A 41227-nucleotide genomic window follows, 5' to 3' on the forward strand; every position below is an offset into this window, starting at 1 on the left:
TAAAAAAGTATGGGATGCGTTTCCAAAACTTGAAAAACATTTTTGGAAAAAGAAAGTGTTTTGGAGTGATGGATATTTTTGTTGCTCAATTGGTAATGCTTCAATTGAAACAATTAAGAGGTATATTAGACATTATACCGATTTTTCATAAACTATTAATTTTATTGGGAAGTTGATTTTTGCAGATCTAATAAAATCAAGCACTTAGCTAAAATCGGTATAATGTCTATTGAACAGCAAGGCTAAAAAGCGGCAATTCATCCCACCGACACCTTCGGTGATCAGTGGGTTTTCTTGCCGAATTCTATAAAAATTTTACGCAACACTGGGGGATTATTTTTGCCGGGACGGCTGGTATGTACACAAAGGTTCCTCGGCCAGGTAATTGCCGGTGGCCTCGTATGCCCTGGCCCGGCACCCGCCGCACACCTGTTTGTATTCGCAGATTCCGCACTTGGGTTCAAGATTGTTGAAATCCCGCAATGTGTTAAATACATCTGAATTTTCCCACACATCTTTGAAGTGTTGGGTTTTGATATTCCCGCAGGTGACATCTAAGAAACCGCAGGTCTGTACCCGGCCAACATGGGAGATAAAGCAAAATCCGGTCCCTGCAAGACAGCCCCGTGTGACGGCATCAAGCCCATGGGTTTCAAACGTGACTTTTTTGCCTTCAGCCTTGGCGCGCTGGCGCAAAATTCGATAGTAGTGGGGCGCACAGGTGGCTTTAAGCTGCAAAGACGTTTTGTCCCGCTGGTCGTAAAACCAGTTCAGGGTCTCTTCATACTCCTTTGCGTCAATGGCCGTATCCACAATATATTTTCCCCGGCCCGTAGGCACCAGAAGGAAAATGTGGTGGGCCGCAGCCCCTAACGATTCTGCCAGGGCAAGGATGGCAGGGATTTCATCCAGATTGGTTTTGGTGATAACGGTATTGATCTGAAATTCCAATCCGGCCGCCTTTGCGATTTTTATGCCGTTGACAGCCCCGTCAAAGGCCCCGTCAAGGCCCCTGAATGCATCATGGGAGGCGGCAGTTGCGCCGTCCAGACTCACGGAAATGCGTTTGATGCCACTCTGCATAAGGCGTACCACATTGTCTTCATTGAGCAGGGTGCCGTTGGGGGCCATGACCATGCGAAGGCCGATTTTGTCACCATAGGCGGCAATATCAAAGATATCATCCCGGAGCAGCGGTTCGCCGCCGGTCAGAATAATGATGGGTTGCCCCACCTCTCTGATCTGGTCAAGGAGTCTGAAAGATTCTTCGGTGGTCAGCTCGTCTTCGTATACATGGTCTTCGGCAGCAGCCCGGCAATGCTTGCAGGTCAGATTGCACCGGCGGGTTGTCTCCCAGGCCACAAGGCGCAGGGTATTGTTTTTACCTGCACTTTGCGGGGCGCCATGTCCAGGGGGGTGTGTTCCGTGGGGATGTACCATTAGTTGTTCAGCTCCCTTGCCACGTCAATGGCTGCGTAGGTCATGATAATATCGGCCCCGGCCCGCTTGATGGACAACAGGGCTTCCATGATCATGGCTTTACCGTCTACCCATCCCATCATTTCAGCCGCTTTGACGATGGCATATTCACCGGATACATTGTATGCGGCTACCGGCAGATCAATCTCTTCTCTGACCCTGTAAATGATATCCAGATAGGGGAGGGCCGGCTTTACCATGATGATGTCCGCACCTTCCTCAATGTCCATGGTGGCCTCCCTGATTGCTTCAAGGGCGTTGGCCGGGTCCATCTGGTAGGTTTTGCGGTCCCCGAATTGGGGCGCGGATTCGGCCGCTTCCCTGAACGGGCCGTAAAAGGCGGATGCATATTTCACGGCATAGGACATGATGGGTACATGGGAAAAGCCTTCGTCATCCAGGGTTCCTCTGATTTCAGCCACGCGACCGTCCATCATGTCGGACGGGGCCACCATGTCGGCGCCGGCCTGCACATGGGACAGCGCTGTTTTTGCAAGCAGATCCAGGGTGGAATCATTGTCAATGGTGCCGTCATCCATAACCATGCCGCAGTGACCGTGGTCCGTGTATTCACACAGGCAGACATCGGTGATTACGGTAAGATCCGGCACCTGTTCTTTAACGGCGGCCACGGCTTTCTGAACAATACCGTCATGGGCATAGGCCTGGGTGCCGAGGCAGTCTTTTTTATCGGGAATCCCGAAGAGCATGATGCCCGGGATGCCGGCCTCTTTGGCTTGCTTTGCCGTGGTGACAATATGATCGCAGGAGAGCTGGAATTGCCCGGGCATGGAACTGATAGGCTTTTTAACGGAGTTGCCTTCAACCGCAAAAAGGGGAAGTATCAAATCGTCTCTGGACAGTTTTGTTTCCCTGATCATTCGTCTGAAATTGTCCGTGGCACGCAGCCGTCTGCCTCTGTATTCGGGAAACAGCATTATACATTCTCCTTTTTGATCTCTTCATCCGTCAGATAACAGGCCGGATCAGAATCCCAGGGATCATTGGCAACGGACTCGGCCCTGGCCCTGAAATTACCTGCACAGATATCCAGCCACCGGCATTGGGCGCATCTGCCTTTGACGTGTTTTTTCTTCTCTTTCATTTTCATTAAAAATTCATTTTCAGGATCTGTCCATATTTCGCTGAAAGGTCTGTCCTTGATGTTGCCGAAACTGATTTCCCGCCAGAACTGGTCCGGGTGGACTTCACCATCCCAGGAGATGCAACCGATGCCCCGGCCGGAGTTGTTGCCTTCGTTCATTTCAAGCAGTTCGAGCACTTCAGCGGCCCGGTCAGGGTCTTCCTTGAGCAGGCGCTGGTACAGGTAAGGACCGTCTGCATGGTTATCCACGGTGAGGATCTCCTTGGGCTTGTTGCGGTCGTGAAGGTCTTTTGTGCGATCCATGATCAGGTCAAGCACCTGGCGGGTTTCCTCGTGGCTTAAATCTTCCTTGGCAATCTCCTGGCCCCGGCCGGAGTAGACTAAGTGGTAAAAACAGGCTCTGGGGATGTTTTTTTCTTCCAGCAGGTCAAAAATGCCCGGGATGTCCTGTACGTTTCTTTTATTGATGGTAAACCGCAGCCCCACCTTAATCCCTGCTTCCTGGCAATTGTCAACGGCCTGCAATGCTTTTTTATACGCGCCGGGAACACCCCTGAACTTATCATGGGTGGCCTCAAGTCCGTCCAGGCTGATTCCTACATAAGAGAGCCCCACCGCTTTGAGCTGCTTTGCTTTCTCTTGGGTGATCAGGGTGCCGTTGGTGGAGATGACGGCCCGCATGCCTTTGGATACGGCATACCGGGCATATTCCACAAGGCGTGGGTGCATCAACGGCTCCCCGCCGGAAAACAGCAGTACCGGTACCCCGAATTGAGCCAGGTCATCCATCATGGCAAGACTTTGTTCGTGGGTCAGTTCATTGTCATAGGCAATATTTTCAGACTGGGCATAGCAGTGAACACACTTCAGGTTGCATCGCCGGGTCATATTCCAGACCACCACCGGCTTTTTGTCTTTTGAGAACTGAAGCAGGTGTGAGGGCAGTTTGCCTGAATGCCTTGAATAGCGTAACGTATCCGAGGGTTCCACAGTGGCGCAGTAAAGTTTTGAAATTCCAATCATTTTATCTCTTTTCTGATAAGCTCGTTGAGGTAATTTTCGTGGTCGGTTAATGCCTTTCTGGACAGGAAAAACCTTGCTTTCCCGGTTTTTTCCCGGATCAGGTTAAATCCGTCAAAAAAATCCGTGTAGATTTTCGAAAGGATTTCATCCGTGGTGGCGTTATGCTCTATGAACTGCTGGATAAGAAAATCTGCGGCATCTTCTTCAAACACGACATTTAAATCATAATTTTTGGAAATTTCCAGTTCCATCTCTTTGACGTCGTCATAGAATTTTTTGACCTGTTTAACGGCATCTTCTATTTCCATGACATGGGTCGTATAATACTGGACCACCATTTTTGTGCGGATCTGCGTTAAGGTCAGTCCATAGCGGATGGAAAATGTTTTCCAGTTCTTTTTGACATATTCACTGATATAATTTGAAAAAAGGACCAAGGCATGATTATATTCAGCCGCGTATTTTTCTTTGTCATTGCCCTGGATAAGATCGGTTAACGCTTGTTTGGGGTCGGTCAGCAGGTGTTTGGTGATTGCAAATTGCGGGACGGATTCGGACGGTAATTTTTCTTCAAAGCAGAGCATGGCTTGTTCAACCACGGATACCAATCCCCGGGCACCGGTATTTTCCTTATAAGCCCTTTCCGCCAGCGCCTCTAACGCCTCATCGGTGAACACGATATCAATCCCGTATGATTTAAAATCAAGGCGTTTGCTTAAAATCACCGGGTTGTTAGGCATTTTCAGGATGTCGTAAAGATCTTTTTGGGTCAACTCATCCAGCACACAGCGTACCGGTACCCTGCCGATGAATTCGGATTCAAATCCATACGCCACCAGATCCTCGGACCGGGTCTCTTTTAACAGTTCATTCTCTTTTCTGGTATGCGTCAGCGATGCACCAAATCCAATGGCCTGTTTGCTCAACCGTTTTTTTACGATATCGGCCAGACCAGAAAAGGCACCTGACAGAATAAACAGAATATTGGCGGTATTCACCCGTCTGGCCGACCGTTTTCCGGTTCTCTGGAACGCTTCAAGCTCCTGCATCATGGATACGGGATCATGGGGTACCTTTAAATCTACGTCCGTCTCTTCCATGGGTTTGAGCAGGGCCCGCTGAACCCCTGTCCGGGATATCTGGGCACCTATAACATTGGGACTGGCAGCAATTTTATCCACTTCATCTATGTAAATAATGCCGCACTCCGCAAGCGCTATGTCATCCTTGGCCTCTTTAACCAGATCCCTGATCAGATCCTCCACATCCCCACCCACATATCCGGTTTCGGAAAATTTGGTGGCATCGGCTTTGACAAAGGGCACCCCGATTTTTTTGGCGATAAGTTTGATCAGATAGGTTTTTCCGATACCAGTGGGGCCGAGTAACAGGATATTGCTTTTAATATTACCCGTGATCTTGAACGGTTCCGTGATCATGGTTTCCTGGTGGCGGATTCGGTTGAAATGGGTACAGATTTTTGTGGCAAGAACAGATTTAGCCAGGTCCTGCCGGATAACATATTGATCAAGGTAGGTGATCAGTTCCGATGGCTTGATATTGAAGTTAATCAGCTTTTTCTTGCCCGACTCAGGGGGTGTGCCGGTCGTGGTCTCCTGCTGGGGCTGGATGGAAGGTGTTAGAATTTTAACATTTCCACCAAATCTTTTGTTCAGAAATTCCCCAAGTTCTTTTTCGATTTTTTTCGGGTCAGGCCCGGTGGCATCATTGTGATAAGTCATAATTGGGTATAATAAGCTTGTCTGCCCATAATTCAAGGCGTAACTTCGATTGCTTATTTTTTTTTCTTAAAATATTCACAGGGCTTTCCCGAAGATTTGAATACCGTGATGCTGGGCAGTTGACGGCTTTTGAACCCCAAAGCCCTGCACCCGTTCGGGTGGGCCGGTTCCCAGGTGACATAGAAAAACCGGCATTTATAGCAATTTTTTTTATTATTTTCGTTCATAATATTACTAATAAAAAAAGCCGCGGCATATTTGCCGCGGCTTTGAATTTATGGTGCCGAAGGGGAGATTTGAACTCCCACGGGTCGCCCCACACGCCCCTCAAGCGTGCGTGTCTACCTATTCCACCACTTCGGCAAAAAGTTTGTTTTTATTCATTTGCTGCTGGTGCCTGCTGTTCTGCGGGTGCAGATACATCCTTCATAACACTGGACTGTGCCTGATGCCCTGACATATAGGCCAAGGTCAGAGACGTGATCATGAAGATAATGGCCACGGCCGTTGTAATTTTGGTCAGAAAGTTTGCGGGGCCGGCCGCGCCGAAGAGCGCCTGGCTGCCTGCGCCGCCCATAGATACGCCCATTTCTGCGCCTTTACCGGTCTGCAATAACACAACAAGTATTAAAAAAACGCAAACTGCAACATGTATTGCCACTAAAATGCTTGCCATAATAAGCGTATCTAAAACCTAATAATTTTATTAAAATCTGCCGGGTTCAGGCTTGCACCGCCAACCAATGCCCCATCAACATCTTCAATGTGCATCAGGTCTTTGATATTGCCGGGTTTTACTGATCCGCCATATAAAATACGCATCTTTGCCGCCAGGCCTTCTGCATATTTTTCCTTAATCAGGTGTCGTAAAAATCCGTGTACCTCTTTAACCTGCTCCGGCCCGGCCGTCTTTCCGGTACCAATTGCCCATACCGGTTCATAGGCCAGAACCAAGGAGTTAAGATCTCCAAGATCAAAGCCTTTTAACCCATCAGATACCTGTTTGTCAAGGATAAAAAAAGTTTTATCGGCATCCCGCTGGCTTTCCGTTTCTCCGATGCACATCACCGGGATAAGTCCTGCATCAAGGGCGGCACGGATTTTAGATCCCACAGTTTCATCGGTTTCACCAAAGTATTGTCTACGTTCGGAGTGGCCGATAATGACGTAATCGGCACCGGCATCCTTGATCATCGGCCCGGATACTTCGCCGGTAAACGCCCCTTCCGTGCCCGGGTAAATGTTTTGTGCACCTAGACGAACCTGGGCGTCTTTACCCAGCGCCGCGGCCATCAGGGGCAGCGACAGTGCTGTGGGGGCAATCATAATATCAACGCCGGTCACCCCCTGGGTTAAGTCTGCCAGCTGTTTTGCCGCAGCAACAGCCTGGGTACCGGTCTTGTACATTTTCCAGTTGCCGGCAATCAATGGTTTTCTTATCGCAATTTCCGTCATTTTTCCTCCTTTAAAGGGCATTGCCCACCATGGCAGCCAGATCAACCATGCGGTGTGAGTAACCCGCCTCGTTGTCATACCATGAAAATATTTTTACCATCTCTCCGTTGATAACATCCGTACAGGCGGCATCAACAATGGAAGAAAGTGGGCAGGAGTTGTGATCAATGGATACCAGGGGTTTGTCGAGATAGCCCAGAACCCCTTTCAGATTGGTTTCAGATGCGGTTTTAAGCGCCTGGTTGACCATCACCTTGGTCAGATCCTTTTTCTCGGTGGTAATCACGAGATCCACAAGGGATACATTGGGTGTGGGGACTCTTACGGCAAGGCCGTTAAGTTTGCCTTCAAGCTCGGGCAATACCAGGGAAACCGCTTTGGCCGCACCTGTGGTGGTGGGAATCATGGACAAAGCAGCGGCCCTTGCCCGTCGCAGATCCTTATGCGGAAAATCAAGCAGACGCTGGTCACCTGTGTACGAGTGAATCGTGGTCATAAGGCCGCATACAATCCCGAAATTTTCCAGCAGTACCTTGGCAACAGGTGCCAGGCAGTTGGTGGTGCAGGAGGCATTGGAAATAATATGATGGGTACCGGGATCGTAATCTTCATGGTTTACGCCCATGACAATGGTCACATCAGGGTCTTTGGCCGGCGCTGAAATAATGACTTTTTTGGCCCCGCCTTCAAGGTGCTTGCCCGCGGTTTCCCGGTTTCTGAAAAGGCCGGTACATTCCAGGACAATATCCACACCGGTATCCGCCCAGGCAATCCGGGCAGGGTCCTTTAGCGCAGTGACCCCAATTTGATTTCCATCAACGGTAATGAACCCGTCTCCATGACTGACCTTGTTGGGCAAGCGTCCGTGAACGGAATCATATTCAAGCAGATGGGCAATGGTTTCGGTATCTGTCAGATCATTAATGGCCGCCACGTCAATGGCATCATTTTCCAAGGCCGCCCGAAAGATCATGCGCCCAATTCTGCCAAATCCGTTAATTCCTATTTTTACAGTCATTAGAAGCCTCCTTCAAAAATGAAAATGCTTGTCCATGCCCGAAAAGGCAAAACGGGCGTGGGCGGGTTAGGATGAGGACCGGCGGGTCCCTTTCAAGATGTCACTGGCAAGGGAAATGCTTTTTTTCCCGTGTTCAATCAGGGCGACAGTCAATGCTTTGATCTCCATTTTTTCCCGGGATGTTACGGCTTTGAGAAGAATGGGCAGGTTGACGCCTGAAATAACCTCCACCTTTTCTTCTTCAAGAAAGGCATAGGCCAGGTTTGAAGGTGTACCTCCGAACATGTCGGTTAAAATAATAACGCCGTTTTCACAATAGACCTGTTTGATCCCCTGTTTAATTTTTTTTCGTAAACGTTCCGGATCCTGTTTGATGTCTATGGATATGGATTCAAGTTTATTCTGTCGTTCCCCCAGAATAAATTCCAAGGTTTCAATCAATGCCGCACCCAGATTTGCATGGGTGACAATTAAAATTCCTGTCATAATCTGCCTGTTATATCTCGTTGATGTCTCTGTCAATATCTCTGTGCCGCAGGCTTGGATTCAGATCCCTTTTAACCAGCCGTTCAAATATGGCCCGGGATATGGCGACACTACGATGGCGACCGCCTGTACAGCCCAAAGCAAGTGTTAAATATGCCTTGTTTTCTTTTTTATATAAAGGAATGAGATAATCAATAAGATTGTAGTATTTTTTCAAAAAGGTTTTTGTCTCCGGGTTTTCCAGGACAAAGGCTTTTACCGCATCGGATTCTCCGTTATGGGCTCTAAGTTCGGGCACAAAATAAGGATTGGCCAGAAATCGCAGATCCATCACAATATCCGCATCCACCGGGATGCCGTATTTGTAGCCAAAAGACATGATATTCAATTTCATGACGTTTTCGACCCCCGTATCCTTGGACACGAGACGGTGTATTTCCGCTTTGAGCTGATGCACATTGAAATCAGAGGTGTCAATGATATGGTGGGCAAGCTTGCGGATGTCGGCCATGCCCTGTTTTTCAGACATGATGCTGTCCAAAAGATTTTTTCCATCATCCAGCGGATGGTGCCTGCGGGTCTGACTGAACCGTTTGACAAGGGTCTGGTTGTCGGCTTCAAGAAAGATAATGACCGGAGAAACCCCCATCTCTTCTAAGGCAGAGACCCCGGAAATAAATGTCTTTGTAAAGGTTTTTGAGCGCATATCCATCACAAAGGCGGCACCCTTGACCCTGGCGTTTTCCCCTAACGGCAGTTCGAGTACCTTAGGCACAAGTTCCATGGGCATGTTGTCAATACAGTAGAAGGAGGTGTCTTCAAACGCCTGGGCAACGGTTGTCTTCCCGGAACCCGAGATACCGGTGATGATATAAACCTTGAGGGGGTCCATTGTTAAAATTCTTCGTCGGTTTCCAGAATGATCTGATGAAGCTGTTGCGTTGAACCTGCCGCTAACAGGCGCTCCTTAAACTGATTCATTTTCAGCAGCTTGGATATCTGGGCAAGCACTTTCAAATGGCCTCCTGTGGAATGCTCGGGTGTTAAAAGCAGGAAGAACAAATGGACCGGCCGGTTATCCAGAGAATCAAATTCAATTCCTTTGATACTGCGCCCAAATCCCACAGCAATGGATTTAACCGTCTCCAGTTTACCGTGGGGTATGGCGATACCGCCGCCGATGCCTGTGGAGCCTAAGTTCTCCCGTTCCATGAGAACGGCTGCAACATCTTCGGTGTCAGCCCCGGCCACCGGTGCAACCGCCTGGGACAGTTCCTTTATGATCTCTGCTTTATTGTCGGCTTTAAGATCTGCGATAATGGCGTCCAGCTTTAGAATGTCACTGATTTTCATCCGGTTCGATTATCCTTGGGGAGCGATCAATCCCAGTTTTCCGTTATTGTGTTTATAAATGACATTGACCTGTTTTGTGCGGGCATTCAAAAATACATAAAAAGATTTTTTGCCCGATTCCAGCTCAATCACTGCATCTTCAACATCCATGGGTTTGGTTTCAAGGGGTTCTTCAATAATATCAATCACATCTCCGGGGAGTGGCTCATCTATGCTGAATTCCCGGGTATCGGTCAGGCTTGCCTTGTTGCCTGACATGTGTTTTTTTTCTTTTTCCTTGTGTTTCGTGATTTGGCCTTTGACTTTATCCGCCAGGGTGTCAATGGCGGCATACATGCTTTCGGACGCTTCTTTTGCATGAATATTCAGCGATCCGCTGGTTAAGGTGATTTCAGCAATATGCCTTATTTTTTCAACGCTCAGGACGACATTGGCCTCGGCCGGCCCCTCCAGCATTTTGTCAAATCGTTTAAATTTTTTGTTTACGTAGGATTTCAGGGAATCGGATGCCTCTATTTTTTTGAACGTGATGGTGATCTGCATAGATTCGCTCTCCCTATAGTTGTTTGCGTTTGTTGGATGGTAGAATATTGAGTACTTTTCTGTATTTTGCCACGGTTCGCCGGGCAATCTGAATGTCTGATTCCTGCAGCATTGCGGCGATTTTATCATCACTTAAAGGTGCGTTAGGATCTTCATTGTCAATGAGTTGTCTGATTCTCTCCTTGACACTGGCCGATGCCATGGAAGGTCCGTCAACCCGTTCTATGGAACTGTTGAAAAAATATTTCAACTCAAACAGTCCCTGGGGGGTGTACGCATATTTGTTGGTGGTCACCCGGCTGATGGTGGACTCATGCATTTCAATATCTTCGGCAATGTCTTTTAAGATCAGAGGCCGTAGATAGGCAATGCCTTTTTCAAAAAAATCCCTTTGAAATTTTATAATGCTTTCCATCACCAGGTAAATGGTTTTCTGGCGCTGGTGAATGGATTTTATCAGCCAGGAGGCGGACTGCATTTTTTCATTGAGATAGGTTTTGGTCTCCTTGGGAATTTTTTTGCCGGTGGCCACGGCTTCCCTGTAAAATCTTGAAATTCTTAATTTGGGAAGGCCGTCATCGTTCATAACAATTTTAAAATCATCTCCGACTTTATAGACGTATATGTCAGGGGTGATGTAGGCGGGTTCTTCCGTGGCAAATTTCCTGCCGGGTTTGGGTTCAAGAAACTGGATAATTTTGACTGCGGCCCGTACATCCTCAACGGAAATTTTGAGGGCCTTGGCAATTTTTTTACTGTTTCTGTTTTCAAGATTTTTAAGATGGCTCTCAATGATCCGGGTGATGATATCATTTTCGATGCCAAGCAGCCGGATCTGAATTAAAAGTGTTTCGCTCAGGTTTCTGGCACACACCCCGGGAGGGTCAAAGGTTTGAAGCACGGCCAGCACTTCTTCAACGGTTTGGATATCGGCCTGGGCGGTCTGGGCCAATTCCGCCACGTCGGCGCATAAATATCCATCACGGTTCAGGTTGCCGATGATGATGTGCCCAATGGTTTCCTTGTCCTCGGGTAGCTCCGAAAGCATTAACTGCCATTTCAAGTGCGCTTCAAGGGTTTGTTTCTCGGATGTAAATGCTTCGTAATTGGGCGTTTCACTGTTTTCAGACTCCATGTAGAGCCTACCCGTGGAGTTGTATTCATTGATATAATTTTCCCAATCCATATCCGAGGGCACCCGTTCTTCAATCGTGACTTCCTTGACAGGGGCTTCGGTTTCCGTTTCCCGGGTTTCGGTTTCCTGGGCTGTGATGGCTTTGTCAGGGGCATCATCAATGGATATCTCTTCAAGGGCCGGATTTTGCTCCATTTCCTGCTGGATCATGTCGGCAAGTTCAAGCCGGGAGAGCTGAAGTAGTTTAATTGCCTGCTGGAGCTGGGGGGTCATGACCAGCTGCTGGGTCAGTGCAAGGCCTTGTTGTAATCCAATTTCCATGATTAAAGTCTAAAATTATCTCCCAAATAAATTCGTTTGGCGACTTTGCTCGAAATAATTTTTTCCGGTGGTCCTGATTCCACAACCACCCCCTGACTCATAATATAAGCCGTGTCGCATACGCCTAATGTTTCCCTGACATTATGGTCGGAAATTAATATCCCGATGCCTTTGTCCGTAAGCTGGGATATGATTTGCTGGATGTCAATGACAGCCAGGGGATCAATGCCGGCAAACGGTTCATCCAGCAGGATGAACAAGGGGTCTGTGGCCAGCACCCTTGAAATTTCAAGGCGGCGCCGCTCGCCACCGGACAGAGATGCCGCCTTTTGCCCGGCCAGGGTCAATATACCAAGTTCTTTCATCAGGCTTTCGGCTTTCTGATGGATGTCGATGTCCGTATCTTTTTTATCAACAACCTCCAGAATAGCCGTTATATTTTCCCGGACAGTCAGTTTTTTAAATATAGAAGTTTCCTGGGGCAGATAGCCAATCCCCTTTCTGGCCCTGACATACATGGGGTACCGGGTTATATTCTCCGCGTCAAGGTGAACCGTGCCTTTTTCGGGTCGGATCATGCCTACGGTCATATAAAAGGTGGTGGTCTTGCCGGCACCGTTGGGCCCTAGAAGCCCGGTTACCCGGCCGTGGTCCACGTTCAGGCTGACCTGATCCACAACGGTTTTACCGCCATAGGTTTTTACAAGGTTTTCCAGTACCAGCCGGCTCATCTATAAAGATCCACCCTGATCTTCAGCATCAAAAAATGCTTCAACTCTGGTCTTTTCGCTACTTTCCACAACGACCCGGTCCTGGGTTTTGAACAAGGTGATTTTTTTGCCGGAAATCCAGCTTTTTCCCGTAAGCAGACGGGCCTGGGTTTGTTCTCCGGTGAGTATCAGAATTTCCTCTGCCGTATCATAATTCGCCTGATCTGAGAATGCCTTGCGCGCCCCTTCGGTGTATTCCACATTGCCTGTGGCAAGAATCCGCTTGACGTTTGACTGATCTTCCTTTTGGGTTTTTGATGTATGAAAAAAGACCTTAAGCGAATCTGCTAAGAGTATACTGTCTGCCCGAACTGCTTTGACGTTTCCCGTAAATTCAACCATGGACTGATCTTTGCCGGCCACCATTTTATCCGAAGTGATTTTCAGATCAGCCGGTGGTTGCTTTTTATCCGCGGTTTTGTTCTCCTGGGCTGCAAAGGATGGTTGTGTAAGCAGAAGCAGCAGTATTATCAATGAAACCGAATAGATATTATAATAGATTGGCGTTTTTAATATGTTCACTAAACTGTCCTTTTACATGTCCTTTTAAGATGATCAGATCCTGGTTTAGCAGGATTTGCATGCTGTCAGCTTCTATTTCGGAGTCTTCGTCATTCACTGTAATTCTTGAATTGGAGTATATTATATGTGGTTTTTTGGCATAATGCAATGTTTCACTTCTGAGGGTGTAGCGCTGATATCGTATAATAACATTTTTTGAAAAGGTCATGTCGTGGGTTTTGGTGTCGAGTTCTCCTGACGTTGCTGTCAGGTGAACTTGTGTGTGCTGCTTTGTATAGAAAATAATGTTTATATCTTTAAGTACAGCTGTGTTCCGGGCTTTGAGCAGGGTGGCACTGGATGCGTTGAGCTGCCATTCGGTGACGCCGTTTTTTTTGGAAATTTGCTCAATGACGTTGAGTTTGAGTGCAGCCGTGTCATCGACCTCAATATCTTCAAGCGTGATGGGCGTGGTGAGCAGGTAATTGATGTAATAGTAAGCACCGCCTCCTCCAAGGATGAGTCCTATAAGCAGAATCAGGGGCCGTATCAGTTTTTTTTTGCCGATGCCGATGCTGCTCACGACAGAAACCTTGACACGGCGGTTTCCCAAAGCCCTTTGGCTTTGAGGATGGCTTCGCAGACCTGGCGGACAGCACCTTTTCCCCCCGGCAGATCCGTAATCATATCGGCCCGGGTTTTAACGTCAGCAGGGGCGTCAGCCACGGTAACCGCAAATCCGGCCCGGGCCATGGCAGGCAGATCTATGAGATCATCTCCCATGAATGCCATATGTGCGGTGCTGATCCGGGTGCTTGCGGATATGGATGCCAATGCTTTGGCCTTGTCCCGGGTGCCGTCAAAAACCAGGGTGATGCCCAGATTGTCGCACCGGTGGCGCAGGGCACCGGAGACCCTTGCCGTGACAATCCCGACATGAATGCCTGCATCCATGAGCAGACGGATGCCAAGGCCGTCTCTGACGTTAAAGCTTTTGATCTGTTCACCTGTATCCGTGTAGGTAATGCTGCCGTCGGTGAGTACCCCGTCCACATCTAAGAGCAGCAGCCGGATATCTTTTAATTGTGTTGTCATAGGCACCGGCCTGCCGCTTTTCTGATATTGACCAGATGGGTCAAAAGATGTTTCATCTGATCCAGGGGCATGGCGTTTGGTCCGTCGCACAGGGCGTTGTCCGGATCGGGGTGGGTTTCCATGAACAGGCCATGGGCACCGCAGGCCACTGCGGCCCTGGCAAGGGGGGCGATAAACTCTCTTTCCCCGGCCGATGCAGTGCCGCTGCCGCCGGGAAGCTGAACACTGTGGGTGGCATCAAAAATGACAGGCATGCCCAGGTCCCGTAAAATCTGTATGGATCTGAAATCCACCACAAGGTTGTTATACCCGAAACAGGTGCCCCGTTCCGTAATGGCAATATTCTGATTTCCTGTGGATTTGGCTTTTTCAATGATGTTTCGGCAGTCGCCCGGTGCAAGAAACTGGCCCTTTTTGATGTTCACGGGTTTACCTGTCCTGCAGGCGGCTAAAATCAGGTCGGTCTGGCGGCATAAAAATGCCGGTATCTGTATAATATCAAGGACTTGCGCCGCTTTTTCAGCCTGGTCAGGCAGGTGAATATCAGAAATAACAGGGATATCCAGTTCGCTTTTAATCTGTTTTAAGATGTCAAGACCGTGTTCCGGGCCAGGGCCCCTGAATGATTGAATGGATGTTCGGTTGGCCTTGTCATAGGAAGCTTTGAAAATATAAGGAATACCTAAATCCCGTGTGACCTGTTTCAGGTGTTTTGCAATACCAAGGCTTGTGTGTAGATCCTCTATCACACAGGGCCCGGCAATTAGAAAAAAAAGATTCGGGTTGTTTTGGGTCAGGTCAAAAAAAAAGTTTGTCATCGGGCATATCCTTAAAAGAAAAAAATAATGATCACCTTAAGTATTATTCGTCCGGGCAAATGTCAAGATGGATCACAGGGCAGGGGCAGCAATTCTAACTTGGAATTGCCGGGTACCAGGGAAAATTCCTTGATAAGATAGGTATTTGCTGATATTTTAAACAGGTTTTGAATGTACTCTTCTAACCTCTTGAAAAATAAGGTTGTTTGATGAAAAAAACACTCTTTTTTATTATATTTCTGGCGATTATCGTGCCTGTGGGATGGATTCTGTTCTGCAAGTATGAGGGCGGTATCCCCAACGCAGAGATCAGTCTGCCCTCCCCGTATTTGAAACAATCCTATGCAATAAACATGACTGCAACAGATGACGGCGCCGGTTTAAAGCATGTAACGGTTTCCCTGGTGCAGAAAGATAATGAGAAAGTCCTTTTGGACAAATCCTACCCACCCTCCTCCATTTTGTCTTTATTCAGTGACAAGAAAATCCTGTCGGATAATTTTGTCATTCCTGTTGAAACACGTAAATATGGTATGAACGACGGCCAGGCCGTTATTCGGATTGTTATAACTGATTATGCCTGGCGTAACTGGACCAAAGGCAACCGCTTTTATGACGAGCGGCCGGTGATTATTGATACGGTAGCGCCTCGACTCCAGGTTTTAACCTCCCAGCATAATGTGTCCAAGGGGGGTGTCGGCCTTGTGATTTATAAACTTGATGAAGAAAATATTCAAAGCGGTGTCAGGGTAGGGGAGAATTTTTTCCCCGGATATTCCGGTGTGTTTAGTGACCCCATGGTCATTACAGCCCTGTTTGCCCTGGATCATACCCAGGGACCGGATACCCGCCTTGTCGTAGAAGCCCGGGATCCGGCCGGAAATGAGACCAAACGCGGATTTTATCATTATATCAAAGATAAGAACTTCAGGCCCGACACCCTGCGCATTTCAGACGGTTTCCTGGAATTCAAAATGCCTGATTTTGACCTAGGTCCCAAGGAAGCGCAGTTTTTGACGGAATCCAATCCTTTGCTGGCAAAATTTTTATATATTAACGAAACCCTTCGCCGCCAAAATGTGGAAACCGTACTTAAAGTGCCTGCCGATACCCGTGCCGAATTGATGTGGGACGGTCGTTTCAGTCGTCTTTCCGGGTCTGCCAACCGGGCCCGGTTTGCCGATAAACGCACCTATAAATACAACGGCCAGGTCATCAGCCATTCCACCCATTTAGGTATTGACCTGGCTTCTACCGCCAATGCACCGGTGGGTGCGGCCAACCATGGAAGGGTCATCATGGCGGAGAATGTCGGCATTTTCGGCAATACCGTCATCATTGATCACGGGCTTGGTCTTGCCAGCCTTTATTGCCATTTAAGCCAGATGAACGTGACCCAAGGCGATATGGTTAAACAGGATGATATTATTGGCCGTACCGGCATTACCGGGCTTGCCGGCGGCGATCACCTGCACTTTTCCATGATGCTTCACAATGTATTTGTCAATCCCGTGGAATGGTGGGACGCGGCCTGGATAAAAAACAACATCACCTCAAAGATTGAGTCTGTTAAAGCACAGATTCAGTAACCGTATAACTTTTAAGTAAAATCAGGATAATTGAAATCATGAGTACCTGTCAGGTAAATAAGACCTATGAAGAGATAAACGCCAAAATTGCGGCTGGAGAAGCTGTGGTGGTAACGGCGGAAGAAATTATTGATATTGCAGATAAAGAAGGCATTGTGGAAGCGGCCCGGAAAGTGGATGTGGTGACGACGGGAACGTTTGCGCCCATGTGTTCTTCCGGGGCATTTATAAACATCGGCCAGTCCAGGCCTGTGATTCGTACGACCAAAACCTGGTTCAACAATGTACCGGCCTATTCGGCCATTGCCGCGGTGGACTGTTATCTGGGGGCCACGGCGGTTTGTGAAGATGATCCTTTGAATAAATATCACCCGGGTGAGTTCAATTACGGGGGCGGGCATGTTATCCAGGATCTTGTGGCCGGTAAACAGGTTCATTTGAAGGCTGAAAGTTACGGCACGGACTGTTATCCCAATCTTGCAATTGAAAAAACCGTCACCTTAAAGGATCTGCCCAATGCCATACTGTGCAGTCCGAGAAACGCATATCAGAATTATAACTGCGCCATCAACCGGTCGGACAAAACAAAGTACACGTACATGGGCACCCTGAAATCCCATGTGAGCAATGCCAATTATTCCACTTCCGGTTGCTTGAGTCCCTTGTTCAACGATCCCTATTTGAAAACCATCGGGCTGGGCACACGGATTTTTCTGGGCGGGGCCCAGGGATATGTGACCTGGACCGGGACCCAGCATAAAAAAGATGTGGACCGGGGTCTTAACGGCGTGCCCCTGAGCCCGGCCGGGACCTTGTCGGTTATCGGAGACCTGAAGCAGATGTCTCCTGAATGGCTGGTGGGGCAAAGTATCCGAGGCTATGGCGCGTCCCTGGCTGTGGGGCTTGGCATTCCCATTCCCATTTTAAATGAAGAGATCCTCAAATATACGTCCGTGTCTGACGAAGAAATTTTTACCCAGATCGTTGATTACGGCCATGATTACCCCCAGGGCATCTCCAAATCCTACGGCCGGGTCAGTTACGCCGAGCTTAAAAGCGGGACCATCACCATCAAAGGTGAAAAAATTCCCACCGTGCCTTTGTCCAGCATGGTTAAGGCAAGAACGATTGCCCGGATTCTGAAAACTGAAATCCAGAAATCCAGATTTTATATCGGAGTTCCCCAGCATCTGTTTTGTTGACAAGAGAGTTTAAAAAAATAATGAGTAAAAAAAAGAAAAGCACCTGGCGGGAGAATACTGAAGCGATTCTCGTTGCCATTATTATTGCTCTGTTTATCCGTACCTTTATTGTCCAGGCCTTTAAGATACCTTCGGGTTCCATGCTTGAGACGCTTCAGATCGGAGATCAGATCCTTGTTAATAAATTTATTTACGGGGTAAAAATTCCTTTTACCAACGGGAAAACCCTGATCCCGGTGAAAGATCCCCAGCGCAATGACATTGTGGTGTTCAAATATCCGGAAGATCCATCCAAGGATTACATCAAGCGGGTTGTTGCCGTTGGCGGCGATACCCTGGAAATTGTCAATAAAAAACTGTATGTCAATGACAAGCTTGTCACGGATCAGCCCTGGGCCCAGTATAAAGATGATCGGATTTTACCGGGCCGGATCACCACCCGGGATAATTTAAGAAAGATCACCGTGCCGGCCGACAAGCTTTTTGTCATGGGAGACAACCGGGACAACAGTCATGACTCACGGTTCTGGGGGTTTGTGGATTTACATGAAGTGCTGGGCGAAGCCATTATCATTTATTGGTCCTGGAACAAGGCGGAGTTCAGCGTCCGTTTGAGCCGGATCGGCACGTTGCTGTTTTAAGGAATATTACATATGCGGTTTACGAAAAAAGATATTCTGGATATTGATTCCCTGACCCGTGAGGAAATTACTTATATCCTGGACACGGCCCGGGGGATGAAGGAGATCTCCCAGCGGGCCATTAAAAAAGTACCGACCCTTCGGGGTAAAACCATTGTGCTTTTTTTCCAGGAGCCGTCAACCCGGACCAAGTTGTCCTTTGAGCTGGCTGGCAAGCGGCTTTCCGCAGACACGGTGGCCATCTCCAAATCGTCTTCCAGTATTGTCAAGGGAGAAACCTTAAGAGATACGGTCAGGACCCTGGAGTCCATGAAGCCGGATATTATCGTGATGCGGCATTCATCTTCGGGCGCAGCATACCAGGTGGCCAAATGGGTAAAATGTGCGGTGATCAACGCCGGAGACGGCACCCATGCCCATCCCTCCCAGGCCCTTCTGGATATGATGACCATCCAGGAAGAAAAAGGCGGATTTGAGGGGTTAAAGGTTTCTCTGGTGGGCGATATTTCCCATTCCAGGGTGGCCCGGTCTAATATTATCGGTTTGTCCAGAATGGGGGCAAGGGTGACTGTGTGTGCGCCCGGGACCATGATTCCCATGGGCATTGAACAGATGGGCTGCACCGTGGCCGAGGATATGGATACATGTGTGACAGATGCGGATGTGGTCATGATGCTGCGGATTCAAAAGGAGCGCCAGGGCAGCCTGCTGTTTCCAAGTGAACGCGAGTATGCAGCCCTTTACGGGCTGAACCCGGCGCGCCTGGCCCTGGCGGCAAAAGATGCCCTGGTCATGCACCCGGGACCGTTGAACCGCGGCGTTGAAATTTCAACCCGGGTGGCGGATGGCGAACACGCCGTTATTCTGGACCAGGTAACCAATGGGGTGGCCCTTCGCATGGCCCTTTTTTATCTGGTGTCGGGAGGTACTAAGCATGCAGATTCAAATTAAAGGTGTCCGGGTGATTGATCCCGGCAATATTGAAGGCATAAGGGATATCCGTATAAAAGACGGCCTGTTTGAGGCGGTATCTGAACCGGGACAGTTGCCGGACGTTGCCGAAGCGTCACAAGATGTCAACGTAATTGACGGCCAGGGCCTGATTGGCGTGCCCGGACTCATAGACGTGCATGTTCATTTGCGGGAGCCCGGCCAGGAATACAAAGAGACCATCGAGACCGGTTTAAAGGCGGCAGCGGCCGGCGGGATCACCGCGGTCTGTTGCATGCCCAATACCAATCCCGTGAATGACAATGCCCAGGTGACCGCCTTTATCCTTTCCCAGGCGAAAAAGGTACATGCAGCCAGGGTATATCCGGTGGGCGCCATTTCGGCAAATCTTGAAGGACAAAAACTTAATGACATTGCGGATATGAAAAAAGCCGGGATTTGGGCTGTGACCGATGACGGCATGCCGGTTACCGATTCCCAGCTCATGAGACGGACCCTGGAATACTGTAAATCCCTGGATATCCCTGTGCTTGTTCATGCCGAAGACAAGCGGCTTGCCGATGGCGGCGCCATGAATGAAGGGCTGCCGGCCACGGTGATGGGAATCAAAGGAATTCCCAATGCCGCGGAATCCGTCATGGTCATGCGCGATATTGCCTTGGCCGAACTGACGGGTGCCCGGGTGCATTTCTGCCACATGAGCACGGCCCAGTCCATTGAGGCCATCCGGGCGGCCAAGGCAAAAGGGGTGCGCGTCACCTGTGAAACCGCCCCCCATTATTTCACCCTTACGGATGCGGATATCCCTGCCTATGACACCAATTTCAAGATGAATCCGCCCTTGCGCAGTGACAAGGACCGGGCCGCCATTATCGAGGGATTGGCTGACGGCACCATTGACATGATTGCCACGGATCATGCCCCCCATGCCGAGGATGAAAAACAGGTGGAATTCGACCAGGCCGCATTCGGCATTGTGGGACTTGAAACCTCGCTGGGCCTGAGCCTGGACCTTGTAACCCGGGGCCATTTGACCCTGATCCAGCTGGTGGAAAAAATGGCCAAGGCCCCGGCGGATCTCATGGGGATCAACAATGACATTGTGCCGGGCAACCGGGCGGATCTCACCCTGATTGATATGGATACCGACTGGATCGTGAACCCTGATGCGTTTGTGAGCAAAGGACGCAACACACCTTTTACCGGGCGCAGCCTTAAAGGTGCGGCTGCTTTCACCATTGTTGACGGCCGGATTGTTTACACTCGATCATCAAGTTTTTAGGGAATTTTTTCAAATTCAAGACAGTTAAAAGTAGGGTCTTATGCTGCAAAAATTATATATCAATAATTTTAGATGCTTAGAAAATTTTGAGCTAAAAATCAACACCGCATCTACGTTGCTGATAGGAAAAAATGGGACAGGAAAATCAACGGTTGCATCAGCCTTTCAAATTTTTCAAAATATCGGCCGTGGGATTAATAGATTAGGGAATCTAATTAAAAAAAAAGATTTCTCTCATGGACGAATTGACTTGCCTATGCGGCTTGAAATTGAAGTATTTTTAAGTCAAGATCTATATTCTTATATATTAGCTATAGAGTTACCCGAGAATTTTAGAGAGCCTCGCATTTTGGAAGAAGAGCTTAAGGTTAATGATAGATCAATTTTTTCAAGAAATATAGCTCAAGTAAACCTTTTGGATAATACAACTAATCATCAATCAAACTTTATGGTCGATTGGCATCTTGTCGCCTTACCCGTTATCCAGAAACAATCAGAACAAGATCCTTTATATATTTTCGAGAATTGGCTTGCACATATGATTATCCTTGCACCGATTCCATCTATAATGGCAGGAGAATCAGAAAATCAGACATTGATGCCTGAAAGAGATACAAAAAATTTTGGAGAGTGGTTCACAGGTATCCTTTCAATGTACCCTGCCGCATATATGTTAATAGATACATATCTAAAAAAAAGGATGCCGGATCTTCTTGATTTTCAAAATGAACAAACCGGGAAAAATCACAAATCAATGAATGTTAGATTCAAAGAAAAATCTGCAAAGATGACAATTCCTTTTAATGACTTATCTGACGGTGAAAAATGTTTTTTCCTGAGCGCAGTTGTTTTAGCTGCCAATGAATCCTATGGGCCTCTTTTTTGTTTTTGGGATGAACCTGACAACTATCTTTCTCTTTCGGAAGTTGGCCATTTTTTAATTGCTCTCAGAAAATCATTTGAAAAAGGAGGACAACTTTTCGCTACCTCTCATAATTCAGAAGCTATTCAAAAATTTTCAGAAAAAAATACCTTATTATTTTATAGAAAAAGTCATTTTGAACCTACTCGTGTCAAACTTGTTGATGAATTAAGTGTCAAAGATGATCTTTTAACCGCACTCATTTGTGATGATCTGGAACCATGAGTTGTAATAAATACGAAGATCATATTTTAATTTTTCCAGAGGACGAGGCAAATAGTAAAATAGCGCTGGGCTTTGTTTTATGCTCTTATGTCAGGGAGGATAAAGTTCAGATATTGCCGTACACCAAAGGGTGGAAAAAAGTAATCGAAAAATTTAAAAGTTACCACATTCCTCAATTAAAAAAATATATATCAAGAAGATTATTATTATTAATTGATTTCGATAATGATCTGAATCGCTTATCAAAAGTAAAATCTGAGGTGCCAGAGGATCTTATGGATAGAGTGTTTATTCTCGGGACCAAAACAGAACCGGAAAAATTAAAACAGGCTATAAACCCAATAAGGTCGTTTGAAAATATTGGCAAAAAATTGGCTGATGAGTGTGTAGATTTGGAAAATGGTGGGCTATGGGAGCATGAATTAATCATTATTAATAAACATGAAAGAAAGCGATTGATTGAAGAGGTTAGACCTTTTCTTTTTGACGTCATTTGAATGTGTTTAAATCATGTGGGCTTGGTCATAACATCGGCCACAGTGAAGGAAGAAATATATGGCAGACGCACATCGCATTCTAGTAGTAGATGATGAACTGAGCATGCGCCAGTTTCTGGAGATGCTTCTGTCCAAAAAAGGGTATAAAGTTAGTCTTGCCAAAAACGGCAAAAAGGCTATCGGCACCATTAAGCAGAAAAAATACGATCTGGTGCTTACCGATATCCGCTTAGGCGATATTACGGGCCTGGATGTGTTGCGGGCCGTGAAAAAAGAACACCCGGATACCGTGGTCATCATGATTTCCGCGTATGCCACAACGGAAATTGCCGTGGAGGCAATGAACGAGGGGGCTTACGATTTTGTGCCCAAGCCCTTTGACAACAATGAGCTTTGCGCCACCATTGCCAAGGCCCTGGAACTGTTGACCCTGGACCAGGAAAAGGCTTTCCGGTCAACAGAACTTAAAAATCATCTGCATTTCAACCGCATCATCGGTGACAGCCCGGGCATGCAGGCGATTTACCAGCGGATACGCCAGATCGGTCCCACCAAAACCAATGTGCTTATCAGCGGGGAAAGCGGCACCGGTAAGGAGCTGATTGCCCGGGCCATCCACGATAATTCCGAGCGCAAGGACAGGCCTTTTGTGGTGGTTAACTGCGGGGGAATCCCGGATACGCTCATGGAAAGCGAATTTTTCGGTCATGTCAAAGGCGCGTTTACAGGGGCTGTGGCAGACAAGCAGGGATTGTTTGAGGCGGCCAACACCGGCACGATTTTTCTGGATGAAATCGGTGAGTTGTCCATGTTGCTGCAGGTAAAGCTCTTGCGGGCCGTCCAGGAAACCCGGTTCACGCCTGTGGGCGGCACCCGGGAAATTGATGTGGATGTCCGGATTATATCCGCTACGAATAAAAAGCTGGATGAGGAGGTTATTGACGGCAATTTCAGGGAAGATCTGTTTTTCCGCCTTAACGTCATTCCCATCAAGGTGCCGCCGCTGCGGGACAGAAGGGGGGATGTTGAACTGCTTGCGGCCCATTTTGTGGAAAAGTATTCAAAACGGATTGGCAAGGATATTGCCAAATTGTCTTCCTATGCCATTGATTTTTTAAACAAATACTCCTTTCCCGGTAATGTCCGGGAGCTTGAAAACCTGATCGAGCGGTCTGTCGCCCTTTCCGCAACCAATATCATCCTGCCCGAAAGCCTGACCATCTCTTCACACAAGCGGCGGCGCTGGATCGAGGGTATTAAAGACAACCGCTATGATCTGGAAGATGTGGTCTCCGGTGTGGACCTGGACAAAATCATGTCTGAGATTGAAGGCGCATACCTCAAAAGAGCCATGGAAGTTGCCCAGAGCAACAAAAGTAAGGCAGCTGAACTTTTAAATTTAAGCTTAAGGTCTTTCAGGTATCGTTTGAACAAAACCATGCCGGACAAAAGAAGCTAGAGCCTCGAATCGCCCGGTGCTGGATGTGCCGGTTTTCCGGATTTCCAGATTGAAATCCCTGGCAGTCTGTCTGATGAAGGCGCCGATTTTGTCCGACAGTTCATTTTTTGTTTTGACCAATCCTTTGGAAAAATCGACTATCAAGTATCAAGTTTTAAAGATGAACCGGTTTGCCTGAACGCAGTTCATCCAGAAAAGGTTTGAAGTCAAAATACATGCCTTTTAAAGCTATTTCATAAAATGCGGCAAGGAAACCCCTGAGTCTTTAGCTCAGGGGAGGAATGCCGCCCTCCTTATAATTAAGATATTAGCCCAGGCACCCGACCTTAGCACGTCGTATTGTAGGAATAACCGTCAGATGCATGAAGCAGCCTGCAATATTTCCAGCTAATGCCCTGTACTGTTTTGTCCACTGTTTTAATGTTAAACGAACCGCTTTTTCTGACAGCGACACGCCCGGTGTACGTTCCAACCTTTTTGCCGGAAGTAACAACCGCCTTGACGATGTCGCCCGTCTGAAAGCCTTTGACTTTTTTCTCAGTTGACTTTGCTGTTGTCCGGGGGAATCCGAACTTGTTTACCCTGCACATCTGTCTTGAGCCATGACCGTCTGCCTTTACAATCAACACGGCCTTATCGATCTGAAACATCTTTTCCGGTGTGCTTTTCCCAACACAGGCGGCATCGAGCCAATGCGTTTTGTGAAGTCCCCTGGTCGTCCGGTTGAATTTTGTCAGACCGCCGGAGCCTGTTTCAACCGGCAGTCCGGTTTTTTTCAAGGTACGGAACAAGTCCCATCGGGTCGTGTTGACGGCGCCCGCATCCTTGAGCGGCACTTTGGACTGCTTTTGAATTCGCTTCAACAGTCCCGGTTTCCTTGAAAGGAACTGTTCTAGGGGCTTGTTCCCCTTCTTCCTGTTGCACGCCGTACAGGCCAGTGTCAGATTGCTGACTCTGTTGGAACCGCCTTTCGATTTCGGCACGATATGTTCAATCTCCAATGGGATATCTGTTTTTCCGCAGTAGGCACACGTTCTGTCCCATTTTTCCAGAAGGTATTCCCGTACCTCATACCCCATGAGTTCCCCCTGCTGATACGCGACACCGGATATTTCGGGATTCTGTATTTTCTGCATGTCAAACCGAACCAACTCCATTGAAATTGCCTGAATATTGCAAAACCGGCACAAGCGGTTGACCCAGGTTTCGATATTGTGAACCCGGCTTTTTAATGAAGGCGGCAGCCATCCTTCCGCCCTGGTCCGGTTATCAAAGCGTGGTTTTCGGTATCGCGTTTTCCGGTTTCTCCGGGATCTTCTGATGGCTCGTCTTGATTCCAGATTATTTTTGATCTGTTGGCCTCGATGTCTCAGTTCCATGGCAAAAATAATCTCTCCGGAATCGTCGTTAATCACGGCAATTCCGGTCTCTCTACTGCCCGGATCAATCTTGATCCGCAATGGGTTTGATGCCACGTCCAAGACTTTCTCTTTCAAAATGATCGTGAAGGGGAACTGTCTGAAAACCGCGGCTTTCCCTTCTGTTAAAAGCAATCTTGCCTTTGCCGGATGTACCGGATTCTGCGGCTTTCTATTTGTATCCAGAACAAATACGCTCAATTTTAAAGTCCTCTTGTTTCCAAGGTAATGTTTGCCGCGTCAATGTTATGATCGGGTTTAGCGCAAGCAGCACCGGTTTAACCCCTTAGACCTGTTTAACCACTTGCCGTAGAACCTGGAGCTGGCGAGCACCCCAGGGTACCTGTTTCCGATCTAACGTAGTGCTCGAAGCACTTAGACTGGTCAACTTTGGGGCTTTTTCAAGCCCCTCGGTCTTTAGCCGAGGGGTAGTTGACGCAAGATTGTCGAGATGCTGAGCAAAAAGATCATTCTGATTTTCTTAAAAAAATTGGGCATCCTTCATTTACCAGTTTACACTTTTTGGAGCAAGCACCCTATTTTTTAGCAATCATTCCCCAAAAAAGTGTAAAGTACTTTGGGGGGTGATATGAAGGATGCCAAAAATTGATGATGAAAAACAGGAGTTGAAAAATTTTCTGGGTGCCCAATATCAAGATATTATGGCAAACTTTGATCACAATGTTTTGAGGTTCAAGAAAAAATACAAGATTGTTTGCCACAAAGATTCCGGGCTTATTTGATTTATTCCTCATCCGTCCTTTTTTAAATTAAATTGAATTTTCAGCAATTAGTTTTTCGGATGCCCGGATCAAAAATTGAGATCTGTTCCAGCCCATTTTCTGGGAATAGGCATCTACTTTTTCCAGAACAGAAGCCGGAAAGCTTGCGTTAAACCGCTTCTTTTCTTCGTACTGCTTCATTATTCCCTTATCAATTGTGACTCTCATAATATCCTTACCAGGATACAGCTTTCTCAATTCATCAAAAGTTGATGGTTTTTCGGGAATAAAGTCCTTATCTGCAACTTGAAGCCACCCTGAGGCTGCATCGATTGCAGCCTCGTAGGCCTCTTCCATGGTTTGCCCGAAAGTCAGACATCCGGGTAAATCTGGAAATTCAACTTCCACAGCATCAGAAGAATATTCGAAAACAGCATAATACCCTTTCGCTATGGCTTTTTTAGACATTTTTATCTCCTTGTTTTGTTACGCCTCAATCCCGGCCTGCTTCAATATCTTTAAAGCAGTGCCTTTGGCGATTTCATTGTGCCTGGGGACCATTATTGGTGGACACCCGGGTTTCTTAAATACATCATGATTTCCTCCATGGCCTTCTTTATAGCCAGCCTGTATTAAGAGTTTGACGATACGTTTTTTCTTCATAAAGAATTAATCTCCGGCCTATTTTTTTGTTAAAATACTTTGTCATGTCGAATCTCCTTTTTCGCTTTTTGCGGATTGCATTTCAACGGTACAGAATCTCCTGTGTACCGCCCCTCCTCTGGTTAGTTTATTATGAAGGCCCCATCGGGAGTTCAGGCCTTGTTCATGATTAAGATACATCATTCTTATACACATATCAACACACAGGCGTGTGCGGCTACACATAAAATATAAGGCCAAGGCAAATGGGACTAATAGGGATAGCCTACGGTGAAATTTATGTTCAGAAACAATACCTTCGCCAATTTTTGGTGCTCTCCCGCTACTACTTTGATTATAAAATTGACCATTCGGCTACCTGTTTTATCTTTAATTATATAAAGATAAGGAGGGATTTCATGAGACGAGCATCAAATTGGAATCAGCCGTGTCCGAATAAAAATTGCATGCGCTACGGCCAAATAAATCAAGGAAACATCATATCGATCAGCACGTATATTACCAAAAGTGGGAAACGGCATATTTTTCGATGCAACACATGTAATGAAGCATTTTCTGAGACCCGTGATACTGCCTTCTTTGATCTGAAAACAGAAGAAGAAAAGGTCATAATGGCTTTGAAGATGATACTGGTAAAAGTGGATATCACCGGAATCGCCTTCGTGCTTGGTGTTAAAGAAGACACAATTTTATTTTGGCTGGATCGAGCATACAAAAAAGCGAATGAAATCAACCAAGCACTTCTCAAAGAACTTCCCGTTACGAGAGTAGAGTTGGATGAGATGTGGAGTTTTGTCCGGCGAAAAACGAATAATGGTGAGGAAGAAGACCCTGTTTATAGTGAGAACGGCAGTTCTGAAGCAGAAGAATCAGATGAAGGACAGCAGTGGACTTGGATTAGTTTTGCACCGGAATATAGGCTGATTTTGGGGATTATTGTGGGACCACGAACGTCCAAAACAGCTCTTTCACTGATTGCATTGACAGCCAGTATTGTTATGGGAATTCCTTGTTATTTTAGCGATGGCTTTAGCTGTTATTACAATGCATTGCTTGCCTGCTACTATCAAATCAGAGTGTTTCCCAGAACCGGAAAACCAGGACGTCCCAAAGATCCTGTAAAAGAACCTCATCCCGATCTCGTATATGCTCAGGTAGTAAAAGAAAAGAAAAAAGGCAGACTGGTCGGTATCAGTCATCGCATCAGATGCGGAGCGGAACGGCTTGCCAACTTGGGGTTCAATATAGGCACCAGCTTTCTGGAAAGGTTGAACCTTACGATCAGGCAGTCCTTAGCACCCTTTGGACGTAAAACTCTTGGCTTCAGCAAAAAAAAAGAAAATCTCGAAAAGCAGACCATTTTTTTTCAAGCTTTTTATAACTTTGCACGTCCTCATATGAGTCTTCGAGAAAAAATATCGGATTCTGATGAACGATTTCAAAAAAAGTGGCGCCCAAAAACACCAGCAATGGCAGCTGGGATATCTGAGCATGTTTGGGAATTTAGGGAGCTCTTAACCTATAAATATGTCACCGAATCATAATCAAAGTAGTAGCGGGAGAGCACCCAATTTTTACATCACTTGAGAATACCATAGGTTTATTTTACAAGTGTTCCTGAAAAGGCTCGATAATAAAAAATCGACCCTACAAAACATGGGTAAGTTTTTAATATAACAATCTGAAATTATGAACTTTTTAAAAATGGCTAAAATGCAGAAGGTAAAAGGGTTTTTCGGGCTAAGACACGAGACAGAAATGGCGAAGGTATTGAGAAATGAAACTCAAATTTAAGTAGTCCACGCCAATTTGAACCTCAACTTGAATCCGAAATTATAGAATTCATTTAAATTATCATACTGTGATCTCAAACTGCTCATGTATCAAGAACGCAATTTGTATGATATGATACCGGAATAACTATCACAGTGAGGAATCCTTTATGCCAGACAAAAAACCAAGCTTTAAAAATGCATGGAATCATTCAAAAATAAAAGTAGAAAAATCCAATAAATCCAAGCTTGAGACCAGTTTTAAAATTGGAAGATATAATCGGCTGAGTGTTCAAACCAGATCGGATTATGGCGTCTATTTAAGCTCTGGAGAAGACCGGGTTCTGCTGCCTAATAAATATGTCCCGGAGAAGCTGTCTATCGGCGATTACCTTGATGTGTTTGTTTACACTGATTCTGAAGATCGTCTGGTGGCAACCACTTTAAAACCAGCCGGTGTGGTAGACGATTTTGTTTTTTTAATCACAAAAGATGTTGGCCCTATTGGAACCTTTATGGACTGGGGGCTGGAAAAAGATTTACTGGTGCCCAGGAATGAGCAGCAGGACAGGATGGTGCCTGGAAAAAAATATTTAGTCAAAATCTGCCAGGATGACCGAACCCACAGGATTTATGGCACAACGCAAATCTCAACAAACTGTGATAAAGACACCAGGGGTCTTAAAGTCGGGCAACAGGTTGACTTGATTGTTCACTCCATTACTACCATTGGTATCATGGCGGTTGTTGATAACCGGTACTATGGGATGATGTACCTGAATGAAACCTATCAAAAATTATTTATCGGAGATACGTGTAAAGGGTATATCATGCGGCTGCGTGAGGATGGGAAAATTGATTTGAGCCTGAAAAAACCAGGCTACTCATCGGTTCCTAAATCTGCTGAAGTAATTTTATACCGGTTAAACAAATCCGGGGGATTTATCCCCTGCCATGATAAGAGCTCACCTGAAGAAATCCGGAAAAGGTTCTCCATGAGTAAGAAAGAATTCAAAAGGGCTGTGGGCACCCTGTATAAAAAAAGATTGATAGAATTAAGAAACAACGGGATAGCTCTGATCAAATGAATAAAAATGATATTTTACGCAGGATTCGATATATCTTTGATTTCAGTGATTCGGATATGATTTTAATTTTTGGGCAAGCCGGGCATGAGGTGACACGGTCACAGGTCAGTGACTGGCTGAAAAAAGATGATGATCCGGCCTGTAAAAAATGCACGGATACAGAGCTGGCTGTTTTTCTTAATGGACTGATCAATCATAAACGGGGAAAAAGAGAAGAGTCTCAGCCTGAGCCTGAACCGAAATTAAATAATAATGCCATTTTAATGAAGCTGAAAATCGCATTAAACTTCAGGGCCAAGGATGTAATAAGGGTTTTATCCCTGGCGGGTTTGCGAATCAGCAAACATGAATTGAGTGCCTGTTTCCGCAGGCCCGGACATAAGCATTACAGGGAATGCAAAAACCAGATTTTACGTAATTTTTTAAAAGGGCTGCAGCTTGAATTAAGGCCTGGAACAGATATTGAATCTGCGAACCCCTGGGGTAACCTTTGACCATCCCAAGATTTTCACGGATTATTATGACAGAGTATCCGTGATTTCCTTTATTCGAATCGATATCTCCCTGACATTTGTCGTTCTGTTGTCTATCCACCATTTGGCGTCTGTTATTTTTTGCCACTCCTGGAAAAATAGCAGGAAGGCATTGTCTGATAATGCTTTTGCGTCTTCATCTTCATGGTTCAGACTTTGATTTAAATAGTTGGCTGGACAGACCAAATGATAAGAGTTCATGGGTTGTACTGTTCAATAACCTTGCTGATTCGGGCTTTAATGATGAAAAAAATTCAAAAGGCTGGGATATCAATGTCCATCAATAGAACTCAAGAAAAGCTATCAGACATTCGGGAAGTCTTAAATGTATTTCCACAGAAAAGGAGAAAAAAGATCTCCCAATCCGTAGTTTCTAAAATGGATGAAACCCAGCAACGACTGTTTGATCTTTTTAATATGGAGAGTTTTTTATGAAGTTAGGGAGGATACATCATATGCAATTTTTTTTATTAAATCAAATATTTGAGTGTCAAACTTTTGATAACTCGTAAACTCGGGATAGGTGACCGTAATCGCATTTATAAAATTTAATGACGGAAAAACAGGCCAAAGAAAATTATTTCTGCCCAGAATGCTCGACATGGATCTGCAGCGGTTTTAATGTGTCTAAATGGACATCTCTTTGGGGAAAGGCAATCACGAGACCTTCTTCTGCAAACAGCTGATCTATTTTGAACCTTACATTGCTTTCAATTTCGCGCCCTTCAATAATGCGCCGGATTTCAACCCAGAAATATATATTGAAAATCAACGCATTGTCACCAAAATCACTGAACAGGACAAAAGGTGATGGGTATTTTAACACATTTGGGGCTTCTCCAACCGCCTGAATGAGTTTTTTAAAAAGCAACCTCCTATCCCTATCCCTCTATCCCTTAAAGAGGTTGTCTTCCTTTCCGGTTTCCGTCCTCCGGTCTCCGTTCTCCAATTTTTGAGTACAGCCAATTGCTGTTGATCAGTATCGGTTATGTGACGTTTCATGGAGGATTTCCACAACAGGAAGCTCCCAGAAATCACTTAACTGCCGGGTGTTGTCATAACCTTCTCCATCGGTCTTCCGCCGCTGTATCATGCCAAGCACCCTGACATGCAGTATGTTTTGAGTTCTTCCCCGCCACTTTGCAGACCCTTTGTTCGAAAGCCTTGTGATGGTTTGATGGTCTTTATTTTTAATGTAGATATGCCCGTTGTTCTCTGTCAATTGAACTTTATCCATGGGGTTCAGTTTCGATAATGCATGGTGAATGGGATGGTTTCCATGGAACAATCCGGCATATGAAATAAAAAGATCTTCCATGCCCAGGATCGAAACGGTTAAGGCTTCGTTGAAACCACGGATTTCAAACTGATCAGCTTCAGTGACATGGACAAATTCGTTTTGTTCCAGAAAAGGGACATGGGGGTTGACGTGATCCTTGTTTTCGTATTGGATTTTAAAAATGTATAAAAAAGAGATTGCCCGTGTCATGGCCACATAAAACAGGCGCCGCTCTTCTTCAAGATCCTTGTTTTTCCATCCGCCGTCCAGGATAAACATTACTTCAAACTGCATGCCTTTTACGCTGTGGGCTGTTCCGATAAACACGCCGGAACCGGTTTTGTTCTCCTGTCTTTCTTCCAAAAGGGTTTCAAGGGCAAACCCTTTTGCCCGGTCAATGGAGATTTCCATGTCAGAGTTAATTGCGCACCATGATTCAAGAATCTGTTCAACCTGTCGTGTCCATGTGTTTTTCTGCGGAAAACGGCTGAGAATCTCCTGTTTGAGTTCAACCGGTCGTTTGCTTTCTTTTTTATGATCTTCAAGGTAGTTTAGAAATTGTTGAATTTCCCGAATTTTTAATATCGGCACCCCGGAACTGTTTTTGATGGAATAACAAAAGGGGATATCTTCTTTGGCAAGTGCCATTCTAAGGGCCACCAGAAACGAATAACCCATTCCCTGGCGGGATACCACGGCAACATCATGGAACCCCTTGTCCGGATTCTCCGCAATAAACTGTTTTATTTTTTTTGCTGTAAAAACAGCCTGGCCAACCATATCATTCACCTGGATGACCTGGACAAGCTCGTCGGTGTTGATGTTTTGGGCAGGCTGTTCGACGGTTAGCCTTTTGGCATTGATCCGGCAGGGCATGTTTGTTTTCATTCGATTTGAATTTAAGCCGATAAATGCGTTTGAGGCCTGGATGACCGGGTATGAAGATCTGTAGTTTTCAAGTAAATAAAAGGTTTTTGCCCCGTAATCCTGCTGGAATTGCTTGATAAATTTTACGTTTGCATTTCGAAATCCGTAAATGCTCTGGTCATCATCTCCCACTGCCATAATGGAAATCTTCATATCCCGGTCTTGTTCAAGCCTTCCGGTCAAAGCGGAGATAAATCGGTACTGGCGATCATCAATGTCCTGGTATTCATCCACCAGGATGTATCGATATCTGGCCAAAAGGTATTCGCGTGCTTCAGATTGTTCAATTCCAACAATTTCGCGCTCCCCGTTTAAAATATCAAGTGCTTCATCAATGACCGAATCAAACCCGGTTTTGTTTTGTTTCCGGGACTGCCCGGTTTGAGATTCCATAAAAGACCGGCCTGTCAAGCGCATGGCAAATCCGTGGTAGGTCATTGCCGTGACAAGGCTGGCACGTTTGCCGGTCAATTGCCTGATTCTTTTTCGAAGTTCAATCATGGCCTGGTGGTTGAAACACAGAACAAGGATAGAGGACGGGTCAACCGATTTGGCCTTGATCAGCCAGGCACATCGATGAACAATAGTCCTGGTCTTGCCTGAACCGGGGCCGGCCAGGACCAGGATGTTTTGTTCAGGCGGGGATGCGACAATGGTCTCCTGGGTGTGATTTTCAAGGGACTGGACAATATCCTTGTAGGCCTGGGCCGTCATTGCTGTTTGAATCAGCTCTTTTTGCCGTGGGAAATGCTGTTGGATAAAATCATCGTAGGAGGATGCAAAGTAATCGCTGACAAATCCCAGGGCGGTTTTGATTTTTTCAAGCCCCAACCGGGCATACTTTTCCATGACATGGACCTGGACGTTTTTCTGGGCATAGTGGTGGGACAACGGCTCGTAATCCCCCTTGGTGTATTGTCTCTTGCTGCTTTGAGGGCGCATGGTCAGTGTCATGGCCTGCCGGAATACGCCCAACCCGTTCTGCAAAGTGATCACTTTCATGTCGTGCATGAATAAAAGGCCGGATTCAATTAAGGCTTTGTGGTCTCCTTTGAATCCTGCAAAATACATATCCGACTGGATGGCCTGTATCAAAGCGGAGAGGAAAAATTCGCAGATGATTTCAGCCTGGCCCTGCTGGAAAGGTTTAGGCAGACTTGAAATTATTGTTTTCAGGCAAATTCGAGAACAATTATGCCGCAGTGCCGCCCGGTTTTTGATCTCATTCCAGGGGAAATTGACAAAAACTTTTTGCTGTTCCCCATCTTTTCTGCCGGCAATTTTCATGCTCCGGCCTTGGTTTTGGGCCTTATCGCCGGCAAGCGCGGCTAATATTTTTCCCACAACATCGGTATTTACCTGGTGGTGCCCTAAGTCTTTGAGCTTTTGGGACATTAAACGAAGATGGATAATATCCGGTGTGTCCGGTGATACGGATGCGTCGGGGGAGAGCTCCTCCATCAGATCAATCATCCGGTTTTCAATTTCAATGAAAGATTCAAGAAGCTTGACCGAACTTTTTTTCCCCTTGGGCCGGACAAAGGCGGTCATGATCACGCCTTCCTTGATCAGGCCGATTTCGGCCATTTGAGATAAAAGTCCGATCACAAACTTGGGGTCCAGGTATTGTCCGGGCAGGTTTTCGATCTTGCCCAGGCCCGTACAGATCGTGTCTGCCGAAAGAGCGGCATCCTTGTCCGCATTGAACAGGATGTGCAAAACGGTTCTGTATACCGCTGCCGTCATTTTGGAAAGGTTGAGGCGGGCCATTTTTTTTTCTGCCTCATCAATATCTTTAACTATGGGCTTTCCCTTGAAAAACAGGGTCTGGTTAAACGAACGCTCAATAAATCCTTTGCGCTCAAGCCAGGAGACACCGATCCTTGCCCGGGTGTCGTCATCCGCAATATCCGCATATCCGATCAGGCGCATGATTTCACCAGGCGTGATGACGATTTCAGGTGCTTTGGCACCTCGTTTTTTTAAAACACTAAGGATTTTTTTGATATCTTTCAAGGAGAGTTTTGAATAGGCATTTAAGGAAAACTGGTTTTCAATGTCTTCCTGCTCATATAATAGGACACACTCGGCAGGGGCCGTATCTCTGCCCGCACGGCCGGCTTCCTGGAGGTAATTTTCAAGGGAGCCCGGAATATCGGCATGGATGACCAGGCGGATGTCTTTTTTGTCAATTCCCATACCAAATGCATTGGTGGCACAGATCACAGGGATTTTACCGGCCACAAAATCATCCTGGATATTGCGTTTTTCCGGTTCACTTCGGCCTGCATGAAATGCCTGGCAGGCAATGCCTTTTTCATTTAAAAATTCACTGAGCTCTTCTGTTTTTTTTCGGGTGGCACAATAAACAATTGCACCGCTGTCGTTGTCCGGCACACTTTCTTGAATGGTGTTGAAGATTACGTCAAACTTTTCATTTTTTGTCACCGGCCATACCTGAAAACTTAAATTTTCCCGTTGAACCCCGCTGATAAAATGATCCAGATCCAGATTCAGTGTCTGGTTGAAATGGCTGGTGATTTCTTCAACCACATCTTTTTTGGCTGTGGCCGTAAATGCTCCAATAAGCGGAGACGGCTTGGGCGGTTTGTGCTGTTTTTGGATGAACTGTGCCACATGAAGATAGTCCGGCCGAAAATCATGGCCCCATTTGGAAAGGCAATGGGCTTCATCAAAGACCCAGCATCCTACATCTCTTGAACTGATCAGCTGTGCCACGCTGAAGTTGCGTAACTGCTCCGGAGAGATATAAAGAATCCCGATGTCCCCCAGCCGGACTTTTTCCATGACGGCACCTCGTTCCGGAAGGGTCAGGCTGCCGTTGACGGCACCTGCCGCAGCAAACCCCGTGGTTTTATTTAAATTGTCCACCTGGTCCTTCATTAAGGCTTTGAGCGGCGATATCACCACGGTCAGTTCTCCTGTTCTGTGATAGCGGTGCAGGGCCGGAATCTGGTAGCAGATGGATTTTCCTCCGCCCGTGGGCAGGATACCTAAAAGCGGCTTGCCGGAAAGATTGGCTTCAATGATTTCCTTTTGAAGCGGACGGCCGTCCGGCAATTTTCTGTATTCATCAAACCCAAAGTACTTTTTTAAAAGCTTTTCAGGATTATTGTTCTCGTTACAATAGGGACACTCTTTTTCACCGCAGGCGTATCGCAGTTTGTTGATAAGTCCTGAAAGCTCAGTAAACTCATGTTTTACCCAGGCAGGGATGATGGAATTGCCGCCCGATACCCTCAGCCATGACAGGGCATAGGCAAGGATCGTCCTTTTTTGTCCGGGAGCGCACAGCGATTCCCAGGCATTGTCCAGGGCCGTTGTACAGATCTTATCTTTGCAGATATCAAGAAATATCTGTCTGGCTTGATCCCCATGGGGAACAGATTGGCACAAGGTGTAAAACAGATCAAACTGCCCTGATTGATTCGGCTTTTTATTTTCGGTGTTAAAAAATTGGAAGGCAAAGGCGAAAAATGAAGTCAGGTCGGGTTCAACCGCATGTATTGCAGACAAGGCCGTTACCTGGTCTTTAAAAATAGACCAGGCCAGTTCAGCGTCGGCCACAGGATTGTTTTTACTGTGTTTTACAAGCTGATAGTTTTTGACCAGTTTGTGGTAGGGATTTTCCGGGAACGCAAGGGGTGACAAATAAAGCGTATCAATAACCGGCAGGTTTAAAACGGGGGTATCCGGTAAAATTTTTTTTATCAGGGCAAGGTCATGATTGATAATATTGTGGCCTAAGATATATTCCGCCCCATAGGCAAAATCAGATAATGCCTTTAAAGCCGCCTGCTGGTTTTTTATCTCTTTTTTTTCAAATACGGCACCGTTGAGAACCGCACCGATATGAAAGATATCGCCCTGTGGAACAGCCTCAAGATCGATGACGAGCGTATGTTTGAATTTTTTGAAGATTTTGTCTGCAAGGCTATTTAACAGCGTCTCCTTTTCGCCTAAAGCGTCTTTATCCGATACAGGGGAAAGGGCTGTCATACGGTTCACATATTATTTTTGTTTAACCGGACCCATTTTTCCACAGATTTATACGGGTAGGATTCAAGGCAGCCAAAACCTGCCATCTGCCTGGCTTTATAATCGGTTAACCAAGGTGATGTAACGCCGCATAAAAATCGTGTGAGCAAGGTCACTGACACGGGGGTATGTGCCGTATTAATCAGTGGCTGAATAAGGGAATGAAAATCCATTTGTTCAAAAGACGGCAACTTTGAAGACTCAAGCTTGCATGCCTTTTTTTGAATACAAACCGAACAATTCTTGCAGTTATGATCTAACTGTTCTCCAAAATAAGCAGATAAACTTTTAGATAGGCAAAGATCTGTTTCAAAAAAATGAATCATTTCATGCAGACGGGTGATCTCTTTTTTTTCTTTTTCGACAAAAAGATCTGCAAGTTCTTGGGCGGTCCTGTCTGGATCAAATTCACAATCAAGTATCTCAAAAACTTCCACTGCGGATTTGGGTTTAAGGTCTATCCACTTTTTTTCATTGAAATATTCCAGGGCGTTAAGAACCCTTTGTCGATCTGAACCCGATTGGGCCGCCGCATTGTTCACATCAACATTTGTCCATGTTTTGGCTGTTCTGGAGTTGTCAAAAATGATGCTTACAAATTTTTTTCTTTCTTCTTTAAACTGTTCAATGATGTTCTGTGAAGGAATCAAATATTTGAATGCATAATTTTCAAAATAACTATATTTTGGAGAAATAATCTGGGCCATTTCAAGGTATACCAGCAGGGTCTTCAACGGCAACAGTCGAATATCAGATTTTTTGCTCAAGGTGTATGGGCGAACTTTAAACAGCTTGTCTTCACATTGACGAATATCATCAAGAACGATTCGGATACTTTCAAACGTCGGGGTATCGCCGTATGCAAAATTTTCCAGGACCGGTACACTGTTTTTATTTCCCAGAAGAATGCAAAGAGATGGTTTGCCGTCCCTTCCGGCCCTGCCGATTTCCTGGCTGTAACTTTCAATGGATTTGGGCAGGTCATAATGGATCACTTTTCGAATATTTGATTTATCAATTCCCATTCCAAAGGCAATTGTCGCAACAACCGTATTGGTTTTTCCAACCATAAAATCATTTTGAACAGCGTCGCGTTCCTCGTTTTTCATTCCAGCATGGTATGCCGTTGCATTTATTGCGTTGTCCCCAAGCATCCGGGTGACTCGATCCGCTGTCTTTTGCAATGTCACATACACAATGGCCGGGTCATCAGGGGCTTGGGCCAGTATATCCAACAGCAGCTTGTCTTTTTTTTTTTCTTCTACAGGATGTATGCGAAGAGACAGGTTTTTCCTGTAGAATCCTGTTTTAACAACATTTTGGGGGCTGACGGCAAATTTCTCGCACATGTCGTCAATGACTTGCGGGGTTGCTGTGGCCGTCAGCAGCAAGACTTTATTAATCCCGAACTCTTTCTGATATATCGGGATCTTGAGATAATCCGGCCTGAAATTGTGGCCCCATTCAGATATACAATGGGCCTCATCCACGACAAGCAGAGATACATTCATTTGTTTAAGCTGGGTTCTGAACCGTTCATTTTTAAACCGTTCAACAGCAATCATCAATATTTTAAGCTGCCCTGACCGGGCTTTTTCAAGCGTATCTCGGTATTCTTCACTGCTCATCCCCGAGTCCAGCTTTTCAGCGGGTATGTTTTTTGACTTTAAAAAGTCGATCTGATTTTTCATCAGGGATAAAAGCGGAGAAACAACCAAGGTCATCCCGTGCTCAAGAATTGCAGGCAATTGATAGCAAAGAGATTTTCCCGCACCTGTGGGAAAGATGGATGCAGCCGACTGGCCGGAGGTTATGGCTTCCATGACTTGCTGCTGGCCGGGTTTAAATAGTTCAAATCCGAATTGATGCTTTAATATTTTTTTGATTGAGGTCATATCAGAAGTTTACCAATTTCAGAAACGCCTTGTTATTATAATATCGAGGGGGCTTGAATATTATTGTCTTTGTTTGTTTGCCCTTATAAATATATTATGTTTCGAATAAATTAGCCGTTAAGTTGGTTGGAGATTATCCTGTTTTTTGCTCAAATTTCAAGTCTAAACGAACCATTTTGTCAAAAATACGTTGAAAAATAATTTTATAACTCAAAGTTCATCTGAAATCGGTTGCAATTTCTTTCTATTCTATAGATAGGCTTCATAAGCACGATATTAAGGTTCACTGCCCGGGAATTTGAAATTGGCATGGCTGACTAAAGTAGTGTTGGGGAATTTCGATGAGACCAAAGTCCACAATATAACATTTATTTCCCAGCATAGGATTCCTATCAATTTGATTTTTTGATTAGACCACAATGATGGTATTATGAGTCGCCCAAGCATATTTCAAAAAAGTATTCAATAACAGAAGTATTGTGGAGGGAGATTATTTCACATGCTCACTGTGGACCACATCAATATCAAAATGTCCCCAATGTGGAATTTAAAACCCCAGACTATTATTAAAAGTCCAGAGATTTAGAATCGCCTTCAAGACACTTTCTCTTTGAAGGAGGCATCCGGCTTTAGCAGTCAAGAATAATTATCCGATCCTTGAATCAAACCATGAGGAGGGAATAGCTATTTGACCATTTTGATTCTCAGTTTGTTTTTATAAACTGTAAGTCGGCAGGTCGTATTTCTTTTGTCAGAAAAATCAACCAACTGCTCCAGAATATATTCATGAAAGCTATTTTCCCCGGGTTGAGACAGATAATAATCATTTTCGGGCCTACGCCGGGCCAAGGACGCATTAATGGTAGCCTCCCCGACCACCACCTTCACATTCCGCTTTTTTCCAGGTTCCAGCGGCGTATTCTGCAGAAATGTTTCGGCAAATTTGTTATTCAGCACCAGGCCGGGGGAGAATGCCGCCGGATCAAGTTTTACTGTCTGGCTAAGCCGTTCCCGTTTAAAATACAGGGCCAGGGCAAATTTGCTTCTGTCCCTGACAAGGGATTTGAAAAACGGATCGTTCCAGAATTCCCGGTATTCGGGTTTTAAGGTGAACATATTATTTTTTTTGTCCAGCACAAAACAGTCGGTGTCTGCATTACTCATCTTATCCAGGGGCATGTTTTTCAGATGGGTTCTGACCCTTGACAGGGGGAAGTCCGCCGGGTTCCCATGCTTTGCCAGTGCATCCCAGTCGGAAATCTGATCCGGGTGGTCCAGGTAATGGGCCAGGAATTTTTCTGCAATATCATCCACCGGCCAAGAGGTACCTTCAAGCTTTAACAGGGAAAGGAGGACCGCCATTTTATAAGATTTGGTGGGTTTGAGCCCGGCTTCGATGTGTCGGAGCAGGTATTCGGCCGGGGTGTCCATGTATGCTTTTTCCCGGTCCGGGATATTGCCCTCCTCGCAGTAATCCCTGGCCCGAAGCCAGGAGCCGAAGGGTTTGGGCTTCAGGAACCGGCAGGGATCGATATCCAACCCATTGTCTATCAGGTCCATGAGATCCAGGGGCGTTTCCTTGCCCAGGCTCTCCTTGATTTCCAGGTAGGCCATTTTCAGACGGTCTGCGACGGTCATGCCGTTGGTAACGATTTTTTTGATTTCGGCATCCCAGATCCGACGGACCCGGATATCCGGGCTCAGAAAGCAGCCTTTGGGCAAACCGGCCTCCAGGCTTTTGCCCGGGGAGGTGCCGGGGAAAGGGATGAGCTGGTCCGCTGATGTATAGCCGGACAGGGCCAGGGGGGCCACATGTGCCTTTTTGAAATTGCCCACAAAATCCAGTACCACAAGGAACTCTTTATCCTTGGCCTTTCTCAGGCCCCGGCCCAGCTGCTGGAGAAACACGGTAAAAGACTGGGTGGGTCGTAAAAACAGCACATGGCTCAGGCCCGGGATATCGGTCCCCTCATTGAAAATATCAACGGTGCAGATCACATTCAGGGAATCGGACTCATTTTGAAGCCGGGAGATGGCATCATGGCGGCTGAAGTCGCCGGATTCTCCCCACAGCGCCACAGCGGTGACCCCGTGGTCTCGGGTCAACCGTTCTGCGGTGTACCGGGCATGGCTCACCGAGGAACAGAATGCCAGGGCCTTAATTTTTCCCGATGCCGGCAGGTACCGTTTCAGATTCCGGGCGATCAATCTGGTCCGGGTATCGTTTTTAAGGGCACGGTCCAGCTCCTTCTCATCATACCGGCTGCCCCGCCAGACCAATTCGCTGTAGTCGGTTTCATCATAGATGGCATAATACTGGAAGGGCACCAGGTAGCCTCGGTCCACGGCATCCAGCACCCGGACTTCATAGGCAATGTTGTAATCACAGTACGCCAGGACGTTGCGGCCGTCCATCCGTTCCGGGGTTGCGGTGAGCCCCAGCAGGAATTTGGGCCGGAAATGGTCCAGTATCCGCCGGTAACTGTCCGAGGCGGCGTGGTGGAACTCGTCAATGACGATGTAATCAAAATCCCAGGACAGAAAAGATTCAAGGTGGTTGCTCCGGCTCAGGGTCTGGATCATGGCAAAGACGCCCTCGCCGTCCTCCGAAGCCAATTGCCCCCGTCCGTGGATCTCCCCGAAATCCGGTTTCCCAAGCACCCCGCGGAAGGTTTCCTGAGCTTTGAACAGAATATCCTCCCGGTGGGCAACGTAAAGCAGGCTGCGGCATCCGCTGTTTTTAAAGTCAAAGGCGGACAGATAGGTTTTGCCCACGCCGGTGGCGGCAATAACAGCGGCCTTTCCCACCCCCTGGCCCCTCAGTTCCTCCAGGTTGAGCAGTGCATCCTGCTGGGCGCTGTTGGGTGTGATTGCCGATGCAGGTTCGGCAGGTGCCGGGGGTGGATGATAGGGAGCCTGCTCTTCAAACACGGCGTAGATGGGTTTGCCGGCGGCATAGTCCTGTATTTCAGAGGATTTCCATCTTTGTCTATAAGCCGTCAAAAACGCATCATTGACCCGGGTGGTTTCATTTTCCCACACCCGGTCAAACTCATTCATCGAGGATTCAAGGGGAGATGTAAATAGTTATTGATTTTATATCTATTGTTATCTATATTAACTCATTATGAATAATATTTACAGAATAAACGAATTTGCAAAAAGAATAGGGAAATCTGCATCGACATTGCGACGCTGGGATGCTGAAGGCCGATTAGTTGCCAAGCGAACGCCGACAGGTCAGCGGTATTATGATGAA

General features: G+C 46.5%; 38 protein-coding genes, 1 tRNA gene and 1 pseudogene. 14 read left to right on the forward strand and 26 right to left on the reverse strand.

Features of this window, described 5'->3' with window-relative positions; translation table 11 throughout:
* Nucleotides 1-151, forward strand: a 151-nt coding sequence (locus HXW94_RS10075) for a transposase (protein ID WP_178366774.1), incomplete at its 5' end; no start/stop codon positions are given.
* Nucleotides 152-333: 182 nt separating this feature from the next.
* On the opposite strand, the gene ahbD is transcribed toward HXW94_RS10075, so the two are convergent.
* The 18 genes from ahbD to kdsA form a co-directional block, all read right to left on the reverse strand.
* The gene (ahbD, locus tag HXW94_RS10080; protein WP_178366775.1) at nt 334-1440 is read right to left on the reverse strand and encodes a heme b synthase; all 1107 of its coding nucleotides are present in this window, start codon (nt 1438-1440) and stop codon (nt 334-336) included.
* Complete coding sequence (gene hemB / locus HXW94_RS10085; RefSeq protein ID WP_178366776.1) at nt 1440-2417, reverse strand: porphobilinogen synthase; 978 nt, start codon at nt 2415-2417, stop codon at nt 1440-1442. The genes ahbD and hemB overlap by 1 nt, the downstream gene beginning before the upstream one ends.
* Nucleotides 2417-3607 (reverse strand): 12,18-didecarboxysiroheme deacetylase, encoded by a 1191-nt coding sequence (gene ahbC, locus HXW94_RS10090; protein WP_178366777.1) that lies wholly within the window; start codon nt 3605-3607, stop codon nt 2417-2419. Before ahbC ends, hemB begins: the two co-directional genes overlap by 1 nt.
* A complete protein-coding gene (locus tag HXW94_RS10095; RefSeq protein WP_178366778.1) occupies nt 3604-5349 on the reverse strand; it encodes an AAA family ATPase in 1746 nt (581 codons plus the stop codon). Before HXW94_RS10095 ends, ahbC begins: the two co-directional genes overlap by 4 nt.
* 278 nt (nt 5350-5627) lie before the next feature.
* Nucleotides 5628-5712, reverse strand: a tRNA-Leu gene (locus HXW94_RS10105).
* Between the two features lie 13 nt (nt 5713-5725).
* On the reverse strand, nt 5726-6025 hold the full coding sequence (secG, locus tag HXW94_RS10110) for a preprotein translocase subunit SecG (protein WP_178366780.1): 300 nt from the start codon (nt 6023-6025) through the stop codon (nt 5726-5728).
* 11 nt (nt 6026-6036) lie between these two features.
* Nucleotides 6037-6804 (reverse strand): triose-phosphate isomerase, encoded by a 768-nt coding sequence (gene tpiA / locus HXW94_RS10115; RefSeq protein ID WP_178366781.1) that lies wholly within the window; start codon nt 6802-6804, stop codon nt 6037-6039.
* Nucleotides 6805-6814: 10 nt separating this feature from the next.
* Nucleotides 6815-7822, reverse strand: a complete 1008-nt coding sequence (gene gap / locus HXW94_RS10120) for a type I glyceraldehyde-3-phosphate dehydrogenase (protein ID WP_178366782.1) — start codon at nt 7820-7822, stop codon at nt 6815-6817.
* 66 nt (nt 7823-7888) lie between these two features.
* Nucleotides 7889-8308, reverse strand: a complete 420-nt coding sequence (locus HXW94_RS10125; RefSeq protein WP_178366783.1) for a PTS sugar transporter subunit IIA — start codon at nt 8306-8308, stop codon at nt 7889-7891.
* A 10-nt stretch (nt 8309-8318) separates the two neighbouring features.
* A complete protein-coding gene (rapZ, locus tag HXW94_RS10130; RefSeq protein WP_178366784.1) occupies nt 8319-9200 on the reverse strand; it encodes an RNase adapter RapZ in 882 nt (293 codons plus the stop codon).
* Nucleotides 9201-9202: 2 nt separating this feature from the next.
* Nucleotides 9203-9661: a PTS sugar transporter subunit IIA gene (locus tag HXW94_RS10135; protein WP_178366785.1), complete on the reverse strand. Its 459-nt coding sequence runs from the start codon at nt 9659-9661 to the stop codon at nt 9203-9205.
* Between the two features lie 9 nt (nt 9662-9670).
* Nucleotides 9671-10204 (reverse strand): ribosome hibernation-promoting factor, HPF/YfiA family, encoded by a 534-nt coding sequence (gene hpf, locus HXW94_RS10140; RefSeq protein ID WP_178366786.1) that lies wholly within the window; start codon nt 10202-10204, stop codon nt 9671-9673.
* A 13-nt stretch (nt 10205-10217) separates the two neighbouring features.
* Nucleotides 10218-11660, reverse strand: a complete 1443-nt coding sequence (gene rpoN, locus HXW94_RS10145) for an RNA polymerase factor sigma-54 (protein WP_178366787.1) — start codon at nt 11658-11660, stop codon at nt 10218-10220.
* A 2-nt stretch (nt 11661-11662) separates the two neighbouring features.
* On the reverse strand, nt 11663-12391 hold the full coding sequence (gene lptB / locus HXW94_RS10150) for an LPS export ABC transporter ATP-binding protein (RefSeq protein WP_178366788.1): 729 nt from the start codon (nt 12389-12391) through the stop codon (nt 11663-11665).
* Nucleotides 12392-12952 (reverse strand): LptA/OstA family protein, encoded by a 561-nt coding sequence (locus tag HXW94_RS10155; RefSeq protein WP_178366789.1) that lies wholly within the window; start codon nt 12950-12952, stop codon nt 12392-12394.
* On the reverse strand, nt 12921-13514 hold the full coding sequence (gene lptC / locus HXW94_RS10160) for an LPS export ABC transporter periplasmic protein LptC (RefSeq protein ID WP_343054577.1): 594 nt from the start codon (nt 13512-13514) through the stop codon (nt 12921-12923). Before lptC ends, HXW94_RS10155 begins: the two co-directional genes overlap by 32 nt.
* Nucleotides 13511-14026, reverse strand: coding sequence for a KdsC family phosphatase (locus tag HXW94_RS10165; RefSeq protein ID WP_178366790.1), 516 nt, complete (start codon nt 14024-14026; stop codon nt 13511-13513). The genes lptC and HXW94_RS10165 overlap by 4 nt, the downstream gene beginning before the upstream one ends.
* Nucleotides 14023-14844 carry a 3-deoxy-8-phosphooctulonate synthase gene (kdsA, locus tag HXW94_RS10170; protein ID WP_178366791.1) on the reverse strand — a complete coding sequence of 274 codons (822 nt, stop codon included), beginning with the start codon at nt 14842-14844 and terminating at the stop codon, nt 14023-14025. The genes HXW94_RS10165 and kdsA overlap by 4 nt, the downstream gene beginning before the upstream one ends.
* Before the next feature lie 209 nt (nt 14845-15053).
* Here kdsA and HXW94_RS10175 point away from each other — a divergent pair, with 209 nt between their 5' ends.
* From HXW94_RS10175 to HXW94_RS10210, 8 genes are read left to right on the forward strand one after another with little or no spacing between them, the layout of a single operon-like run.
* On the forward strand, nt 15054-16433 hold the full coding sequence (locus HXW94_RS10175) for a M23 family metallopeptidase (protein ID WP_178366792.1): 1380 nt from the start codon (nt 15054-15056) through the stop codon (nt 16431-16433).
* A 38-nt stretch (nt 16434-16471) separates the two neighbouring features.
* Complete coding sequence (locus HXW94_RS10180) at nt 16472-17635, forward strand: homocysteine biosynthesis protein (protein ID WP_178366793.1); 1164 nt, start codon at nt 16472-16474, stop codon at nt 17633-17635.
* 20 nt (nt 17636-17655) lie between these two features.
* Complete coding sequence (lepB, locus tag HXW94_RS10185; RefSeq protein ID WP_178366794.1) at nt 17656-18276, forward strand: signal peptidase I; 621 nt, start codon at nt 17656-17658, stop codon at nt 18274-18276.
* A 12-nt stretch (nt 18277-18288) separates the two neighbouring features.
* Nucleotides 18289-19227 (forward strand): aspartate carbamoyltransferase catalytic subunit, encoded by a 939-nt coding sequence (locus tag HXW94_RS10190; protein ID WP_178366795.1) that lies wholly within the window; start codon nt 18289-18291, stop codon nt 19225-19227.
* Entirely contained in the window at nt 19211-20509 is a 1299-nt protein-coding gene (locus HXW94_RS10195) for a dihydroorotase (protein WP_178366796.1), read from the forward strand. The genes HXW94_RS10190 and HXW94_RS10195 overlap by 17 nt, the downstream gene beginning before the upstream one ends.
* A gap of 40 nt (nt 20510-20549) precedes the next feature.
* Entirely contained in the window at nt 20550-21656 is a 1107-nt protein-coding gene (locus HXW94_RS10200) for an AAA family ATPase (RefSeq protein ID WP_178366797.1), read from the forward strand.
* Entirely contained in the window at nt 21653-22153 is a 501-nt protein-coding gene (locus HXW94_RS10205) for a hypothetical protein (RefSeq protein ID WP_178366798.1), read from the forward strand. Before HXW94_RS10200 ends, HXW94_RS10205 begins: the two co-directional genes overlap by 4 nt.
* Nucleotides 22154-22211: 58 nt before the next feature.
* Complete coding sequence (locus tag HXW94_RS10210) at nt 22212-23612, forward strand: sigma-54-dependent transcriptional regulator (protein ID WP_178366799.1); 1401 nt, start codon at nt 22212-22214, stop codon at nt 23610-23612.
* Between the two features lie 326 nt (nt 23613-23938).
* Here the strand turns inward: HXW94_RS10210 and iscB are convergent, their stop codons facing one another.
* From iscB to HXW94_RS10225, 3 genes are all read right to left on the reverse strand, one after another.
* A complete protein-coding gene (gene iscB, locus HXW94_RS10215) occupies nt 23939-25231 on the reverse strand; it encodes an RNA-guided endonuclease IscB (RefSeq protein ID WP_178366800.1) in 1293 nt (430 codons plus the stop codon).
* A gap of 569 nt (nt 25232-25800) precedes the next feature.
* Nucleotides 25801-26220: a type II toxin-antitoxin system HicB family antitoxin gene (locus HXW94_RS10220; RefSeq protein WP_178366801.1), complete on the reverse strand. Its 420-nt coding sequence runs from the start codon at nt 26218-26220 to the stop codon at nt 25801-25803.
* An 18-nt stretch (nt 26221-26238) separates the two neighbouring features.
* Nucleotides 26239-26415, reverse strand: a complete 177-nt coding sequence (locus HXW94_RS10225; protein WP_178366802.1) for a type II toxin-antitoxin system HicA family toxin — start codon at nt 26413-26415, stop codon at nt 26239-26241.
* Nucleotides 26416-26813: 398 nt separating this feature from the next.
* On the opposite strand from HXW94_RS10225, the gene HXW94_RS10230 reads away from it, so the two are divergent.
* The 3 genes from HXW94_RS10230 to HXW94_RS10240 all read left to right on the forward strand — a co-directional run bounded on the left by HXW94_RS10230 (nt 26814) and on the right by HXW94_RS10240 (nt 29769).
* Nucleotides 26814-27959, forward strand: a complete 1146-nt coding sequence (locus HXW94_RS10230; RefSeq protein ID WP_178366803.1) for a hypothetical protein — start codon at nt 26814-26816, stop codon at nt 27957-27959.
* Between the two features lie 398 nt (nt 27960-28357).
* Nucleotides 28358-29275, forward strand: coding sequence for a CvfB family protein (locus HXW94_RS10235; RefSeq protein WP_178366804.1), 918 nt, complete (start codon nt 28358-28360; stop codon nt 29273-29275).
* Nucleotides 29272-29769 (forward strand): YehS family protein, encoded by a 498-nt coding sequence (locus tag HXW94_RS10240; protein WP_178366805.1) that lies wholly within the window; start codon nt 29272-29274, stop codon nt 29767-29769. The genes HXW94_RS10235 and HXW94_RS10240 overlap by 4 nt, the downstream gene beginning before the upstream one ends.
* 24 nt (nt 29770-29793) lie before the next feature.
* Here HXW94_RS10240 and HXW94_RS10245 read toward each other — a convergent pair whose 3' ends face one another.
* Entirely contained in the window at nt 29794-30009 is a 216-nt protein-coding gene (locus HXW94_RS10245; RefSeq protein WP_178366806.1) for a hypothetical protein, read from the reverse strand.
* Here HXW94_RS10245 and HXW94_RS20340 point away from each other — a divergent pair.
* Nucleotides 29983-30243, forward strand: a pseudogene (locus HXW94_RS20340) (IS1634 family transposase); the annotation flags it as partial. The gene HXW94_RS10245 and the pseudogene HXW94_RS20340 overlap by 27 nt on opposite strands.
* A gap of 142 nt (nt 30244-30385) precedes the next feature.
* Here HXW94_RS20340 and HXW94_RS10250 read toward each other — a convergent pair.
* From HXW94_RS10250 to HXW94_RS10265, 4 genes are all read right to left on the reverse strand, one after another.
* Complete coding sequence (locus tag HXW94_RS10250; protein ID WP_178366807.1) at nt 30386-30679, reverse strand: mechanosensitive ion channel domain-containing protein; 294 nt, start codon at nt 30677-30679, stop codon at nt 30386-30388.
* A 105-nt stretch (nt 30680-30784) separates the two neighbouring features.
* On the reverse strand, nt 30785-36034 hold the full coding sequence (locus tag HXW94_RS10255) for a RecQ family ATP-dependent DNA helicase (RefSeq protein WP_178366808.1): 5250 nt from the start codon (nt 36032-36034) through the stop codon (nt 30785-30787).
* Nucleotides 36035-36039: 5 nt separating this feature from the next.
* Nucleotides 36040-37968, reverse strand: a complete 1929-nt coding sequence (locus HXW94_RS10260) for a RecQ family ATP-dependent DNA helicase (RefSeq protein WP_178366809.1) — start codon at nt 37966-37968, stop codon at nt 36040-36042.
* Nucleotides 37969-38652: 684 nt separating this feature from the next.
* Nucleotides 38653-41028 (reverse strand): DEAD/DEAH box helicase, encoded by a 2376-nt coding sequence (locus tag HXW94_RS10265; RefSeq protein ID WP_178366810.1) that lies wholly within the window; start codon nt 41026-41028, stop codon nt 38653-38655.
* A 67-nt stretch (nt 41029-41095) separates the two neighbouring features.
* Between HXW94_RS10265 and HXW94_RS10270 the strand changes: the two genes are divergently transcribed.
* Nucleotides 41096-41227, forward strand: a 132-nt coding sequence (locus HXW94_RS10270) for a MerR family DNA-binding transcriptional regulator (RefSeq protein WP_178366811.1), incomplete at its 3' end; no start/stop codon positions are given.

Origin of the sequence: Desulfobacter latus (assembly GCF_013389365.1) — a bacterium.
GTDB lineage: Bacteria > Desulfobacterota > Desulfobacteria > Desulfobacterales > Desulfobacteraceae > Desulfobacter > Desulfobacter latus.

Excerpts from the sequence above, each read along its gene's own strand:
- lptB (WP_178366788.1), bottom strand. The coding sequence starts at position 12,391 with ATGAGCCGGCTGGTACTGGAAAACCTTGTAAAAACCTATGGCGGTAAA.
- hpf (WP_178366786.1), bottom strand. The coding sequence starts at position 10,204 with ATGCAGATCACCATCACGTTCAAAAAAATAGAGGCATCCGATTCCCTG.
- HXW94_RS10195 (WP_178366796.1), top strand. The coding sequence starts at position 19,211 with ATGCAGATTCAAATTAAAGGTGTCCGGGTGATTGATCCCGGCAATATT.
- HXW94_RS10255 (WP_178366808.1), bottom strand. The coding sequence starts at position 36,034 with ATGACAGCCCTTTCCCCTGTATCGGATAAAGACGCTTTAGGCGAAAAG.
- HXW94_RS10240 (WP_178366805.1), top strand. The coding sequence starts at position 29,272 with ATGAATAAAAATGATATTTTACGCAGGATTCGATATATCTTTGATTTC.
- tpiA (WP_178366781.1), bottom strand. The coding sequence starts at position 6,804 with ATGACGGAAATTGCGATAAGAAAACCATTGATTGCCGGCAACTGGAAA.
- HXW94_RS10205 (WP_178366798.1), top strand. The coding sequence starts at position 21,653 with ATGAGTTGTAATAAATACGAAGATCATATTTTAATTTTTCCAGAGGAC.
- HXW94_RS10175 (WP_178366792.1), top strand. The coding sequence starts at position 15,054 with ATGAAAAAAACACTCTTTTTTATTATATTTCTGGCGATTATCGTGCCT.
- kdsA (WP_178366791.1), bottom strand. The coding sequence starts at position 14,844 with ATGACAAACTTTTTTTTTGACCTGACCCAAAACAACCCGAATCTTTTT.
- rpoN (WP_178366787.1), bottom strand. The coding sequence starts at position 11,660 with ATGGAAATTGGATTACAACAAGGCCTTGCACTGACCCAGCAGCTGGTC.
- HXW94_RS10265 (WP_178366810.1), bottom strand. The coding sequence starts at position 41,028 with ATGAATGAGTTTGACCGGGTGTGGGAAAATGAAACCACCCGGGTCAAT.
- HXW94_RS10220 (WP_178366801.1), bottom strand. The coding sequence starts at position 26,220 with ATGTCTAAAAAAGCCATAGCGAAAGGGTATTATGCTGTTTTCGAATAT.
- HXW94_RS10245 (WP_178366806.1), bottom strand. The coding sequence starts at position 30,009 with ATGAACTCTTATCATTTGGTCTGTCCAGCCAACTATTTAAATCAAAGT.
- hemB (WP_178366776.1), bottom strand. The coding sequence starts at position 2,417 with ATGCTGTTTCCCGAATACAGAGGCAGACGGCTGCGTGCCACGGACAAT.
- rapZ (WP_178366784.1), bottom strand. The coding sequence starts at position 9,200 with ATGGACCCCCTCAAGGTTTATATCATCACCGGTATCTCGGGTTCCGGG.
- HXW94_RS10180 (WP_178366793.1), top strand. The coding sequence starts at position 16,472 with ATGAGTACCTGTCAGGTAAATAAGACCTATGAAGAGATAAACGCCAAA.
- ahbC (WP_178366777.1), bottom strand. The coding sequence starts at position 3,607 with ATGATTGGAATTTCAAAACTTTACTGCGCCACTGTGGAACCCTCGGAT.
- HXW94_RS10210 (WP_178366799.1), top strand. The coding sequence starts at position 22,212 with ATGGCAGACGCACATCGCATTCTAGTAGTAGATGATGAACTGAGCATG.
- ahbD (WP_178366775.1), bottom strand. The coding sequence starts at position 1,440 with ATGGTACATCCCCACGGAACACACCCCCCTGGACATGGCGCCCCGCAA.
- HXW94_RS10235 (WP_178366804.1), top strand. The coding sequence starts at position 28,358 with ATGCCAGACAAAAAACCAAGCTTTAAAAATGCATGGAATCATTCAAAA.
- HXW94_RS10135 (WP_178366785.1), bottom strand. The coding sequence starts at position 9,661 with ATGAAAATCAGTGACATTCTAAAGCTGGACGCCATTATCGCAGATCTT.
- HXW94_RS10260 (WP_178366809.1), bottom strand. The coding sequence starts at position 37,968 with ATGACCTCAATCAAAAAAATATTAAAGCATCAATTCGGATTTGAACTA.
- lepB (WP_178366794.1), top strand. The coding sequence starts at position 17,656 with ATGAGTAAAAAAAAGAAAAGCACCTGGCGGGAGAATACTGAAGCGATT.
- HXW94_RS10200 (WP_178366797.1), top strand. The coding sequence starts at position 20,550 with ATGCTGCAAAAATTATATATCAATAATTTTAGATGCTTAGAAAATTTT.
- HXW94_RS10230 (WP_178366803.1), top strand. The coding sequence starts at position 26,814 with ATGAGACGAGCATCAAATTGGAATCAGCCGTGTCCGAATAAAAATTGC.
- HXW94_RS10165 (WP_178366790.1), bottom strand. The coding sequence starts at position 14,026 with ATGACAACACAATTAAAAGATATCCGGCTGCTGCTCTTAGATGTGGAC.
- HXW94_RS10125 (WP_178366783.1), bottom strand. The coding sequence starts at position 8,308 with ATGACAGGAATTTTAATTGTCACCCATGCAAATCTGGGTGCGGCATTG.
- HXW94_RS10225 (WP_178366802.1), bottom strand. The coding sequence starts at position 26,415 with ATGAAGAAAAAACGTATCGTCAAACTCTTAATACAGGCTGGCTATAAA.
- HXW94_RS10190 (WP_178366795.1), top strand. The coding sequence starts at position 18,289 with ATGCGGTTTACGAAAAAAGATATTCTGGATATTGATTCCCTGACCCGT.
- gap (WP_178366782.1), bottom strand. The coding sequence starts at position 7,822 with ATGACTGTAAAAATAGGAATTAACGGATTTGGCAGAATTGGGCGCATG.
- secG (WP_178366780.1), bottom strand. The coding sequence starts at position 6,025 with ATGGCAAGCATTTTAGTGGCAATACATGTTGCAGTTTGCGTTTTTTTA.
- HXW94_RS10095 (WP_178366778.1), bottom strand. The coding sequence starts at position 5,349 with ATGACTTATCACAATGATGCCACCGGGCCTGACCCGAAAAAAATCGAA.